This window comes from Vibrio sp. Hal054, assembly GCF_037162405.1.
In the GTDB taxonomy this organism is placed as follows: Bacteria; Pseudomonadota; Gammaproteobacteria; order Enterobacterales; family Vibrionaceae; genus Vibrio; species Vibrio diazotrophicus.
The window spans coordinates 3,171,927-3,229,597 of the sequence record NZ_JARLUT010000001.1; the positions used below are offsets into that span (position 1 = coordinate 3,171,927).

The 57,671-nt window shown below is 45.3% G+C and carries 54 protein-coding genes, 1 pseudogene and 1 riboswitch (2 of these 56 cut by a window edge); of the genes and pseudogenes, 21 read left to right on the top strand and 34 right to left on the bottom strand.

All coding sequences use genetic code 11. The annotated features are described in order from the left end of the window. The 3 genes from polA to hemB all read right to left on the bottom strand — a co-directional run. Positions 1–536, bottom strand: the beginning of a protein-coding gene (polA, locus tag P4S58_RS14795; RefSeq protein ID WP_102963009.1) for a DNA polymerase I. It extends 2,263 nt beyond the left edge of the window; only the first 536 of its 2,799 coding nucleotides appear in the window; it begins with the start codon at positions 534–536; its stop codon lies beyond the left edge, outside the window. A 767-nt stretch (positions 537–1,303) separates the two neighbouring features. Beyond that, positions 1,304–1,741, bottom strand: a complete 438-nt coding sequence (locus tag P4S58_RS14800) for a GNAT family N-acetyltransferase (RefSeq protein WP_102954583.1) — start codon at positions 1,739–1,741, stop codon at positions 1,304–1,306. 91 nt (positions 1,742–1,832) lie between these two features. Beyond that, on the bottom strand, positions 1,833–2,870 hold the full coding sequence (hemB, locus tag P4S58_RS14805) for a porphobilinogen synthase (protein WP_042487945.1): 1,038 nt from the start codon (positions 2,868–2,870) through the stop codon (positions 1,833–1,835). Positions 2,871–3,101: 231 nt separating this feature from the next. On the opposite strand from hemB, the gene P4S58_RS14810 reads away from it, so the two are divergent. After that, positions 3,102–3,863 carry a TatD family hydrolase gene (locus P4S58_RS14810; protein WP_102963010.1) on the top strand — a complete coding sequence of 254 codons (762 nt, stop codon included), beginning with the start codon at positions 3,102–3,104 and terminating at the stop codon, positions 3,861–3,863. Between the two features lie 81 nt (positions 3,864–3,944). Here P4S58_RS14810 and P4S58_RS14815 read toward each other — a convergent pair whose 3' ends face one another. The 9 genes from P4S58_RS14815 to rmuC form a co-directional block, all read right to left on the bottom strand. After that, a complete protein-coding gene (locus P4S58_RS14815; protein ID WP_102963011.1) occupies positions 3,945–4,523 on the bottom strand; it encodes a cytochrome b/b6 domain-containing protein in 579 nt (192 codons plus the stop codon). Positions 4,524–4,526: 3 nt separating this feature from the next. Next, positions 4,527–6,116, bottom strand: a complete 1,590-nt coding sequence (locus P4S58_RS14820) for a tetrathionate reductase family octaheme c-type cytochrome (RefSeq protein WP_102963012.1) — start codon at positions 6,114–6,116, stop codon at positions 4,527–4,529. Positions 6,117–6,349: 233 nt separating this feature from the next. Next, positions 6,350–7,099: a twin-arginine translocase subunit TatC gene (tatC, locus tag P4S58_RS14825; protein ID WP_042487929.1), complete on the bottom strand. Its 750-nt coding sequence runs from the start codon at positions 7,097–7,099 to the stop codon at positions 6,350–6,352. 80 nt (positions 7,100–7,179) lie between these two features. Further along, positions 7,180–7,635, bottom strand: coding sequence for a Sec-independent protein translocase protein TatB (gene tatB / locus P4S58_RS14830; RefSeq protein WP_102963013.1), 456 nt, complete (start codon positions 7,633–7,635; stop codon positions 7,180–7,182). 3 nt (positions 7,636–7,638) lie between these two features. Beyond that, on the bottom strand, positions 7,639–7,878 hold the full coding sequence (gene tatA, locus P4S58_RS14835; protein WP_042487922.1) for a Sec-independent protein translocase subunit TatA: 240 nt from the start codon (positions 7,876–7,878) through the stop codon (positions 7,639–7,641). 50 nt (positions 7,879–7,928) lie between these two features. Continuing rightward, positions 7,929–9,563 carry a ubiquinone biosynthesis regulatory protein kinase UbiB gene (gene ubiB, locus P4S58_RS14840; RefSeq protein ID WP_102963014.1) on the bottom strand — a complete coding sequence of 545 codons (1,635 nt, stop codon included), beginning with the start codon at positions 9,561–9,563 and terminating at the stop codon, positions 7,929–7,931. Between the two features lie 3 nt (positions 9,564–9,566). Continuing rightward, entirely contained in the window at positions 9,567–10,199 is a 633-nt protein-coding gene (locus tag P4S58_RS14845; protein WP_102963015.1) for a ubiquinone biosynthesis accessory factor UbiJ, read from the bottom strand. Between the two features lie 9 nt (positions 10,200–10,208). Beyond that, positions 10,209–10,994 (bottom strand): bifunctional demethylmenaquinone methyltransferase/2-methoxy-6-polyprenyl-1,4-benzoquinol methylase UbiE, encoded by a 786-nt coding sequence (ubiE, locus tag P4S58_RS14850; protein WP_042487914.1) that lies wholly within the window; start codon positions 10,992–10,994, stop codon positions 10,209–10,211. 143 nt (positions 10,995–11,137) lie between these two features. Beyond that, the gene (rmuC, locus tag P4S58_RS14855) at positions 11,138–12,670 is read right to left on the bottom strand and encodes a DNA recombination protein RmuC (RefSeq protein ID WP_102963073.1); all 1,533 of its coding nucleotides are present in this window, start codon (positions 12,668–12,670) and stop codon (positions 11,138–11,140) included. 142 nt (positions 12,671–12,812) lie between these two features. On the opposite strand from rmuC, the gene P4S58_RS14860 reads away from it, so the two are divergent. Beyond that, positions 12,813–13,721, top strand: a complete 909-nt coding sequence (locus P4S58_RS14860; protein ID WP_102963016.1) for a DMT family transporter — start codon at positions 12,813–12,815, stop codon at positions 13,719–13,721. A gap of 91 nt (positions 13,722–13,812) precedes the next feature. On the opposite strand, the gene P4S58_RS14865 is transcribed toward P4S58_RS14860, so the two are convergent. From P4S58_RS14865 to P4S58_RS14890, 6 genes are all read right to left on the bottom strand, one after another. Further along, complete coding sequence (locus tag P4S58_RS14865; RefSeq protein ID WP_042487908.1) at positions 13,813–14,637, bottom strand: HDOD domain-containing protein; 825 nt, start codon at positions 14,635–14,637, stop codon at positions 13,813–13,815. A 183-nt stretch (positions 14,638–14,820) separates the two neighbouring features. After that, a complete protein-coding gene (gene araC, locus P4S58_RS14870; protein ID WP_042487905.1) occupies positions 14,821–15,660 on the bottom strand; it encodes an arabinose operon transcriptional regulator AraC in 840 nt (279 codons plus the stop codon). 65 nt (positions 15,661–15,725) lie between these two features. Further along, complete coding sequence (locus tag P4S58_RS14875) at positions 15,726–16,256, bottom strand: hypothetical protein (protein WP_102963017.1); 531 nt, start codon at positions 16,254–16,256, stop codon at positions 15,726–15,728. A gap of 57 nt (positions 16,257–16,313) precedes the next feature. Next, complete coding sequence (gene araA / locus P4S58_RS14880; RefSeq protein ID WP_102963018.1) at positions 16,314–17,816, bottom strand: L-arabinose isomerase; 1,503 nt, start codon at positions 17,814–17,816, stop codon at positions 16,314–16,316. Positions 17,817–17,819: 3 nt separating this feature from the next. Beyond that, the gene (locus P4S58_RS14885) at positions 17,820–18,551 is read right to left on the bottom strand and encodes an L-ribulose-5-phosphate 4-epimerase (protein ID WP_281252083.1); all 732 of its coding nucleotides are present in this window, start codon (positions 18,549–18,551) and stop codon (positions 17,820–17,822) included. Further along, positions 18,544–20,247: a ribulokinase gene (locus P4S58_RS14890; RefSeq protein ID WP_102963020.1), complete on the bottom strand. Its 1,704-nt coding sequence runs from the start codon at positions 20,245–20,247 to the stop codon at positions 18,544–18,546. Before P4S58_RS14890 ends, P4S58_RS14885 begins: the two co-directional genes overlap by 8 nt. Before the next feature lie 363 nt (positions 20,248–20,610). Between P4S58_RS14890 and P4S58_RS14895 the strand changes: the two genes are divergently transcribed. From P4S58_RS14895 to yjfF, 7 genes are all read left to right on the top strand, one after another. Next, on the top strand, positions 20,611–21,609 hold the full coding sequence (locus tag P4S58_RS14895) for an arabinose ABC transporter substrate-binding protein (RefSeq protein ID WP_042487890.1): 999 nt from the start codon (positions 20,611–20,613) through the stop codon (positions 21,607–21,609). A 60-nt stretch (positions 21,610–21,669) separates the two neighbouring features. Further along, positions 21,670–23,184 (top strand): L-arabinose ABC transporter ATP-binding protein AraG, encoded by a 1,515-nt coding sequence (gene araG / locus P4S58_RS14900; RefSeq protein ID WP_042487887.1) that lies wholly within the window; start codon positions 21,670–21,672, stop codon positions 23,182–23,184. 17 nt (positions 23,185–23,201) lie between these two features. Continuing rightward, on the top strand, positions 23,202–24,188 hold the full coding sequence (araH, locus tag P4S58_RS14905) for an L-arabinose ABC transporter permease AraH (RefSeq protein ID WP_042487882.1): 987 nt from the start codon (positions 23,202–23,204) through the stop codon (positions 24,186–24,188). 566 nt (positions 24,189–24,754) lie between these two features. Beyond that, positions 24,755–25,714 (top strand): galactofuranose ABC transporter, galactofuranose-binding protein YtfQ, encoded by a 960-nt coding sequence (gene ytfQ, locus P4S58_RS14910; protein ID WP_042487879.1) that lies wholly within the window; start codon positions 24,755–24,757, stop codon positions 25,712–25,714. A 179-nt stretch (positions 25,715–25,893) separates the two neighbouring features. Continuing rightward, complete coding sequence (gene ytfR, locus P4S58_RS14915) at positions 25,894–27,399, top strand: galactofuranose ABC transporter, ATP-binding protein YtfR (protein ID WP_102963021.1); 1,506 nt, start codon at positions 25,894–25,896, stop codon at positions 27,397–27,399. A 7-nt stretch (positions 27,400–27,406) separates the two neighbouring features. After that, positions 27,407–28,423 carry a galactofuranose ABC transporter, ATP-binding protein YtfT gene (ytfT, locus tag P4S58_RS14920; RefSeq protein ID WP_102963022.1) on the top strand — a complete coding sequence of 339 codons (1,017 nt, stop codon included), beginning with the start codon at positions 27,407–27,409 and terminating at the stop codon, positions 28,421–28,423. A gap of 3 nt (positions 28,424–28,426) precedes the next feature. Then, a complete protein-coding gene (gene yjfF / locus P4S58_RS14925; protein WP_042488181.1) occupies positions 28,427–29,431 on the top strand; it encodes a galactofuranose ABC transporter, permease protein YjfF in 1,005 nt (334 codons plus the stop codon). A gap of 91 nt (positions 29,432–29,522) precedes the next feature. Here yjfF and P4S58_RS14930 read toward each other — a convergent pair whose 3' ends face one another. After that, positions 29,523–31,880, bottom strand: a complete 2,358-nt coding sequence (locus tag P4S58_RS14930; protein ID WP_102963023.1) for a fatty acid cis/trans isomerase — start codon at positions 31,878–31,880, stop codon at positions 29,523–29,525. Between the two features lie 320 nt (positions 31,881–32,200). Between P4S58_RS14930 and P4S58_RS14935 the strand changes: the two genes are divergently transcribed. Then, positions 32,201–32,554: a PilZ domain-containing protein gene (locus P4S58_RS14935; RefSeq protein WP_102963024.1), complete on the top strand. Its 354-nt coding sequence runs from the start codon at positions 32,201–32,203 to the stop codon at positions 32,552–32,554. Positions 32,555–32,626: 72 nt separating this feature from the next. On the opposite strand, the gene P4S58_RS14940 is transcribed toward P4S58_RS14935, so the two are convergent. From P4S58_RS14940 to ftnA, 3 genes are all read right to left on the bottom strand, one after another. After that, a complete protein-coding gene (locus P4S58_RS14940; protein ID WP_102963047.1) occupies positions 32,627–33,814 on the bottom strand; it encodes an NAD(P)/FAD-dependent oxidoreductase in 1,188 nt (395 codons plus the stop codon). Between the two features lie 189 nt (positions 33,815–34,003). Then, positions 34,004–34,327 (bottom strand): universal stress protein UspB, encoded by a 324-nt coding sequence (gene uspB / locus P4S58_RS14945; protein ID WP_042490071.1) that lies wholly within the window; start codon positions 34,325–34,327, stop codon positions 34,004–34,006. Between the two features lie 76 nt (positions 34,328–34,403). Beyond that, positions 34,404–34,931 (bottom strand): non-heme ferritin, encoded by a 528-nt coding sequence (gene ftnA, locus P4S58_RS14950; RefSeq protein WP_042490073.1) that lies wholly within the window; start codon positions 34,929–34,931, stop codon positions 34,404–34,406. A 179-nt stretch (positions 34,932–35,110) separates the two neighbouring features. Between ftnA and uspA the strand changes: the two genes are divergently transcribed. Then, positions 35,111–35,536, top strand: a complete 426-nt coding sequence (gene uspA, locus P4S58_RS14955) for a universal stress protein UspA (protein WP_042490075.1) — start codon at positions 35,111–35,113, stop codon at positions 35,534–35,536. Positions 35,537–35,603: 67 nt separating this feature from the next. Then, positions 35,604–36,491 (top strand): carboxylate/amino acid/amine transporter, encoded by an 888-nt coding sequence (locus P4S58_RS14960; protein WP_102963048.1) that lies wholly within the window; start codon positions 35,604–35,606, stop codon positions 36,489–36,491. A gap of 100 nt (positions 36,492–36,591) precedes the next feature. On the opposite strand, the gene P4S58_RS14965 is transcribed toward P4S58_RS14960, so the two are convergent. After that, a complete protein-coding gene (locus tag P4S58_RS14965) occupies positions 36,592–36,987 on the bottom strand; it encodes a hypothetical protein (protein WP_102963049.1) in 396 nt (131 codons plus the stop codon). A 109-nt stretch (positions 36,988–37,096) separates the two neighbouring features. Beyond that, a complete protein-coding gene (locus tag P4S58_RS14970; RefSeq protein ID WP_102963050.1) occupies positions 37,097–37,885 on the bottom strand; it encodes a class I SAM-dependent methyltransferase in 789 nt (262 codons plus the stop codon). Between the two features lie 124 nt (positions 37,886–38,009). On the opposite strand from P4S58_RS14970, the gene asnC reads away from it, so the two are divergent. Continuing rightward, positions 38,010–38,474: a transcriptional regulator AsnC gene (gene asnC, locus P4S58_RS14975; protein WP_042490084.1), complete on the top strand. Its 465-nt coding sequence runs from the start codon at positions 38,010–38,012 to the stop codon at positions 38,472–38,474. Positions 38,475–38,558: 84 nt separating this feature from the next. Here asnC and tsrA read toward each other — a convergent pair whose 3' ends face one another. Together tsrA and P4S58_RS14985 are read right to left on the bottom strand one after the other, a co-directional pair. After that, positions 38,559–38,840 (bottom strand): H-NS-like global regulator TsrA, encoded by a 282-nt coding sequence (gene tsrA, locus P4S58_RS14980; protein WP_042490086.1) that lies wholly within the window; start codon positions 38,838–38,840, stop codon positions 38,559–38,561. A gap of 164 nt (positions 38,841–39,004) precedes the next feature. Continuing rightward, complete coding sequence (locus P4S58_RS14985) at positions 39,005–40,162, bottom strand: multidrug effflux MFS transporter (protein ID WP_102969536.1); 1,158 nt, start codon at positions 40,160–40,162, stop codon at positions 39,005–39,007. 156 nt (positions 40,163–40,318) lie between these two features. Here P4S58_RS14985 and P4S58_RS14990 point away from each other — a divergent pair, with 156 nt between their 5' ends. From P4S58_RS14990 to choV, 8 genes are all read left to right on the top strand, one after another. After that, entirely contained in the window at positions 40,319–41,260 is a 942-nt protein-coding gene (locus tag P4S58_RS14990; protein ID WP_102963052.1) for a LysR substrate-binding domain-containing protein, read from the top strand. Between the two features lie 179 nt (positions 41,261–41,439). After that, positions 41,440–43,227 (top strand): aminopeptidase P family protein, encoded by a 1,788-nt coding sequence (locus tag P4S58_RS14995; protein WP_102963053.1) that lies wholly within the window; start codon positions 41,440–41,442, stop codon positions 43,225–43,227. 265 nt (positions 43,228–43,492) lie between these two features. Continuing rightward, a complete protein-coding gene (betI, locus tag P4S58_RS15000; RefSeq protein ID WP_337164413.1) occupies positions 43,493–44,095 on the top strand; it encodes a transcriptional regulator BetI in 603 nt (200 codons plus the stop codon). 8 nt (positions 44,096–44,103) lie between these two features. Beyond that, positions 44,104–45,564 (top strand): betaine-aldehyde dehydrogenase, encoded by a 1,461-nt coding sequence (gene betB, locus P4S58_RS15005; RefSeq protein WP_102963055.1) that lies wholly within the window; start codon positions 44,104–44,106, stop codon positions 45,562–45,564. Between the two features lie 9 nt (positions 45,565–45,573). Then, a complete protein-coding gene (gene betA, locus P4S58_RS15010; protein ID WP_102963056.1) occupies positions 45,574–47,295 on the top strand; it encodes a choline dehydrogenase in 1,722 nt (573 codons plus the stop codon). An 11-nt stretch (positions 47,296–47,306) separates the two neighbouring features. Further along, positions 47,307–48,236, top strand: coding sequence for a choline ABC transporter substrate-binding protein (locus tag P4S58_RS15015; protein ID WP_102963057.1), 930 nt, complete (start codon positions 47,307–47,309; stop codon positions 48,234–48,236). 49 nt (positions 48,237–48,285) lie between these two features. After that, on the top strand, positions 48,286–49,131 hold the full coding sequence (gene choW, locus P4S58_RS15020) for a choline ABC transporter permease subunit (protein WP_042490103.1): 846 nt from the start codon (positions 48,286–48,288) through the stop codon (positions 49,129–49,131). After that, positions 49,131–50,315 carry a choline ABC transporter ATP-binding protein gene (gene choV / locus P4S58_RS15025; RefSeq protein ID WP_102963058.1) on the top strand — a complete coding sequence of 395 codons (1,185 nt, stop codon included), beginning with the start codon at positions 49,131–49,133 and terminating at the stop codon, positions 50,313–50,315. Before choW ends, choV begins: the two co-directional genes overlap by 1 nt. A 137-nt stretch (positions 50,316–50,452) precedes the next feature. On the opposite strand, the gene thiH is transcribed toward choV, so the two are convergent. From thiH to P4S58_RS15065, 8 genes and pseudogenes are all read right to left on the bottom strand, one after another. Further along, positions 50,453–51,565, bottom strand: coding sequence for a 2-iminoacetate synthase ThiH (thiH, locus tag P4S58_RS15030; RefSeq protein ID WP_102963059.1), 1,113 nt, complete (start codon positions 51,563–51,565; stop codon positions 50,453–50,455). After that, a complete protein-coding gene (locus P4S58_RS15035; protein ID WP_102963060.1) occupies positions 51,565–52,362 on the bottom strand; it encodes a thiazole synthase in 798 nt (265 codons plus the stop codon). Before P4S58_RS15035 ends, thiH begins: the two co-directional genes overlap by 1 nt. Positions 52,363–52,366: 4 nt before the next feature. Further along, positions 52,367–52,573, bottom strand: a complete 207-nt coding sequence (gene thiS, locus P4S58_RS15040) for a sulfur carrier protein ThiS (RefSeq protein ID WP_102963061.1) — start codon at positions 52,571–52,573, stop codon at positions 52,367–52,369. A gap of 33 nt (positions 52,574–52,606) precedes the next feature. Then, positions 52,607–53,359: pseudogene (locus P4S58_RS15045) on the bottom strand (HesA/MoeB/ThiF family protein); the annotation flags it as partial. Beyond that, positions 53,349–54,551, bottom strand: a complete 1,203-nt coding sequence (locus P4S58_RS15050) for a thiamine phosphate synthase (RefSeq protein ID WP_102963063.1) — start codon at positions 54,549–54,551, stop codon at positions 53,349–53,351. The gene P4S58_RS15050 and the pseudogene P4S58_RS15045, both read right to left, overlap by 11 nt. A 3-nt stretch (positions 54,552–54,554) precedes the next feature. After that, the gene (gene thiC, locus P4S58_RS15055) at positions 54,555–56,522 is read right to left on the bottom strand and encodes a phosphomethylpyrimidine synthase ThiC (RefSeq protein WP_102963064.1); all 1,968 of its coding nucleotides are present in this window, start codon (positions 56,520–56,522) and stop codon (positions 54,555–54,557) included. Positions 56,523–56,632: 110 nt separating this feature from the next. Further along, positions 56,633–56,731: riboswitch (TPP riboswitch) on the bottom strand. A gap of 52 nt (positions 56,732–56,783) precedes the next feature. Beyond that, entirely contained in the window at positions 56,784–57,167 is a 384-nt protein-coding gene (gene crcB, locus P4S58_RS15060) for a fluoride efflux transporter CrcB (RefSeq protein ID WP_102954552.1), read from the bottom strand. Between the two features lie 138 nt (positions 57,168–57,305). Next, positions 57,306–57,671 carry the end of a multicopper oxidase family protein gene (locus P4S58_RS15065; protein WP_102963065.1) on the bottom strand. 1,011 nt of this gene lie beyond the right edge of the window, so only the last 366 of its 1,377 coding nucleotides appear in the window; the start codon falls outside the window, past its right edge; it ends in the stop codon at positions 57,306–57,308.

The window sequence follows — 57,671 nt, forward strand, 5'->3', positions numbered from 1 at the left end:
TAATCGATAATCAACTCTGGTGGAATGCCAAACTTCTCAATCACGCCTTCTCTGTCCATCACCACATTGGTCATGGTGTTGATAAGAGTAACGTTATCGTCCACCAACTGAGCCATATCTTTATCACCCGTACTGATAAGTACCGGCATGCCCGCTTGTGACGCCTGAGAAGCCAAAGTGCCGATCACATCGTCCGCTTCCACACCTTCAACAGAAAGCAGTGGCAAACCCATTGCTCGAATAATGTTGTGTAGCGGCTCAATCTGACAACGCAGGTCATCCGGCATTGGCGGACGATGAGCCTTATATTCTGGAAACATGTCATCACGGAACGTTTTGCCTTTGGCATCAAAAATAACGGCAATACGATCCGAAGCAAATTGGCGCATCATAGAACGGACCATATTCACTACACCATAAACAGCGTTAGTTGGAATATCCCCATTACTCATGGTGCCTGGATAAGCGTGGAATGCGCGATATAAATAAGAAGAACCGTCGATCAAAATTAACGGATTATCAGGAATGCGAGCCATAGTGTTGCTAGTCCAATGAGAAACAATTGGCGACTAGGATGCCACGACTGTGTTCAGGATTCTATGTTACCTTGCAGACTCAAGTTCACGCTTTCGTCTAATTGCTCACCAACACACAAACAGTTCTGTGGATAACTCTGTTTATAGATTTTATCCACTGGTTATTAAAGTGTAAAAAACAGCAACGAAACATTATTTAATTTATTGTTTTTTAATACAAAAATAAAAGATCCAAGTTTTAAAATACGATCATCCTCCGATCATCAATTGTGGAAAAGACACTCGGTGTCCTTTTAGTCACCTTGAGATCTGGATCCAAAATGAATGATGAATTTTCATACTCTGACACAGAATTCTTACAAAAGAGCATTTTTCTGACGGTGAGAAATCTGGTTAATCACTGAAAATAAAAACTTGTCACTATACATCTCGACCCAAACAGAAAAATATAAGATCGTAGCCTCGCCAGAAAGGAGCGGTGGATAAGTGGCATAAAAAAAGCGACATCGTTTGATGTCGCCTAGCAATATAAGGTCAGCCTGAAATAAAACGTTCAGCACTACCGAAAAGCTTAAAATTACACTGGAAGCAATGTGAGCAATGTCGTGTCAAAAAGAATAGGTTCGTTCATTCAGCTGTTCATTCTTTGCAATTAAACAAGTTTAAAAAGCAAGTCACTCACATCCTTATGAAATTCACTCATTCCCTAAGACAAAGTTAATAATAATGATTCTCATTTGACTGTCAACAATAAATGAGAAAAAATCTCATTTATTTTTTAACTGCTTCACAAAGTGGATACGGCTTTCCAATAGCGGCTCATATGGTTCAAAGTTCTCAATCAGGTAGTTATTCCTTAATAGCAGCCTCAACATAGCTGGAAACTGATTGCGCGATTTAACCTTAAGCTGTTGATATCCTTGTTCAATAACCCAAGATTCCTGCACATCTAATAGCTTTTGTGCCAACCCCAAATTGCGAGCTTTAGGCGAAACACCACCAAACCAACTGTAGAAAGTATCTGAATCGAGCTCGTAGCCGATTTTGAAACCTAATATTTGGCCTTGTTGCTCCGCAACCAGAATCAAATGGCGCTTACCTTCTAATCGCTGAGCTAAGCTTTGTTCGTTTTCTTTAACAATGAACTCATCAATTTCAGTCACCACGGTTACAACTTCAGACAAACTGCCTTCACGTATCTTCATTATTGTTTCCTTAAATTGAGTTCAAAAAGAAAAGGCTGGTCAATGGCCAGCCTTTAGTGACTTGTTCGTTTTCTGGTTTATTTTAGGGGTTTTACTTTAGAAACTGAGCCGCTTGAGCATTTTCTTCAGCCAGCCACTGTGCGACATCTTTAGCAAAGTAAGTCAAAATGCCGTCCGCGCCCGCGCGCTTAAAGCACAGTAGAGATTCCATCACTGTTTCTTTCTCTGACAACCAGCCATTGAGAATCGCAGCTTTGTGCATCGCGTATTCGCCAGAAACTTGGTAAGCGAAAGTTGGAACTTGCAGTTCTGTCTTAACACGGCGAACCACATCCAGATATGGCATACCCGGTTTCACCATCACCATATCCGCGCCTTCATTCACATCCATCGCCACTTCATGAATCGCTTCATCACTGTTCGCAGGATCCATCTGGTAGTTCTTCTTGTTACCACCTTTCAGATTGCTCGCAGAGCCGACTGCATCACGGAACGGGCCGTAATAACAAGAAGCGTATTTTGCTGAGTAAGCCATGATTTGAGTATGAATGTGACCCGCTTCTTCTAGCGCTTCACGGATTTTGCCAATACGACCGTCCATCATGTCTGATGGTGCAACCACATCGGCACCCGCTTCAGCATGAGAAAGCGCTTGTTTGATCAGCACCTCTGTCGTCTCATCATTCATTACATAGCCGGTTTCATCGATAATGCCGTCTTGCCCGTGAGTAGTATAAGGGTCTAAGGCTACATCGGTGATCACGCCCATTTGCGGAACGTGTTCTTTCAACAAACGAACGGCGCGCTGAACCAAACCATCAGGGTTGTAGGCTTCCGCAGCGTCTAAACTTTTTGCATCTTGATTAACCACAGGGAACAGAGCGATAGCAGGAACACCAAGGTTTGCTAGATACAACGCTTCTTCCAACAATAGATCGATAGACAGACGTTCGATTCCCGGCATAGATTCAATCGCTTCACGGCGATCTTTGCCCATCAAAACAAACATCGGGTAAATTAGGTCATTTACCGAAAGCTTGTTTTCGGCCACTAGGCGACGAGAAAAATCGTGTTTACGTATACGACGTAGACGACGACCTGGGAACTGGCCTTGGATGGATACTGACACTCTACTCTCCTTCTTGGTCTGTCTGATTCAAAGTTCAGACTTTATTTGATATGTAGATTCCCATTCAGACAGAAAGCACTCATAGAAAAGCACTTCAGGTGGAACAGGTTCAGGCGAAATCATATCACTCTCAAACTCTGGTGCTAGAGCCTTTAAGTAAAAATACAAAAAATGACCCGATGCTCACACTCACGTATACTGCCCGCAAACAGAATTTAGCGAGACAACACCATGATTGATACCCATGCCCATATCTATGCCAGCGAATTTGACCAAGACAGAGATGCCGTTGTTCAACGCGCCTTAGAACAAGGTATCAACCAAATCTTGTTGCCAAATATCGACTTAGAATCCATCGAACCTATGCTGGCAACAGAAGCGGCTTACCCTGAAGTATGCCGTTCTATGATGGGGCTTCATCCGTGCTATGTAGATGCCAACGTAAATCAGACTCTGGAAACTATTCGTGCTTGGTTTGATAAACACAGTTTCATCGCTGTGGGTGAAATAGGTATCGACCTCTACTGGGATAAAACCTATCGCGCAGAGCAAGAAATGGCGTTTGTCACTCAACTTAACTGGGCGAAAGAGATGGACCTTCCTGTGGTGATACACACCCGAGACTCCATTGAGGAAACATTAGCCTTACTGCGTAAAGAGCAAGATGGTTCACTACGTGGCGTGTTCCACTGCTTTGGTGGCAGTGTAGAAGAAGCGAAAGCGATCAACGATTTGGGCTTTCATCTTGGCTTAGGTGGTGTTTCTACTTTTAAAAATGGTGGCATGGATCAGGTTATTCCTCATCTCGACCTTAACTACGTGATTTTAGAAACCGACTGCCCTTACCTTGCGCCGGTTCCTCATCGTGGAAAACGCAATGAACCGGCTTACACCCAACTCGTCGCGAAACGAGTCGCAGAGCTTCGTGAGATGACCATTGAAGAAGTCGACACACTCACCACATTGAACGCCAAAAAGCTGTTCAACCTTTAGTAAAAAACAAAGCCCCCTCATCTTTTAAGGGGCTTTCTCATAGTGAGCCAAGAGTTAGAGTTTTATTCCTTTCACCTTAGATTAATGTTCCTCCTCGTAGCCGGTAATCATAGTTTTGATATGACTGGTGGGCGTCGGCCCTGTGGTGGTCATGTAAATATGCCCAATCAAGAACACCACAAATAAAAACGCCACCAACAAATGCATCCCCGATAATGTGCCCAAAGGAATGACTTCAATACCGAAAGGGTGAAGTAATAACAGAGCACCAGAAACCCAAATCAATGGCGCTAATATCAGCTTAAAACCCAGATAGAAAAAGCGCTGCAAAGGATTGTGCTTTCTCTCTGGTGTCGCCTGATACGGATGTGGCTGCCCTAGAAAAATACCTCGTACATAGAAACTCACCACATCAGAGAGCTTGTCGGTCGTTGGCATATATTGCCTCCATTCCCCTGTCGTGAAATGCCAGAAAATGGCAAACAACCAAAGCACAATCAATGTGACGGCGCACAACTCATGCCAGAACAAAGCATCTTCGAAACCTAACCACTGGTAAGAGCCATGAATTTCAAATCCGGTCGCTATCATCGCGATAATCAGTAAGCTCTGTGCCCAGTGCCAGAAGCGTTCAAAGCGTTTATAAACCATATGACGCATAACCTACTCCTTACCTTGCGGATGACGCGAGAATAACCTTAACAAGCCATGTATTGCGGCTGCCAACACAGTCAGAGCAACCAACCACCACAAATACCGACTATTACCACCAAGGGCATCATCACGGCCGGGAATATAGAAACCAGCAATTTTCGCCATTCGACCATCTTTGCTATGGCAGTCTTGGCATTCCAATGCTTTCTCTGCTGGAGCTACCATATGGGTTATCGGGAAATGATAATCGGTGTCGACAAACGTCATCTCACCGCCAAACTCTAACCCACTCGCCGCCATACCTGCTGTTGCAGCCGCAGCCCAATCATAAGATTTCCAATAAGCAGAACTATCTTTACCGAACAGATGTGGCGTTATCATCAGTTGATTTTTCACATCATAAGGCTGCTTGCCTTTCATCACTTTGAACGGCCAAATGCGAGTCCCTTCTTCACCACAAGTTCCCTGAACTTTGGTCAGTTCAATCACACCATTGGCATTAGGCTCAACCTTCTCACCCACTGTGGTGTAATCAATCTCGCCATTAAAACAGGCATATTCAGGAACCACGTTTTTCTCCCAGACGAAATCCCCTTTTTTCGGATCGTAAAGTGGATTGCCCCACTCATCTTTGGTCATTGGCCGTTTCTTGTCGCCAGCAGTAGACCAATCCCAGAAGGTTTTTGTCGCTTTTTCACGAGCAAATTCTGGAATATGGCATGTCTGACAAGCGACATTTTCTGCATGCTGATTAAGGCGAATCGATTCACGTGAGTCTTGGTGAGGCGCGGCACTATGGCAAGATTCGCAAGTTGCACGACTCATGTCAGTATGTCCGGGAATGTCGATACCAGAGGTATCTTTTGCATTCATCGAGTAGCGAGAACCCTGAGTAATGTGCGCACTGGTGGTATGGCAGTCCTGGCACTTCAAATTAGCGCCCTCTTTGGCAAGATGCACATCGAGTTCGGGCGAAGCGGTATTTAGACTTGAATCCATATCGCCGTGTTTGACGGCATCACCACCACCACCAAAGAAATGACAACTGCCGCAGTTCTTTACTTCTGGCGTTGCAACACTTTTGGCGGATTGTGCTAAATCAACCGCAGGGAGAATTTTCCCTGAGCCAACAGGCCATTCAGTGTCGACATAATTGGGATGACCGGCTGCGGTAGGAAATTTTCGGTATTGACCGGATTGATCATGGCAGACCAAACAGTCGATACTCTCTTGTTTGGTGAAATCAAATTGGTCGTCTTTCCAGCCATAGCCTGTATGGCAGCTTGTACAGCGAGGCTCATTGGAAGCAGTAGAAATGCAGAAGTTATTGACGACGTTTTTCTTGCCGTAAATCTCATCTGAACTGAGCTGTTCATGCTCCCACGTCCAGTGGGTTGAAGCCTGAATCTGCTCGCCCGCTTCGGTGTGGCATTCCAAACACGCTTTTGTCACTTCCTGAGCTTTGTTAAAAGGCCCGTTCAGTTGTTCAAAGGTTTGGTGATCAGCCGTTGACGCATAAGCTAATGACGTAGTTACGGTGAAAAGCACCGTAAGTAACAGCAATAACACCGAGCTGTGTCTAATCGTTATAGTTTTCATTCCGAACATACCTTCCTGGTAAATTAGAATTCGCTTATATAATTAGACAAAAGAATTTCAAATGCGAAAGCAGATCGCAGCACAATTGTTTTAAATCAAACTATTGTGCAAAAAACCATCAACAACACATCAAATCGTAAAACTGTGATGGCTATAGAATTTGCTCAACCAGCGGGCACAAAAAAAGGAGCCAAAGCTCCTTTTCATCTCGATGTTCACTACAGCTTATCGGCCTATTCTTCCACTTCCTCTTCATCCGCTTCTTTCTTAGTGTAGAAACGAGCAAAGATAAGTCCGACTTCAAACAGCAAGCACATTGGAATTGCCAATAAGGTCTGTGAAATCATATCCGGCGGCGTAAGCAGCATACCGACAACAAACGCTGCCACAATGATGTACGGGCGCTTAGTTGCTAAAGACTTAGGTGTGGTTGCCCCTGTCCAGCAAAGCAAGCAGATGGCGACGGGTACTTCAAACGCGATACCAAACGCCAAGAAAAGCGCTAAGACGAAATCAAGATAACTGGCAATGTCCGTTGCGATTTCCACACCACCCAATGCAATAGCGGTAAAGAAACCAAACACCAGCGGGAATACCACGAAGTAAGCGAAAGCAACACCGCAGTAAAACAATAGCGAGCTAGAAAACAGCAGAGGGAAAATTAAGCGACGCTCATGTTTATACAAACCCGGAGCCACAAATGCCCATACCTGATAAAGGATATAAGGCACAGAGAGAAACACAGCAACAATCAGAGTCAGCTTAAGTGGTGTAAAGAACGGTGAAGCAACATCGGTTGCAATCATTGTCGCGCCTTCCGGCAGACGTTCCACCAGAGGCTTGGAGACAAATTCGTAAATTTCACCGGAGAAATAGATCAAAGCAAGAAACACAACCAGCACGCCCGCGATACTGTGCAATAAGCGGTTGCGTAGCTCAAGAAGGTGACTAATTAAAGGCTGCGTCTGTTCTACAGAAGACATTGGAACCTCATGTGACAGCTCATATAACTGAGATCATAAAACAGAAAATGAAGAGCAACGTGTGCTCTTCATTTGATGGCTTATTCGGCTTTCTTTTCTGCCGATTTAGACTCTTCCTCAGTTGGCTGAGTTTGAGCTTGCGCAGTAACATTTATCGTTTCTGAACCATTCATTGATTCTGAAACATCTATAGTTTCTGCGCTCGTTGCGGCTGAATTATCCGCTGTTTGCGTATTGTTCGATGCAGCATAAGGACGCTGAACATCTTGCGCCGCTTGCTTTAGCTTATCGACCGATTCTTGAAGTTCAGGTGAAAGATTCTTCATGCCCATTTGCTCAGCTTTGCGCAAGTTTTCTTGTAACTCTTGCACTTTCAGCTCATGAGCCAACTCATCTTTCACACTGTTCGCCATGCTTTTCGCCGCACCAATAAACTTGGTCACGCTGCGAATAGCATGTGGCAAACGTTCAGGACCTAATACAACTAAAGCAACAACAGAGATTAATACCAGCTCCCAAAAACCGATATCGAACACTCTTTACGCCTGCTCTTTGTCTTTTTTGGTTTCAGTTGAAGCAGCTGTTTTCTGTTGCTCCAAGTTCTTTGGTTCAAAGTCAGCGTCTTTTTCTTCTGGCTTCTCTTCTTCAGCCATCGCCTTTTTGAAACCTTTTACTGCACCACCAAGATCACCGCCGATGCCACGTAATTTCTTTGTACCAAACAATAGAACTACGATCACAGCAATGATAAGAAGTTGCCAAATACTGATACCACCCATTATTTCTACCTCGGGGTTATTTACTCATAATGATTTCTGAAGTTTATCGCCTAACGACGATAAGCCCGCCAACTAAACAGCCAAAATGTGAAGCCTGCAACCGCACTGCCCACAGCTAACTGCTCAAAGTGACTGGCGACCAGTATTGCCGAGCATACGACTAATGTGGCGCCAATACCAAATAAAAACTTGCCTGTAGCCTGCTGACGCTTTGTCTCTCGATAGCCTTGGTAAAGCTGATCAATACGCTGATTCATCACTTTACCTTGGCGTAAACTGTCGTATAGCAGCTCTGGTAATTCAGGTAATTTTTCTGCCCAGAATGGCGCACGCTCTTTCACTGCATTGATGACAGCTTGCGGCCCCACTTGGTTCATCATCCATTTTTCTAGGAAAGGTTTCGCCGTTTGCCACAAATCGAGTTGCGGATAAAGCTGGCGGCCAAGCCCTTCAACATAAAGCAGAGTTTTCTGCAGCAATACCAATTGTGGCTGAACTTCCATATTGAATCGGCGCGCTGTATTGAACAGGTTCAACAGCACGTGACCAAAGGAAATTTCACAAAGAGGTTTTGCAAAAATAGGTTCACAGACGATACGAATTGCGACTTCAAACTCATCAATATTGGTATCGTGAGGTACCCAGCCAGAATCAACGTGCAGCTCAGCAACTTTGCGGTAATCTCGGTTAAAGAATGCCAAGAAGTTTTCGGCTAAATAACGTTTATCTTCGCTGTTGAGTGTGCCTACGATGCCACAGTCCAAGCCAATCCACTGCGGATTTTCTGGATGCTCGGGGTTTACAAACACGTTGCCCGGATGCATGTCGGCATGGAAGAAACTATCGCGGAACACCTGGGTGAAAAACACGCTTACTCCGCGCTCAGCTAACAGCTTCATATTGGTGCCGTTTGCTTGTAAACGTTCTACGTCTGAAACCTGAATGCCGTATATTCGCTCAGAAACCATGACAGTTTCATTACTCAAATCGCTAATTATTTCAGGAACGTAAAGTTCTTCACTGTCTTCGAAGTTACGACGCAAGCGAATTGCGTTGGCCGCTTCTCTGCGCAAATCCAACTCATCGATCAGCGTTTTTTCGTACTCTCGTACCACTTCGACTGGCTTGAGACGTTTAGTCTCCGGAGTCGCTTTGGCAACAATCCGCGCCATGCGATACATCAACTTAATATCGGCATCAATCACAGGACGAATATCAGGACGAATCACTTTTAAAACGATCTCGCGGCCGTTTTCTTTTAGTTTCGCAGTGTGCACCTGAGCAATTGAAGCTGACGCCAGCGGTTCGATATCAAAATCGTCAAACCAAGTTTCTAAGCTGCCGCCGAGCGCTTTTTCCATCTGCTGTTTTGCCTGCTTGCCGTCAAATGGCGCAACCTTGTCTTGCAGCAGCGCAAGCTGATCAGCGATATGTGGCGGGAACAGATCACGACGAGTCGACATCATCTGACCAAACTTAATCCACACTGGCCCTAACTCTTGCAGCGCAAGACGCAGACGTTCACCTAACGGCTTATCACTGTGCTGATTACGAATCCAAAACAGCGACTTACGCAACAATCGTGGTGCTTTTGCTAACTGATGATCAGGAAGGAATTCATCCAGCCCATATTCGAGCTGAACTTTGATAATTCTATATAGGCGCTTTAGTTCTGAAGGCGTCATAAGTTATTTGGCAACCTCAGCGTTTTCCTTGCTTATTTTCTCTAGCAGTGCCGCTAGCTTTGCTTCTAAACGTGCAGCCTGACTTTTCACGTCATCGACTTGATCGCAGAAATAGGCGATCTCTAACGGAGCGGGTGCAATGCGCCACTCTTCAGTCAGCACTTGAGCCAGATGGTTCTGATGCTTGTTAAACTGAGAAGTTAGCAAAGAGCCGACGTTTTTCGCCCCCTGAACAACCGTATGAGCAACCACATCACCAGTGACTCGTGATAGCCATTCTTCAATGTCAGGTTTGCAATCTGTCATCAACTGAGAAAATTTCTGAGCCAGTTGGATATCACCTTCCAGCACCAACTTATCTTGTTTGATGAGTTTAGTGATATTGGCTTGTTCACGCAGTTCTGGCAGTACAGACAGATGCAGTGACAAGTAACAGTCTGGCTTGCCTTCATAATTTGCCAGTACATCGATCTTTTGGCTGAAAACAAACGTTAGAGTCTTATTCAGTTCTTTGAGATGCACTTGAATCACTTGCCCTTTAAGGCGAGCAAGACGACGACCCAAGTTAGGGTCGTCTTTAATCAGGGTATTTAGAGAGGTTTCAATCACCGCGGTGACGAGAGGTTCAAACGGCATAAGCGGTCCTTAGAATTTGTAACCGCGGTGCAGTGCGACGATACCACCAGTCAGGTTGTAGTAGCTTGCTTGCTCGAAGCCTGCTTCAACCATCATACCTTTTAAGGTTTCTTGGTCTGGATGCATGCGAATTGATTCTGCTAAATAACGGTAGCTGTCTGCATCGTTAGCAATCAGTTCACCCATTTTTGGCAAGATATGGAACGAATAAGCATCATAAATTTTAGAAAGCGGATCTAAAACAGGCTTAGAAAACTCAAGCACTAACAGACGACCACCCGGTTTTAAAACGCGGTACATAGAGCGCAGTGCTTTATCTTTATCTGTTACGTTACGCAGACAGAAGCTGATAGTAATGCAGTCAAAATGGTTATCTGGAAACGGCAGTTCTTCCGCGTTCGCTTGTACGAAATCAATGTTGCCGACAATGCCGCGGTCACGCAGTTTATCGCGACCTACGTTAAGCATTGAGTTATTGATGTCCGCCAGAATAACGTGGCCTTTATCGCCAACAATACGAGAAAACTTCGCAGCCAGGTCACCAGTACCGCCACCAAGATCGAGAATTTTTTGTCCCGGACGTGCGCCTGAGCAATCAATCGTAAAACGCTTCCATAGTCGATGAACACCACCCGACATTAAGTCATTCATAATGTCGTATTTCGCTGCTACAGAGTGAAATACCTGAGCGACTTTGGTTGCTTTTTCTTCTTTACGAACGGTTTCGAAACCGAAATGCGTTGTGTCTTGATCTGTCATTGCTGTATTCGTTTGCACGCTACTACTGTCCGTCATCGTTTCTATCCGTCATTGTGGTCGCTATCGCGCCCGCCATCATTCGTTTCTTTTCAATTTGGTTGCTATGCAGCGCACTCTTTGTTTGAGTACTTTCCTTTTGAAAAAAGCGTTCAAAAAAGTGACTAAACTGCCGCGGGCAATCAGTTTACTTTATCCTCTCCTTGATGTCTTTCTACTAAAGGGGCATTTTCAAAATCTTCGCCAATTTGTGCCTTTTCCGCCCACTGAGAATGGATAGAACGTTTCACTTCAACCCCAAGCTGCTTAAAGCTTTCTGCCTGACTGATAGCATTTCCGCGACCAGTGACAAGCTTGTTCATCGCACCCTGATAATTTTGGTTGGCTCTGTCTAACGCAGAACCCAATCCTTCCATATCATCAACGAACAGGCGTAGCTTGTCGTAAAGCTTGCTGGCACGCTCGGCAATGTGACGAGCATTTTGGTTCTGGCGATCATTACGCCATAGGTTGTCAATGGTGCGCAGCGCCACCAGCAATGTGGTTGGACTGACAAGGATAATATTTTGCTCCATCGCATCTTTCACCAAGCTTGGATCAGCCTGAATCGCGACTTGGAATGCAGGTTCCACCGGAATAAACATCAGCACATAATCGAGACTCTCAATGCCGCGAAGCTGATGGTAGTCTTTCTGGCTTAAGCCTTTGATGTGATTACGTAGTGCAAGCAAGTGATCGCGCAGAGCAGCATCACGCTCTTCATCGGTTTCTGCATGGAAATAGCGCTCATAAGCCACCAGCGCCATTTTCGAATCCACCACCACTTGTTTATCTTGTGGCAGATGAACAATCACATCCGGCTGATAACGCTTGCCCATATCATTTTGCAAACTAACCTGTGTTTCGTACTCATGGCCTTCACGCAAGCCTGATTCTGCCAGCACGCGAGCCAGTACGACCTCTCCCCAGTTACCCTGCTGCTTGTTGTCGCCTTTTAGTGCCTGAGTAAGGTTCAACGCCTCTTTTGCCATCTGTTCATTGAGGTTTTGCAAATTACGCAGCTCGTGCACCAAGGTGTGACGCTCTTTGGCTTCGTTGTTGAAGTTGTCATTCACCTGTTTACGGAAACCTTCTAACTGCTCTTTTAGCGGACTCAACAAACCATCAAGGCTCTGTTTGTTCTGTTGATCCACTTTTGCCGCTTTATCTTCAAACACTTGGTTAGCAAGGTGTTCAAATTGCTGTTTCAAACGTTCTTCGGCAGTTTCCAGCAATCGTAGTTTTTCTGCATTCGATTCAAGCTGCTGCTGATGACGCGCTTCTTGCTCACGCAATTGGACATCAAGCTGCGCTTTTAGCTCGCGTAAGTGGTTCAACTCATCGTTGTACTGATCTCGTTCAAGCTTCACGGCATCGAAATAGCGCAGTTTTTCCATAGCAGCCATCAGTTTTCCGTGCAGTTGTTTTAGCTCAAACTCTGCTTTGTCACGCTCTTGATCCAGCTCTTCCAGCTCACCCAAACTGTTGTTCAAGCTTACCTTCAGTTGCTCGATTTGCTGTTGATACCAGCGAGCATCATTAATAATTTGTTGATCGAGCAGCTGGGTTCTGACTTGCATTTTTTGCTTAACCCAAAGCCCAATTACGCTCCCAGAGATAATCGCACTCGCGAGTGCAGGAGCCCAAAGCAGTATGTTGTTGATAATCCATTGCATCATAAAGGTTTACTTCGTCTAGTCGTGACTTAAGTCTGTTGACAAAAATGGTATTTCCATACTGGATAAATGTCCAGTTTGTGGCGCATTTATTCCACCGTTAGACTAGCCAAATAACGTCAAATAAAGTTAGGGAAAACAAATGAACGAGCGTCGCGCATTAGGGCTAGGACTGTCCGCAGTTCTGCTTTGGTCCACCGTTGCCACAGCTTTCAAACTCACTCTGGCAGAATTCACGCCGATTCAAATGCTCACTATCGCAAGTATTGTCTCAGCACTGGCTTTATTCATTATTTGCGCCCTAAGAGGTCATCTAAATCTGATCGCCAGCACCTTTTTTGCTAACCCTTGGTACTACTTGCTTCTAGGGCTGATTAACCCTCTGGCTTACTATTTAATTTTATTTAAAGCGTATGCTTTACTTCCAGCTTCGCAAGCTCAGTCCATTAATTATAGCTGGGCAATCACCTTAACGTTGATGGCAGCGGTTTTCTTGGGTCAAACTATCAGAAAGCAAGATTGGCTAGCCTGTATTCTCAGCTACTTAGGCGTTATTGTCATTGCCACCAAAGGCGATGTACTGGGTTTGAAATTTGACAGCCCACTTGGCGTCGGTTTAGCGCTGCTTTCCACATTGCTTTGGGCCGGATACTGGATTCTCAACACTAAAAACCAGGCAGAGCCTGTCGTCGGTGTACTACTTGGATTCCTTGTGGCCATTCCGTTTACTATCGGTTTAAACCTTTATGAAAGCGCTCCATGGAGCCAGATAACCTTTAACGGTTGGGCGGCAGTAACCTACGTAGGGCTATTTGAAATGGGCATTACCTTTGTGCTCTGGCTCGGCGCATTGAAAAGCACCAACAACACCGCACGCATCAGTAACCTGATTTTTGCCTCACCGTTTATCTCTCTCATACTGCTGGCAACGATCATTGGCGAGGAGATTCATCCTTCAACCTTAATCGGCTTAGTGATGATCATCATTGGTCTTGTTGTGCAACAACTGAAGTTTTCTCGCAAGCAACCCAGCTCGGTTTCATCTTCGTGACTATGTTTTATTTACAAGACTTTACACCTCCCCTCTAAATTCTCCCCTCAACAGAGGGGGAGAACCAAGAGCAACAGGTTTTGCGGTGGATTTAAAACAATTGGTGAGCAAGCTCCACCCCATGCCCCCTAACTTGGTCAATTTCAATATAAACATCAGATGATAACGCCAATGCCTTCGCGGCTGGGTGACGAGTGAGAAACGCACGTTTTTCTCGCTCATCAAACAATGAGTCCCATCTTTTATGGATTTCGCGCGCTAAAAACAGCACACAGGCCAGACGTTTAGCTTCCGTTGCCTTGCCCGGATGATTCACATTTTCTATCGCATCCGCCATATCTGAAGGAAACTGCCACTCGCGAGCTAGCCTTGCACCAAGCTCCTGCGCATCAGTATCGAGCAGCTCTTTTTGCACCGCTATCAACTCCTCACCATGATCAACGCGGTATTTTATTTGTGATGCAATATCTGGCTCTAATGCATGAATCATAAGTTCACCGATATTGTGTAGCACTCCGGTCGTAAAGGCTTCATTCGGGTCTAAGCGTGCGGCTCGCGCCAGCTTGCTGGCTATCATGGCAATTTCAAAAGTATTGGCCCAATAGTCTTTGATATTGAGGGTGGCGAGTTTAGGGAAAACACCAGACACAACCGAAGAAGAGATCAGCGTTCGCACCGCACCGCTGCCGACACGAATAATCGCTTCGTTAATCGTTGAAACACCATGCGCGCCACCAAACTGGGCTGAATTTGCCATCCGCAAAACTCGGGCACTAAGCACTTGGTCCATCGACATCTTACGCGAAAGCTCACTGAAGTTGAGGTTCTCACTGTTCACCATGTTCAGTAGCTCTTGTTGAATACTTTCAATACGAGGTAATTCATTAAAACGAGAGAGCAAGGCTTCTTGATTCATTCTGGCTACTCCTTTTGCCAACCAACAAATCAACTATAGTTTAGAAATAATCATTGTTGAAAATGCCATGCGCTTTACAGCTAAAGCTGGAATCTAGTTCAAGATAGTTGCTCTCATCATTGTTATGTCGCCAGTAACAAAACAAAGCCGGAGAAGGTCTCCGGCTTTGTTTGAGATAATTTGTCAGGTGATTTTCTCTCGATACAGCTTCGGGCTGACACCTGCCTTTCGCTTGAATACGCGAGAGAAATAGAGGGGATCGGAATAGCCTACTATTCGACCAATATGGTTAACCGAATAGTGAGTAGTCACTAACAATTGCTTCGCACGGCTAATACGTTGGTCATCGCGCCATTGGGTAATGGTCATCTTCATTTCGTCGCGGAACAAGTGTCCTAAGCGAGATGGTGACAAGCAGGTATGCGCAGCAATTTCCTCAAGCGTGAAATCCTGATTGAGGTTTTGCGTCATGTAGTTAATCGCTTGAATGATTCTCGGATCAAGCGGTTTGCAGACCACATCAGGCTGCACTGATTTACAGCGGATCAGTAACTGCTCAAGTAAGTTGATTGCCAAATCATCCCGATATGGAAGGTCCGATTTAGCCGTATATTCGATATCAACAAACAAGCTTTCAATGTGTTCGATGTCCTGAGCAGACAAGCCGCTGGTCACATAAACCCCATTACGCTCTTCCTGCCAGTTTAACCAGTCATTCCAAAATGCACGCGGCCGGAAATACACCCAACGGTGAAACCATGAAGCGTTGTCTTCTTTGCGGCGGTAATAATGGGCGGCGCTAGGGGGAAACAAGAGTAAGTCTCCAGCTTTAACATGAAACTCATGTTCACCGGAAAAAATGGTGCCTTCACCTTTGCTGGTGATATTGATGATGTACCCTTTCATGCCGTTTGGACGATCAATGGTGTAGTCGAGCTCGTCACCTTCGATAATAGGCGTGAGACCGGCGACTAAATGCGCATCAAAGTCATACCCCGGCTTGAGTGGATCTGTGTTTTGCATAGACCAACAATCATTAGAATTTTTTCTAGTGTATGTTGAGCCCGGAAGTATTGCGATTTTCGACATCACATTTTATCTAATACGATCCATTGAGTCGCGGAAAAAGCTTCGCGAAACAGGTCTGGTTTAATGGAGTGACGAATAGATTCACTAGGAAGACCATGACGACAGCGTTGCCAATCCGGTTGTTCTGATTGTGGCGGTTGATCGTTTTCCACTCTATCCAGTGGCACTATTTCATGTCTAATGTCTAAACGTGTAGGAATGCTATTGCGAGCCAAATACTCAATCACTACCGCTTTCTCGTGAAAGTAGTAGTTCATGTTGACGGATAGCTTGTCGACATGGTGTAGCTGACACCACTGCTCTATTCGATCGTGGCGATGACGAAACTTCCACTGAGCCTCAGAGACATCCAGCTGCTCACCATTGTTGATCAGTTCCAGCTTTCCTTGATACAGCACCTTATCCGCATACAGAAGTTCAAACTTCTCCGGATTTTGGCCTGCGACTCGCAGCGTCCACTGGTGGTAGTTAATATCAAGCGGACTGTGAACATCGAAGCCCGGCTCTGTTTTAGATTCGTCAACCGCCATAAATACCTCTACAACCTCTCCCTCACAACCGTGTCACTGTGAGGGAGAATTTATCGATTAAACACCTGAAGCTAGACGGTAGTACAAGCTGTTCGTTTTCAGCTCTTGCTTGAACTTACGAGTCTCAGTGCTTTCGTCGATCACAACCATTTCCATTCCCAGAATGTCCGCGTAATCCGCCAACATATCCACACTCACCTGTTGGCTGTACGCACTGTGGTGCGCGCCACCTGCGTGAATCCAAGTCGCCGCAGCCACTTGTAGGTTTGGCATTGGTTCCCATAACGCGTGTGCTACAGGAAGATGAGGCATGCTTTGCGGTGGAGCGACGGTTTTCAACGTGTTCACTACCATGCGGAAGCGATTCCCAAGGTCAATCACAGACACGTTTAGCGCATCGCCTTCTTTACCGCTGAACAGCAAACGAGGAACATCACACTTCAATCCAATGGTATGACGGTGGATTTCGAGACGTGGTTTTGCCGCCGCAATTGACGGACACACTTCTAGCATGTGCGCGCCTAATGCTTGATCAGTAGCACCAAAGTTATAGGTATAGTCTTCCATAAATGAAGTACCACCTTGGCGACCTTTACCCATCTGCTTCATGATGTGAACCATTGCAGAGGTCTTCCAGTCACCTTCACCGCCGTAACCAAAGCCTTTCGCCATTAAACGCTGTGTTGCAAGACCAGGTAGAGAACCCAAACCGGTTAGGTTTTCGAAGGTGTTAGTAAATGCGCTGGCACCTACGTCAGTTAAGAAACGTTCCATACCCATTTCTAGGCGTGCTTCGTGCTGCATCAGTTTTAGCAGAGCGGCATCTGTCAGTAGCTCTGGCTTCATTTCATAGGTTGATGCGTATTCATCAAGCAGACGAGAGACATCCGCATCCGAAACCGATTGAACCGCTTCAGTCAATTCACCCAAGCCGTAAGCGTTCACTTCGTAGCCGAACTGGATTTGAGCAGAAACTTTGTTGCCTTCGGTGACCGCAACTTGGCGCATGTTGTCACCAAAACGCGCCACTTTTAGATTCTGACCAGCGTTAATACCGATAGCAGCGCGGCACCAGTCATCAATTTCCGCGTGAACATTTGGATTCTGCCAGTGACCAACCACCACTTTACGATCAATCCCCATACGAGTGCCGATAAAGCCAAACTCACGACAACCATGCGCACTTTGGTGAGTGTTCATGTAATTCATGTCAATGTCGTCCCAAGGAAGTGCGGCATTGAACTGAGTATGCAGATGAAGGAATGGTTTGTTCAGTTGCGAAAGACCCGCAATCCACATTTTCGCTGGAGAAAAGGTGTGCATCCAAAGCACCAAACCAACACAGTCAGGGTCGTTGTTCGCCGCACGGCACACATTTAAGATTTCATCAGGAGACTTCACCGTACCTTTATCTAGCATAGGTACTGAGATAGCGTTGCTTTGATTGAAGCTGGCAACGATCTGCGCGCTGTCTTGCGCGACGTTTTCTAACACTTTTGGTCCGTATAGCGTTTGTGAACCAGTGACAAACCAAACTTGTTTTTCATTAAATACTTTCATGACTTACCCTTTATTCTTAGCTGACTGACCGTAATACGCATTCGCTCCGTGTTTACGTAGATAATGCTTGTCGAGCAATGCTTGATTGATATATTCCACCGCAGGATTGATCTGCAGAGTTTGCATAGCCATTCCGGCAACAACCTCTGTCACCACTGCGTTGTGCACCGCTTGATGGGCATCTTTACCCCAACAAAACGGCGCGTGTTCTTTGACGAGAATTCCCGGAATCGCATTTGGGTCGTGGTCGCCGATGGTTTCTGCAATCACCAAACCAGTATTCAATTCATAATCGGAAGCGATCTCTTGATTGGTGAGCGCTCGAGTACATGGAATGCTGCCGTAGAAGTAATCCGCATGAGTGGTACCTAAAGCAGGAATCGCTTTACCTGCCTGAGCCCAAGCGGTTGCTTGTGGCGAATGGGTGTGAACCACACCACCGATTTTGGCGTAGGTTCGGTAGAGAACGAGGTGCGTTGCAGTATCAGAAGACGGATTCAGCTCGCCTTCCACCACATTGCCTTGCAGATCGACCACCACCATGTTTTCGGCGCTTAAATCTTCGTAAGCCACACCGCTTGGCTTAATCACGACCAAGCCAGATTCACGGTCGATCGCTGACACATTGCCCCAGGTGAACGTCACTAACTTGTGGCGTTCGAGATCCAAGTTCGCTTGCCACACATCATGGCGAAGCTTGTTCAGGCGCTCTTGTTGATTCAACAAATCACCCATGATTACGCTCCTGAGCATGTTTTGCTTCAGAGATTTGCTCTAGGTGTTGACCCAGTTCACGGTAAGCAGAGTAACGTTGTTCACGTAGCACTTTTGCTGCCGCATTCGGCTTGTAAACTTGGCTGATTGGGCTAGCCATCGCTTTCTGTGCTTGCTGAGCATCGTCGTAAATACCTGCGGCAACCGCGGCGAAAATAGCAGCACCCAAGGCACAACATTGCTCAGAGCTCGCTACCGCAATATCACGGCCGATAACGTCTGCACACATCTGCATCACGTAAGGTGATTTTTGCGAAATACCGCCGATGGCGATAACGCGCTCTACATCCATACCTTGGTCAACAAAACAATCGACAATCGCTTTCGCGCCGTGAGCCGTTGACTCAACCAAAGCAGCAAACATCGCTGGTGCGGTTGAACCCAAGTTCAAATCGGTAACTGCGCCTTTGAGGCGTTGGTTGGCGTAAGGAGTACGACGACCGTTGTGCCAGTCCATTGCCAGTGGCGAGTTGTCGTTGAATCCATATTGCTGCGCAGAATCCGCAAGCATTGGAATAATCGCTTTATCCAATTGCTCCATCACTTTGGCCGCTTCTGGATTGGTTTTCGCTAATGCTTGAAGTGGCCACATCAGCACGCGCTTATACCAAGCGTAAACATCGCCGAATGCCGACTGACCAGCTTCCAGTGCCATCAAACTTGGCAAGGCACTGCCTTTGACCTGACCACAAATACCGTGAATGGTGCGGTCGCCAACTTGGTCTGCATCGACCATTAAAATGTCGCAAGTAGAGGTACCGATCACTTTTACCAAGTCATGTTTACCAGCACCTGCACCGACAGCGCCCATATGACAGTCAAACTCGCCAACCGCAATGGCTAAACCAGCAGGCAAGCCCACTTTTTCAGCCCACTCTTGTGTTAAGTAACCTGCGACATCCTCAGAGGTATAAACCTCATCAAACATACGCTCACGAATACCATCAAGAGTTGGCGAAATTGCAGAGAGGAATTTTTGATCTGGCAGGCCACCCCAGCTGTCATGCCACATCGCTTTATGACCAGCAGCACAGATACCGTGACGGAATTTACTTGGGTGTTCGTTGCCAGACAGCAGCGCTGGGATCCAGTCACACAGTTCCACCCAGCTGTGAGCCATTTTCGCCACTTGCTCATCTTGTTCACTGACCCAAGCCGCTTTTGCCCAGAACCATTCTGATGAGTAAATGCCACCAATGTATTTGGTGTAGTCGATGAACTCGCCACCGTGAGCCAGTTCATTAATCAAATCCGCTTTGGATACTGAAGTGTGGTCTTTCCACAAAATGAACATCGCGTTCGGGTTTTCTGCAAATTCAGGTAACAACGCTAAGACATTACCTTGCGCATCAACGGGGGCTGGCGTCGAGCCAGTTGTATCGACACCGATACCCACTACAGACTGAGCGATGTCCGCAGGAACTTGTTCAAGCGCTTCACGTATCGCTTGAGTCATCGCCTCTATGTAGTCTTTCGGGTGGTGACGAAACTGAGATTGCTCAGGCTCGTTATACAGGCCTTCCATCCAACGTGGGTAGTAAGTGACACCAGATGCCACTTCCTCACCACTAACAGCGTTGACCAATAATGCACGCACCGAATCCGAACCAAAGTCCAGACCAATCACGTGTGCAGGTTGTGTCGCTAAATGCTTCATAACAACTCCATGTAGGGTGATATTTTTGTTTGTTATACCCCTGCATGGATGATTCAGCCATGACATTGCCTGCTAGATGTATGGACAAATTCGCCAAATACATATTTCTGTGCGGATGTTTAAAAAACGTTCTAACCCTTTATAAATAAGGCCAAATCGCGGGTGTAAATGATTACACTTGCCCCAAAAGTAATCAGAAATGCACTAAAACGTAACATTTGAGATCACCATCATGTTCACCTCCGCTAAATGAATGGACAAAATTGCTACATTTTTTTGGTGTGATTTCCATCACTTCAACTTCAAATTAAATCTTCAAAGATGTCGGTGAAACAAACCCCCTACCCAGCGGATGGAATAACAATGAAACTAAAAACCTTAATAACAGCAACAGCCTTATCAGGGCTGACTCTACTTAGCGCTTCTGCCAATGCATTCTTTGGTTCAAGCGACGACATGCGACTAGGCTACCTAGTTAAACAGCCAGAAGAACCATGGTTCCAAACGGAATGGTCATTTGCAGAGAAAGCCGGCAAAGACTTAGGTTTTGAAGTGGTAAAAATGGCTGTGCCAGATGGTGAAAAAACATTGAACGCTATCGATACTCTTGCCGCTCAAGGCGCGAAGGGTTTCGTTATCTGTACTCCTGACCCTAAATTAGGTCCAGCAATCATGGCGAAAGCAAAAAGCTATGATCTTAAAGTCGTGACCGTTGATGACCAGTTCCTAAACGCTAAAGGCGAGCCTATGGTTGACGTACCTTTGGTCATGATGGCGGCAACCGCTATCGGTGAGCGCCAAGGTTCTGAACTTTATAAAGAAATGACAAAACGCAACTGGGACGTTTCTACAACAGGTGTCATGGCAATCACTGCTGATGAGCTAGACACTGCACGTCGTCGTGTTGATGGTTCTATCTCTGCTCTAAAACAAGCGGGGTTCCCAGAAGGTCAAATCTATCGCGTACCAACAAAAACTAACGACATCCCAGGTGCCCTAGACGCAGCGAACTCGCTACTTGTTCAATACCCAAATGTTAAACAATGGCTTGTGGTTGGTATGAACGATAACACTGTTCTTGGTGGCATCCGTGCGACTGAAGGTCAAGGCTTCGGTGCTGACAACATTATCGGTATTGGTATCAACGGTGTAGATGCGGTGAACGAACTGGCTAAAGCAAATGCTACTGGCTTCTACGGCTCTCTACTTCCAAGCCCAGACGTACACGGCTACAAGAGTATTGAATCACTTTACAAATGGGTAAAAGACGGCGTTGAACCAAGTAAATTCGTTGAAGTTACTGACGTAGTTCTTATCACTCGTGACAACTTCAAAGACGAACTAGCGAAAAAAGGGCTATAAGCTCAATTTCGGTGACGGCTACTTTGGCCGTCACCCTCTTGATTTAACGGAGAGAATGTCATGGCGAAGTCCCCTTCTTACATAGAGTTTTGTAATATTTCGAAGCACTTCCCAGGTGTAAAAGCACTGAACAACGTCAGTTTCCGCGCAAGCGCAGGCAGTGTTCATGCTTTAATGGGAGAAAACGGTGCAGGAAAATCAACTCTGCTTAAAACCTTGAGTGGGTTCCACCAGCCAACAGAAGGTCATATCGCGATTGACGGTAAAGAAATCAACCTTACCTCAACCAACGATGCACTTGAGCACGGTATCGCTATTATCTACCAAGAACTGAACTTAGTTCCTGAGCTAACCGTTGCTGAAAATATTTATCTTGGGCAGCTTCCAACCAAAGGTGGCCGAGTGGATACCGAAACGCTAAACAAAAATGCACGTGTGCAGTTAGAGCGTCTCGGTGAAACTTTCGACCCTGCATGCCAACTAAAAGAATTATCTATCGGCCAATGGCAAATGGTGGAAATCGCCAAAGCCCTTAGCCGCAACGCGCAAATTATCGCGTTCGATGAACCGACCAGTAGCTTGTCTCAGCGTGAGATCCAAAACCTGTTCAAGGTTATCCGTGAGTTAAGAGATGCTGGCAAAGTCATCATGTATGTCTCTCACCGTATGGAAGAGATTTTCGATCTCTGTGATGCCATTACCATCTTCAAAGATGGTCAACACGTTCGTTCATTTGAAGACATGTCGGAACTGACTCACGATCGTCTCGTAGAACTGATGGTTGGCCGCGAAATTAACGACATCTACAACTACCGCTCAAGAGAACTGGGCAAAAGTGGCTTACGCCTAGAAAACATTCAAGGCCCAGGGCTTTCTGCTCCGGTTTCATTGGATATCAAACAAGGTGAAATTCTTGGCTTGTTTGGTCTTGTCGGCGCGGGACGTACCGAACTGACCCGATTGGTGTTTGGTGCGGAACGTAAAACGGCGGGTGACCTTTACCTTCACGATGTGAAAATTGGCATTAAATCGCCACAAGACGCGATTCGGGCAGGCATAACTCTTTGCTCTGAAGACCGCAAAGCACATGGCATTGTGCCAATCATGTCGGTGCAAGAAAACACCAACATCAGTGCACGTCCATGGCACCTTAAATTTAACAGCCTGATCGATTTCGGTTGGGAAAAAGAGAACGCAACCAAGCAAAAAAAAGCATTGAATGTTAAGGCAGCATCACTTGAACAGCCTATCGGCAAACTGTCTGGCGGTAACCAACAGAAAGTGATTCTTGGTCGTTGGTTGTCTACCGCGATGAGCGTGATCTTACTGGATGAACCGACACGCGGTATCGATGTGGGTGCAAAATCTGAAATTTACGAATTGATTTTTAAGCTGGCGGAAAACGGAGTCACCGTATTGGTCGTTTCCAGCGATTTACCTGAAGTGTTGGGGATATCTGACCGCATACTTGTCATGAAAGATGGCGCAGTAACGGGCGAACTTCAACGAGATGAATTTAACGAACAAACCGCTCTTCGTCTTGCAATGCTCGACAAAGAATCGGCGGCAGCTTAAACCTGAGGAATATCATTATGTCTTTATCTAGCCCTACTAAAGCGATGGCATCAGAGGAGAAATCCGGCGGATTTCACTTCTCTAAAATCTGGGACAAATTTGGAATGCTGATGGTGTTCGCAGGTCTGTTTCTGCTTTGCGCACTGTTTGTTCCTTACTTCGCAACCTTCATCAATATGAAAGGCCTAGGCTTGGCGATTTCAATGAGCGGTATGGTGGCGTGCGCCATGTTGTTCTGTCTGGCTTGTGGCGACTTGGACCTTTCCGTTGCCTCTATAATCGCCTGCTCTGGCGTTGTAACCGCAGTGGCTATCAACGCCACCAGCAGCGTGGTACTGGGTATCGGTGCTGGCCTGCTTTCTGGTGTGGTATTTGGTCTGCTAAACGGCTTCGTGATCGCCAAACTGCAAATCAACGCGCTGATCACGACACTGGCTACGATGCAAATTGCCCGTGGTCTTGGCTATATCATCTCTGACGGTAAAGCCGTAGGTATCACAGAAGAGAGCTTCTTCACCCTTGGCAACTCTTCAATTCTGGGTATCCCGACTCCAATCTGGTTAACACTGATCACTTTCGGTGTGTTTGCCTTCCTTCTTAACCGCACCGTATATGGCCGCAACACGCTGGCGATTGGTGGTAACGAAGAAGCGGCACGTCTAGCGGGTGTGAATGTGGTCAAAACCAAGATGATGATTTTCACCATCTCTGGTTTTATCTCTGCACTGGCGGGCGTCATCCTCGCAGCACGTATGACTTCAGGTCAGCCAATGACTTCGGTTGGTTTCGAGCTAGTGGTTATCTCAGCGTGTGTATTGGGTGGGGTTTCACTGAAAGGCGGTATTGGTAAAGTTTCTTACGTTATCGCAGGTGTCCTAATCCTCGGTACGGTAGAAAACGCGATGAACTTGTTGAACATGTCTCCATTTGCTCAATATGTTGTTCGCGGTGCGATTCTGCTTGCTGCGGTTATTTTTGACCGTTACAAACAGAAATCTCAGTAAAAATATTTACCAAACTATTTGGCATTGCAGATCAGTATCTGCGTGAGTCGATTAATCATAGCAATCTCTGAGATTGGGCAAACAAAGAAAGCCATTACGACTGCAATATCAAATAGAAAGGATAAATAAAGCCTCCATTTATATACCTTTCTCATGTTGCCCTCTGTTGTAAGAGGGCTTTTTTTATTCAAGAAAATAAAAACCGTAATCGCTACTCAATTAAATGCAATATTTTGATTGCACTTAGGTATTAGTTTTTTGGGAATAAGTTGCTAATAAAATGGACTATTTTGCTACCAAATTTTTTATGTGATTAAAATCTAACCACCGATAATTTATGCGTCTTAATATTTCATTGCTCATGGCTATTTTAATAATTTTTAATAATGAGCAATACGTGAAACAAGAATTTCTCAAGGTCTTTGAAATGTCAGTTAAGCAAAAGTGAACAGGTATCCTTAGCGTAGAACCGATATAATGACATCTATGTTGCGGAGTAAGTACATTCATAAAAACGCTGTCGTTTCTTGAACGGAGAGAGAGTTAAACAAGATAGGGATTTAATCATGTTAAAAAAACTCACTTTAGCAACTGCTGTCAGTACCATCCTAATGTCTGGTTCACTAATGGCTGCCTCATTAACCGTTGGTTTCTCTCAAATTGGATCTGAATCAGGCTGGCGAGCAGCTGAAACAGCAGTATCCAAAGTTGAAGCTGAAAAACGCGGTGTAACACTGAAAATTTCTGATGCACAACAAAAGCAAGAGAACCAAATCAAAGCGGTACGCTCTTTCATCGCACAAGGTGTAGACGCAATCTTTATCGCACCTGTAGTACAAACCGGTTGGGGACCAGTGCTTGAAGAAGCAAAAGATTACGGCATTCCCGTGTTTCTGCTAGACCGTGGTATCACAGTAGAAGATGACTCGCTTTATATGACTGCGGTCACCGCTGATAACGTGCTGGAAGGCGCTGTAGCGGGTAAATGGCTAATCGACAAAGTAGCTGGCAAACCATGTAACGTGGTTGAACTGCAAGGCACCGTGGGTGCGAGTGTGGCTATCGACCGTAAAAAAGGCTTCAGCGACACTGTAGATACCGTCGACAATATTAAAATTGTGCGTACTCAGTCAGGCGAATTTACCCGCAGTAAAGGTAAAGAAGTTATGGAAAGCTTTATTAAAGCAGAGAATAACGGCAAAAATATTTGTGCGGTATTCGCCCATAACGATGATATGGCAATCGGTGCAATTCAAGCAATTAAAGAAGCAGGTTTAAAACCTGGCAGCGATATTTTAATTGTCTCTATTGATGCGGTTCCAGATATATTTAAAGCGATGATGAACGGTGAAGCGAATGCAACCGTTGAGCTAACTCCAAATATGGCTGGCCCTGCTCTTGATGCACTAATGGCTTATAAAGATAAAGGCACAATTCCACCGAAGAAAATTGTTACCGAGTCCAATTTATATTTACCAGCTGATGCAAAAGCTCAGTTAGAAATGAAAAAAGACTTAGGTTATTAATTTTATTATCACCCTCCCATTAGGGAGGCATGCTTTATACTCAAACCACTTGGAGTTGCAGGTAGGCGGCAAGTAAGTGAATCCCCATGAGCATAGATAAGCTATGTGATTGGGGTGAACGAACGTAGCCAACGCCGCTGCAGCTTCAAGTGGGAAGAGTATAGATTGTTGGAGTTATTATGCCGTTAAACAATCAGCAAGATGTCATATTAGACGCCAAAGGGATCTGCAAATATTTCCCCGGTGTTAAAGCGCTAGAAAATGTCGATTTCAGCCTGAGAAAAGGCGAAATCATGGCGTTGTTGGGGGAAAATGGCGCAGGTAAATCAACGTTAGTGAAAACCTTAACCGGCGTGTATCAACGTGATGGCGGCGAAATTACTCTCGATGGTCAATCCATCTCTCCACAGAATACCGCTCATGCACAACATCTCGGGATCGGCACGGTTTATCAGGAAGTTAACCTGCTACCGAACATGTCCGTGATGGACAACCTTTTCATCGGCAATGAACCTAAAAAATGGGGCTTTGTTGACCGTAAAACCATGGCTGAAAAAGCACGCAGAATCGTCACTAGCTATGGCTTAGATATTGATGTGACTCAGCCTCTCAACCAGTTCTCCGTTGCGATTCAGCAAGTGATTGCGATTGCCAGAGCAATTTCACTGTCAGCCAAAATACTGATTCTTGATGAGCCGACAGCCAGCCTCGATAGCAACGAAGTGAAAATGTTATTTAACATCATGCTGGGGCTCAAAGAGAAAGGCGTGAGCCTGATTTTCATCACTCACTTTCTTGATCAAGTTTATGAAGTCAGTGATCGCATTACCGTATTACGCAACGGTCAGTTGGTTGGCACCAAAGAAACCCGTGAACTACCACAAATTGAGCTGGTTAAAATGATGCTCGGCCGCGAGCTGGAAGATACGGCTCTGAAACGTGCGGGCAAAACGCGTAAACACAATGAGCCGATGGTGTCCTTCACTAACTATGGCAAAAAAGGCACCATCCACGCCTTCAATCTCGAAGTTCATGCCGGAGAAATTGTAGGTTTGGCTGGGTTATTAGGTTCCGGCCGTACCGAAACTGCGAAAGTGATTTTTGGTATTGATCCAAGCGATTCCGGCACCTGTTCTCTGAAGGGTCGCCCTATTCAGGTTCGATCAGCTCGTCAAGCCTCCCATCTGGGCTTTGGTTACTGCCCTGAAGATCGCAAAACCGACGGCATCATTGGCGCGGCTTCTGTTCGTGAAAATATTATTCTGGCTTTACAGGCACAACGCGGCTGGTTTAAACCCATCTCTCGTAAAGAGCAGGAAGCGGTGGCACAACGCTATATCGACCAGCTAGCCATCAAAACTCCGAGCCTTGACCAACCTGTAGAGTTCCTCTCTGGTGGTAATCAGCAAAAGGTTCTACTTGCTCGATGGTTGCTTACTAAACCGAAGTTCCTGATTCTCGATGAACCCACACGAGGTATCGACGTCGGCGCACATGCCGAAATCATTCGTCTGATTGAAAGTCTTTGTGCTAACGGGCTCGCTCTGTTGGTTATCTCTTCCGAACTCGAAGAACTGGTTGGTTACGCCGACCGCGTCATCGTGTTACGAGACAGAAAACCAGTAGCAGAGATATCCACAGAAGAACTTTCCGTACCAGCCATAATGCAAGCGATTGCGAGTTGAGGTGATTATGAATACGCTCAATCCACTGCAGTCAGTCAAGAAGCCCGAGCAGCGCAATAGATTTACACTGCCAAAAGGCACGCCACAGCTTGCTGCTCTTATTCTGCTGTTCATTGTGAACAGTTTGATTGCTGATAACTTTTTCTCTATTCACATTCAAGATGACCGCTTGTTTGGCAGTGTCATCGATATCTTTAACCGAGGTGCACCTGTTGCACTGCTTACCATCGGGATGACACTGGTTATCGCAACTGGCGGTATCGACCTTTCCGTTGGTGCGGTGATGGCGATAAGCGGTGCTGTTCTGGCAAGTATGGCTGAGCAAGGTTATGCGCCATCAACCATTTTGCTCTGTTCAGTGTTAGCGGGTGTGGCATGTGGTTTATGGAACGGCTTCCTTGTTGCGGTGTGTAAAATCCAGCCGATTGTCGCCACCTTGATTTTGATGGTCGCTGGGCGCGGTGTCGCACAGCTCATCACAGAGGGACAAATCATCACCTTTAACAACGACACTTTGTCTTGGTTTGGTAGTGGTTCACTGTTCTATTTCCCTACCCCAATCCTGTTGTTGGCGTGTGCCTTATTGATTGTTTGGGCACTCACCAAGAAAACAGCATTGGGGCTCTTTATCGAGTCTGTGGGTATCAATATCAAAGCTGCCAAAAACGCAGGTATTAATACCCCAGCAATTGTGATGTCGGTGTATGTCATCAGTGGTGTGATGGCGTCTATCGCAGGGATCATTGTCGCAGCAGATATCAAAGGCGCTGACGCCAACAACGCCGGTTTATGGTTAGAAATGGACGCCATTTTAGCGGTGGTTATTGGTGGAACATCTCTGATGGGTGGCCGTTTTAATCTGTTACTCGCATTGGTTGGCGCTTTTATCATTCAGAGCATCAACACGGGTATTCTGTTGTCAGGTTATCAACCGCAATGGAACCACATTGTGAAATCGCTTGTGGTGTTAACCGTGTTGATACTGCAATCCCCGACAGTTATTCAATTGATTAAGAGGAAATAGATCATGATAAAACGTAACTTTCCTCTGTTTATCACCATCGCAGTGTTCCTGATTGGCTACGCGTTTTGCATGGTAGAGTTCCCAGCTTTCATGAGCACTCGGGTGATTTGTAACATTCTGACGGATAATGCTTTCTTAGGCATACTCGCCGTTGGTATGACTTTCGTCATCCTCTCTGGTGGTATTGACCTGTCAGTGGGTTCGGTAGTCGCATTTACCGGTATCTTCCTCGCCACGGTGATAGGTGAATGGGGCGTTCACCCTTTCACTGCCATTATCATGGTATTGGTGATGGGATCATTGTTTGGCGGTTTAATGGGCTGGATTATCGATACCTTAAAAATCCCAGCCTTTATCGTCACTCTGGCTGGTATGTTCTTTCTGCGCGGAGTCAGCTTTTTAATCTCAGAACAGTCCATTCCTATTGAGCACCCTATCTATCGTGAGATGTCTCGCTTTTCATGGCATATCATCGGCGGTGGTCGATTAAGCTTGTTGGCAGTGGTGATGCTTATCGTCGTTGCCATCGGGATGCTTGTGGCTCACCGCACCCGTTTTGGTAACAACGTGTACGCGATTGGCGGTAATGCGACGTCAGCGGGTTTGATGGGGATTCCGGTGAAACGCACCACAATCGGTATCTACATGCTTTCCACTTTCTTGGCCACCTGTGCCGGCATTGTGTTCTCTATCTACACCTCTGCGGGCTATCCGCTCGCTGCTGTCGGTGTTGAGCTGGATGCTATCGCTGCTGTGGTTATCGGTGGTACTTTGCTATCCGGCGGTGTCGGCACTGTGTTTGGCTCGTTATTTGGCGTGCTTATACAAGGGCTAATCCAAACCTACATTACTTTCGACGGCACGTTGAGTTCTTGGTGGACCAAAATCATCGTCGGCATTTTGCTGTTCAGCTTTATCGCTCTGCAACGTCTGTTGATCATAATGAGCGAACGCCGCAAAGTGGTGAACACCAGCCGTATAGGCTCACTAGCAACCGGAGATTCATAGTTATCTTCGACTTAGAAACATCGATATCTCCGAGTTACGAGTTAATAGCAAAGAAGCCAGTTTTAAGACTGGCTTCTCTTTTCGCTTTGGATTATCGGTTCTCAAACCGGTTGTAATCCAGTAAACCAAATTCAATCGGCTGATCTTGCTTATACCATTGATGAACTTTATCACTGAAAGACCAGAAATCTGGTGAGCTGCGACGCACCGCAAACCGATCCAGTAGCTGAACATAGCTCTCTTCACCATCCAGTGTTTTCAAACGTGCCACCAGCTCAGGAATTTCAGTTTCTTTAAGCGACAAATAGGCTGCCGGATAACTACCCAAAACACCTCTTACCAAGGTTAATGTGTCTTTCTCAGGGACTCGGTTGTCCTCTTCATCAAACAAGCTGGAAATGTTGCTGTGAGCGTTGTTGTGGATCAGAGTAAACAGTTGCGACTCACCCGATTTGGACTCAATCATTAGCATCATTAACTGAGGGATCGGTAGTATACCCTCACCTTTAATATAATTGACGCTGTTAAGTGCGTATTCATGATCAGCGGTAAACCCGGTATTAACGATGTCATATCGTTGGCTAAGTACTGGCTGGACATGTTCGCGTAGCTGATCAAACAACTCTGATTTCGGGTCATCTGTGGTGTACTCGATATTACTCGGCTCATCAAATGGCTTCACGTTACGCAATAGAAACTCGGTAAAATACGCACTTTGATCCTCATACCAGCTCGACAATTCCTCATGCCGTGTTTTCTGAGGCAGTAAGGTAATGAAGTTACTTTCACCTTCTAAGCGCAAGAAATCCATAAACATGCGGGTCACGAGCTGATGACCGAAGTTTCCATAGACATCAAAGCCTGCTACCAGCAAGTAATGAATACGCTCAAGTAATGCGTAATCTAACACCCATGCGGTTTTTGGTTTTCGTCCTACCAAACCTTGTGCCACAGACGCACTATCAAAGTGACGGAAAATAGTTAACGCGGCATTGGGGTTAGTACTATCACCAGACCAAATCAAATCCGTTGTCACGTGGCGGCCATTTTTAAATTGCTTAGCCGAGAACTCAGATTTTTCTTCCAGATAGCGAGCTTGCTGCTTGGCATAACTAATCCAAGTAGCAATTGGGTTGATGGTGTCTTCGCGCTCCGCTGGCAGTTTTAAGTTATCAGCTTGAGAGCGGTAAAACTCGTTAACCTCTGTAATGTTGGCTTTGTCTGGGTCTAAGAAGAACACCCAGAAATTATCATTAATAACGTTAAGCGCCAGCTGACCTCGACAGACCGGACCTTTAATAAACGCCATCACGGTATTCTGAGCGTTATCGAGTAAGAAACGATATCTCGCATTGACGGGCAAATCGATAAAAGCGGTCATCGGGTTAGCGGCTACCGAAGGCTCGTAACTTGGCAGTTCCTTAATTTTGTAATCCGCATCGATAAACCACGCTTTCCAATTGTGGATACGCTTCTTATTCAAGGCGTAAGGCATATGGGTTTTATCAACTATGGTGCCTTGCTCTGGGATGATGCGGTAATAAACGCGGTCAACTTGCGGATCATCATATGGACGACGAGTTGCAATGCGTCTAACAGGCTCACCCGGCGGTGTTGCAGAACGAACAAGCGTAAAGAAACGTGGCGTTTTCTCGTTCAGATCAGAAAAATAAATATGGGATAAGAACAAATGCTCGTAGATATAGCGAGCCGCTAACTGGTTCTTCTTACCATCTGCATTTAACAGTGTTTCGTAGTTATCAACTAAGGTTTGTTGCGATGCCGTCAGCGGTATGTGTTCATTCATCTGAGCGCCGTTTTCCAACCATGCCATTAGCTTGTTGTACTCACTCTTATTGAGGTTTGGCATGCCGAAAGGCATTCCCCAGTCAGGGTACTCCTGTTGGTAAGCCTCATGCTCTTCCAATGTCGGACATTGCTGCTCTCGATAAATAGAAAAATCGAACCCCTCCAGCTGATCTTGCTGCTGCTGAGGGTGTAACTCTTTTTGTTTAAGCAGTCTTGCCACCAGCCCTGCTTCAAGGTTTGCTCGTGTCGATTGATCTCGTTCATTCAGCACAGGATGAAAACCAAAATCACGCCACTCTTGAGTGGTTTGAGCATCTTCAAACAAGCGAGTTGGTGTTGCCGCACTTAAGCGCGTACCTTCATAAACTTGAGTTTTACTTGCGCCGCGATCAATCCCTTCCACCGAAGAGAGTTTCAGCTGACAAGGTGCGTCATAGCAAGCATGGCAAACCACACATCGGTTATCGATGATGGGTTTCACCTCTTGCATAAAATACTGAGCTTGAGGCGAGTCTAAAGCCACCTGACGCTCACGAACTTCAGGTGCACCAAACAGTTCATCGTAGTTGAGCCCAGCATAGGTGGCACAACCAGAGAAAACTAATACCAAAATGACAAAAAAGAGCTTTCGTAAATTCATATAGTTATAGTTTTGTGTTAACCAAGGTTAATTAAAGTAGAGAGTACTATATTTTCAATGAACAAAAGAAAATACCATGTGAAATCTATCTTTCTGACTACCTTCTGTCGCTATTTATTACACAAATCATTTTTACTCAGGGCAATTGAATGAAATAATCCCTCGAGATGTTGTCAAACATGCTAAATAATGACTGATTGATAGAGAACTCGCTTCGAAAAATCAGGAAAAGTAGATAAACTTTAACTAACTGAGCAGAGAAAAATGCACTGCTGCGTCTTTACCTAATTATGAAGAGTGGCTAAGCCAAATTAACTAAGATGACGAATCAAACTGAACAAAGACAATATTTTCGTCTAAGTTACAAAACCAAGGTAGCCATGCCTACATTCCGAGTTCAAAGCAAAGAATTTAAAATCAGTGAAATTTCGGAACAGGGCATGCGTGTAATTGTGCGTGATACTTCATTGTTTAGTCCTAACGACACTGTTGAAGGTGAAATTCTTCTCAATGCCTTTGACACCAATATTCAAGTTAAAGGTAAAGTACTGAGAACGGTCGGTAATGAAGTGATTTTCCTGTTATCGCAAGGCCTGTCATTCAAAGAGATGATTGGCGAGCAAAGGTATATGCGTAAGCACCATCCCAACGTGTTTCCCAAAAACTCTCAATAGATAGAAAACAAATAAAAAACCCGCTATTAATTTAATAACATTCTGCGGGTTTAAAATATTTCAAGACCGATTTTATACGTTCTGACCAGCAACATAACCGCTCGACCATGCCCATTGGAAGTTATAACCACCGAGCCAACCAGTCACATCCATTACTTCACCAACGAAATACAGTCCTTTAATGTCTTTGCATTCCATCGTTTTAGAAGAAAGAACATCGGTATCCACGCCGCCAAGAGTGACTTCAGCTGTTCGATAGCCTTCTGTTCCATTTGGTACCACACGCCACTGTTCTAAAGTCTCTCTTATTGCTTCCAGCTCTTTCGGATTGAACTGTTTGAGAGGTTTGTCTACCAGCAACTTACGTTCGATAAACACTTCCAGTAAACGCTTAGGCAGTACGCGCGCTAAGGTGTTTTTGAGTGTCTGGTTCGGGTGCTTTTCTCGGGAACGAGTTAATAACTCATCAACATCAACTTCAGGCACCAAGTTAATGGTAACCGCTTGTCCCGGCTTCCAGTACGACGAAATTTGCAACACCGACGGGCCAGATAAGCCGCGATGGGTAAACAGCAGCGCTTCTTTAAAGCTTTTTCCGCATTCTGCCTGAATTTCAGCAGGAACAGCGATACCCGAAAGCTCAGCTAATGCGTCTTTGTCTTCAACATGCAGAGTAAAAGGTACTAAGCCTGCGGTGGTTGAAATAACCGGTAAACCAAACTGCTCAGCAATCTTGTAACCAAACGGTGTGGCTCCTAGCTTTGGCATTGAAAGACCGCCGGTCGCCACAACCAAAGACTCACACTCAATGTCGCCCTGCGTGGTGTGCAACAAGAAACCTTGTTCGGTTTTTTGAATATCGAGCGTCTCGACTTGATAGCGCTGACTAATGTTTGGAAGGTCGCACTCTTCAAGCAGCATTTTGACGATGTCTTTCGCCGAGTCTAAACAGAAAAGCTGGCCATGAGATCGCTCTTCGAACTCAATACCATACTTACTCACCATTGAGATGAAATCCCAGTGGGTATACTGCGAAAGCGCCGATTTCACGAAGTGCGGATTGCGGCAAAGGTAGTTTTGAGCCGAGACATCGTAGTTGGTGAAGTTACAGCGACCACCACCGGAGATAAGAATCTTACGTCCTGGTTTTTTCGCATGATCAATCACCATCACACGGCGTCCACGTTTTCCGGCTTGAGCAGCACACATTAGGCCAGCCGCTCCGGCGCCTATGATGACAACATCTACTTTTTCACTCATGACTCATACCAATGCCAGTAATCAGAACTCTACCCGTCTAGAACTATGTCAGTAGTAAGAACAGGCAATAAAAAAGGACGTACAGCGGTACGTCCTCACTCACTTGAAGCGGCATTTTAACGGTAAACGTTCACTCTTACCAATGCGTTTATCCAATACTCCTATTCTTCAAAAAGCACAGAAGTTCTCCTAGATCATAAACGCAACCACAGAGGTAAACACCACGAGAGACGAAGAGAGAATGAAAAGCTCACGCACACGATCACACTTGCCAGTAAACACTTCATCGTGGTGATGAAGGTACTCTTTACTTTTCAAGTAGTGATATAGGCGAACCTGCTTAGACATGTTGCCATGTGTGGTGAAAAACCCCCGCCCATCAACTTGTTGGTAAAGCAACGGGTGAGCTTCTCGCATGATATAAATCAGAGCTCGCAGCGCGGTAAGGTATCTTGCTACGTTAATACCAGTAACAATCATTAGCGCTAGTAGAATGGTATCTCCACTGATCATCTTTTCCTCCCTACATCCAAAGTAAGAGGGCTACCCGGAGAAAAAGACGATCGTGTTCAGAGTCTTTTTACTGCAATTAAGCAGCAGGGGCATCCATTACCGAAGATGAGCCTTTTTGTGCCAAAGCAGCTAGATCTTTGTCGATAAAGAACAACGCTTTACCATCTTCACCAACCAGTTCTAGCTTGTCTAAAATCCCTTTAAACAACTTCTCTTCTTCATGTTGCTCCGCAACGTACCACTGAAGGAAGTTAAATGTTGAGTAGTCTTGCGATGTGAATGCCGCATGAGCCAATTTGTTGATTTTTTCTGTAATCATTTGCTCATGTTCGTAGGTTTCACGGAACACATCACCTAAGCTTGCAAAGTTATGTCGAGGAGCCTCAATCGCGCCTAAAATCGGCAGTGAGCCTGTTTCGCTGACATAAGTAAACAGTCTTTGCATGTGCTGCATTTCTTCAGCTGCATGAACTCTTAAAAACTCAGCTGCTCCTTCGAATCCTTTATCTTCACACCAAGCACTCATTTGTAAGTATAGATTGGATGAGAAAAATTCGAGGTTAATTTGATCATTCAATTGATCAACCATCGTTTGTGAAAGCATAAAACGCTCCTAAATCATTGTGCAAACTGGAAGTCACTATAACACGATCATTAGTATTTGTTAGTTTGAGCCACCCTCTCATTCAATATGGATATGAGATCATCATGGCAAAAATGTTTCTAACTAGGTGCTAAAGTTTAATTAACCTAACTTGAGGACAATTAAATGGAGAAGGCATCATGAGCTATAAACACATCTTAGTAGCTGTTGACCTATCTGAAGATAGCAAATTGCTGGTAGAAAAAGCCGTTGCACTCGCGACACCTCTCAATGCTGCTGTCTCGTTTATCCATATCGACGTCAACTATGCCGAACTGTATACCGGACTAATTGATATCAATCTGGCGGAAACTCAGCATCACGCAATGGAAGCATCGCAAACTCAGTTAAAAGAACTGGCAGATCATGCCAATTACCCGATTAACCACACTTTAGTAGGCAGTGGAGACTTGAGTAATGAGCTTTGTGACACCATCAATGAGTTCAATATTGACCTTGTGGTTTGTGGCCATCACCAAGATTTTTGGAGCAAGTTACTCTCCTCAACAAGACAGCTCATAAATTGTTCACCTGTCGACATGTTGGTAGTACCACTTAATGACTGACGAGCAATAATAAATCAGATAGACTGCGGATAATTTCAAACATCCACTTATAGAAATATCCGGGATTATGTTTTATTTATCTGCAGTTACCCTACTTTGGGCATTTTCATTTAGCCTGATCGGCGTTTATCTGGCGGGTCAGGTTGACTCTTGGTTCTCAGTGTTCATGCGCGTTGCACTGGCAAGCGTTGTCTTCCTGCCGTTTTTGAAATTCAAGCAAGTACCCAAAAAACTGATTGTTCAGCTAATGTCTATCGGTGGTATCCAACTTGGATTGATGTATTGCTTCTACTACCAATCGTTTTTACTGCTCTCTGTTCCAGAAGTATTGCTGTTTACCGTATTCACACCCATTTACGTCACTTTGATTTACGATTTGCTTAAAGCACGTTTCTCTCCGTGGTATCTGGTTACGGCCGCTATCGCGGTAGCGGGTGCGGTGTTCATTAAGTTTGCTGGTATCAATGAGAACTTCGTGATCGGCTTCTTTGTTGTGCAAGGTGCCAACCTCTGTTTTGCAATCGGTCAGGTGGCTTATAAATATGTTATGGAAAACCAAAGCGTAGAGCTTCCTCAACGCACGGTGTTTGGTTATTTCTACTTAGGCGCATTGGTTGTGGCAACCATAGCGTTCGCGCTGTTAGGTAACCCAGCGAAGCTACCAACCACCTCACTGCAGTGGGGTATTCTGATTTACCTTGGTGTGATTGCATCTGGTCTAGGTTATTTCGTGTGGAACAAGGGCGCGTGTTTGGTTAACGCGGGTGCGTTGGCGATCATGAATAACGCTTTGGTTCCAGCAGGTTTAATCGTCAACATCGTTATTTGGAACCGCGATGTGGATGTCGCTCGTCTGACTATTGGCGGCATCATCATTTTGTTCTCACTGTGGGTTAACGAAACTTGGGTGAAACGTAAAGTTGCTCAAAGCTACAAAGAAGCCGAAAGCGCTTAAACACTGGCTGCTCAAACACTGGTAAGAAAAGAATCGCATAGCAAAACGCCCATCAGGTTAAGCCGAAGGGCGTTTTTGTATTTGAGGCTTTAAGTAGCCGTTAGTGATACTGGGAAGTAAGTGAATAATCACTGCTTGTTGCCTGATTTAACTCGGCAAATTTCAACTGCAGAGCTTGCTGTTTCTTGGCAAGCTTGCGTTGTTTCTTCAGCACTTTTTCCAGTTTCTTTTGATACTTTTTCTGCGCTTTTAGCGTTTTCTTAGCAACTTTTAACGCCGCTTTGCTGCTCTTATCAACACTCTTGTCAACGGTAGTACTTTCTTTCGCAACCGGAGCATTTACAGAAAAAGCCTGAGGTTTGCACAATCTCTTTTTGTCGGAAGATGAACGCGCGCACGAGCGACATAAGTACTTAGGTGCAGCAACGATTCGATAAATATCTGACAACGAAGCAGTGATATCGTGACGACTTAATTTACATAAACGCTGAGCCATAAATACAACCAAACAAAAATGATAATGATTCTTGGTTATATATAACCCTCTGCTAATAAAAAGGCAAGCCTACTATTCGTCAGATGTTTTCGTCTGATGTTTCCGCCTGTTATTTTTCGCCCGTCATCGCTGCAATCACATAAACATCAAAGCGGTTCTTTTTGGTTTCTATTGCCATACTTGGCTTATGCTCTGCCAGCCAATTTGCGTAATCAGGACGCTTCACCACCACTCGTTTAGTCGCAAGTTGCAATGCAGGTTCTAATAGCGCGTCAGCGTCGTTATCTGCGCCGACAAGAGATTGGAATACGCGCATCTCTTTCTTAACCAAAGCGCTTTTCTTTTTGTTCTCAGGATGCGGATACATAGGATCGAGATACACCACATCTGGGCGAACGAAGCTTTCGTCATTGGCTAATTTATTGAGAGCATCGTGACTGGATGCGTGCAGTAGCGTCACGCGCTCTGATACCCAACCACCAATTTCACTGTCCTGCTTGGCTCGATTTAATCCATCATCCAACAATGCCGCAACCACAGGATGACGCTCCACCATTTGTACTTTGCAGCCCAAAGAGGCTAAAACAAATGCATCTCGGCCTAAGCCAGCCGTTCCATCCAGCACCGTAGGTGTGGCACCTTTATTGAGCCCTGCAGCTTTTGCAATGGATTGACCTTTACCGCCACCAAACTTACGACGATGCGCCACCGCCCCGGTGACCCAATCAACGAAGATGGCTCCCAGCTTAGGTTCATCAACTTTACGCAGTTCTAATTGCTCGCTGGTGAGTACCAGCGCAAAAACGCTTTCATCACTGTGTGTAAGCTTCCAGCGAGTTGCTATTTCATCAAGCTCAGAAGCGCGTTCAGGGGCTTCACAAATCAGTTGTAGCTGCAAAGTGTCATTCCATAATGAGTTTCAAAAATCGCTGCCAGTGTAGCGGATTTTCATCAGAAACCTAAGGTTTCAGTGTGATAAGATGCGGAAGAATCTTCGTTGAATAAGTGAACTAGGAACCTGTATGCAAGTCGCCTCTACAAAGCTCGACGAGCTTGATCGCGCTATTCTGAAAATCTTAATGGATGATGCACGTACGCCCTACGCAGAAATGGCGAAGCAATTTAATGTCAGCCCTGCCACTATTCACGTACGCATCGAAAAAATGAAAGCTGCGGATATCATTCAAGGCACTGAAGTTGTCGTGAATACCAAAAAGCTCGGCTATGACGTGTGCTGTTTTATTGGTATTAACCTGAAAGCCGCGCGTGATTACCATTCTGCACTGGAAAAGCTCAATGCTCTTGATGAAGTGGTTGAAGCTTACTACACCACCGGTGCTTACAGTATTTTCGTTAAGTTGATGTGCCGTTCAATTGAAGAACTGCAGTTTGTATTGATCGACAAGTTGCAGGCGATTGACGAAGTTCAGTCAACAGAAACGCTGATCTCGCTACAAAACCCGATCAACCGTAATGTGATTCCTTAAATCGACGCTAAAAGATAGCAAGTTCAAAAAGCAGAAAAGACAAAAAACCCAAGTTTCAAACTTGGGTTCTTGTTATAGCATCAATTATTTTTTCAGGTAGTTCATCAGCTCTTCTGCTGAGATACCTTGTTGTGCTAATTGCTTAGCCAGCAAATCGACTTGCTCGCCTTTACGCGAATCTATCACTTGTTGAAATTGATAAACGAGATCGCGCAGAACTGGTAGTGGGACTTGTTTAGCAGCACTACGTACACGCTCACTGCTTTGATTACCTAACTCATTAAGTAACTTACCAAACATCACTTTTTCAGGTGATTCTTCTAACTGCTCGAGAATACGAGCCATTTCATAGGTAGTTAGGGACACTGTATTTCGATTCCAAGACGCTATTTCTAATGATAGTGAGCGAAATAATATACACCTGTTACCCTGATTAGAAAATAGCACTTCAGAGTATTTACAAAACCTTGCAACTCTTCACTATTCAAATGAGTAAGGGGCGTTGCTATTTCCTGTTCCTGCCAACCACATCACTGAAATGCTAAGCGATGCCACTCTTTGCCCGCTTTAGACAGCAAAATAATCAGCGCAGGGGCAACAATCCACATTTGAAGTGCAATCATCATCTGCGGTTCAAGATCTAAGCGTTGTAGTGTGCCTACCACAAGACCAGCACCACTCATCTGGAACAAACCTAACAGTGCAGCGGCTGTGCCCGCTTTGTCGCCAAACGGTGCCAATGCTTTACCCGCAGCTGAACCCAGAATCCAAGCAAAACCTACCGATGAGAAGAAGATTGGCAACATAAAGGCTAAAGCCGTGCCTTGAGACTTCATTCCTACCATCAGACCACCAGCCACTAATAACATCACGATTCCAGAGAACAGAATTTTATGTGTTCCCCATTTGTCCATCAGCTTAGGAGCAGACAAACAAGCCGCGATGTTAACCACAGCGTTAATACCAAACCAGAAAGTAAACTCATTCATGGTTAAGCCTAAGTTTTCCATCAGAACCACAGGGGCTGAAGTGACATAAGCCAAGATAACCGCCATAGCCAGCATACAAAGCGAAGCATGGAACAAAAATGAAGGGACTTTTAACACAGACCAATAACGCGACAGCTTAAACACGGCTTGCTTTTCAGTACTTGGATTGGTCTCTTTCATACGAATCAACAACCAGAATCCAACGAATACACCAAAGCCTGCCATAAAGCTGAAGTTAGAACGCCAGCCAAATTGCTGTGTTAACCAGCTTCCTAGAATTGGCGCTAAAGCAGGAATAAAGCAGATCGCACCATTAAGGTAGCTGATCATCTTGCCACTGCGCTCAGGGCCAAAGATATCGCGAACCGTCGCAAAGGCTGCTACAGACGTTGCACACGCACCCAATCCTTGTAGCAAACGAGACATTAGCATCCACTCAATACTCTGAGCGCCCCACGCCAATAAAGCGCTCAAGATGTAGATGCTAACACCAGCCAATGCAACAGTTCGACGTCCGAGTTTATCCGCCAAAGGGCCAGCAAACAGTTGCCCGACACCCATAGCAAATAAGAACCAAGTAATCGTATCTTGAGCTAAGGCATGTTCCACGTGAAACGCTTGCGAGATTTGTGGCAATGCAGGCAAGTAAATATCGATTGCCAACGGACTAAACAGTACCAACAAAGTCAGTAGAATCATTTGCTGTTTGCTTTGCACAGAAGACTCTTTCACAGAAGAAGTTACGCTCAAAATAGGTTCCAAAATTGAATAATAAAGAGCGTGCATGATAGAAGAATGCTGTTATTCGAACAAATGGCTTATAATCATCAGTAATATTCCTCAATGGAAAATCACATGAACATTGATAAATTAGCGCGAATTGACCTTAACTTGCTTGTTTGTTTACAAGTTCTTGGAGAGGAACTCAGCGTTACGCGCGCTTCTAACCGGCTGCATCTGAGTCAGTCTGCCGTCAGTAAGTCGCTGGCGAAACTACGCGAACAATTCGATGATCCACTTTTCATCCGAACCTCCCATGGACTAAAACCGACACCAAAAATGTTGTTTTTAAAGCCTAAATTGGAAACCTTGGTTGATCAGCTAGAGCTGATTACTCAGCCAGAGCAGTTTTCGCCTCAGTCGAGTGAATACCGATTCCATATTGCGGCTGTCGAAAGTGTCTACCCATTAATCCTGCCCCACTTTTTGCCAGCGATATTCATGCAGGGCCCAAATCTCAATATCAGTACCCACTCTTGGACAGACCAAACCTTTAAAAAGCTGCAAATGGGCGAGCTCGATATTGGTATCACAGGTAAAGATATCGATATCAACGATGCAAAATTAACCATGCTTCCACCAAAGGATATCTGCGAGCAAGAGATCTATCGCGATTCACAAATGTGTGTTGTTCGACGAGATCACCCTGTTCTAAAGCAGCCATGGAATTTGGAACGCTATCTAACCCTTCGACATGTACAAGTTCGCTGTGATGGCAGTGACCGCTGGCTGCTGGACTACCGCTTGGCTGACTTAGGTTATCAGCGTGATATTGCGATTACCGTCCCCGACTTTAACAGTGCCGCCAGCTTATGTAGCTATACAGACTTTGTGTTTACCGCGCCGAGCCATTTTACGCATCTGGTCGCCAAACATCTCGATTTGGTGGTACTGCCACTGCCTCTTGAGTTCCCGCCAATGGCTTATACGCTGTTCTGGCACAGAGACAGAGAAAACGACCCGGCACTCTCTTGGTTAAGGCAAATCATTCAGACGAAAACCTTACATTTGCGTTAAACAAATGCCCTATAACACTATTGATAAGATTAAGTTCAGCACATTTGCACACTCACTACAAAACGAGTAGCTTATCGGTTCACGTCCTGCACTACATAGATAGGCAAAGTGGGTATATCAAGAGAACGGATATATCGGCATCAGCTGAACAAAAGGACAATTATTAGGAGAATAGCAAGATGTACCAATCCATCTCCCAGCGTGTAACGGAAATTCGTAACTGGTTAACACGTAACGGTTTAGACGCACTCATTATTCCTCATGAAGATGAGTATCTTGGCGAATACGTACCAGAACACAACGAACGATTACATTGGTTAACTGGGTTTACTGGTTCAGCGGGTGCCGCTGTGATTACTCAAACCTCGGCAGCCATTTTTGTTGATGGCCGCTATACCGTTCAGGTTCGCAAGCAGGTTCTACAAGAACTGTTTGAGTACCGTCATCTGATTGAAGAACCGTATTTAGATTGGCTACAAAGTCATTTGCCTACAGGTAGCAAAGTGGGCTACGACCCAAGAATGCACCGTGCGAGTTGGTTAACGGCAACTCAAAGTAAACTTGCGGGCGAGCTAGAATTAGTTGCGACCGAAGGCAATGCTATCGACCAACTTTGGCATGATCGCCCTGCTCCTGTTGTCTCTGACATGCGTTTAATGAGTGATGAGCTGGTTGGTGTAAATAGCGCGACAAAACGTCAGCGTATTGCAGACATCTTGCGCTCTAAAAAAGCAGATAGCGCAGTGCTGACAGAATTAGACTCTATCTGTTGGCTGCTGAATATTCGTGGTCTAGACGTATCACGCTTACCAGTGTTGCTATCGCACGCCATTGTTCATTCTGACGCAAGTGTCGACTTCTTCCTTGATCCAACTCGATTAGCCGAGGGCTTTGAGAATCACGTTGGTGCAGGTGTACGAGTTCATCATCCAGATACGCTGCAAACAGAACTTGAGAAACTTTCAGGCAAGAAAGTCATTGTAGACCCAGCCACCAGCAACGCTTGGTTCACACTGACACTGCAGAATGTAAACGCTGAACTCATTAAAGACGCAGATCCTTGCTTGTTACCAAAAGCCGCAAAAAACGCGACTGAAATTAAAGGCATGAAAGCGTGTCATGTTCGCGATGGTGCTGCAATGGCGAAATTCCTATCTTGGCTAGACAGCGAAGTGGCGGCTGGCAAACTGCATAACGAAGCGCAACTGGCTGATAAGCTTCAAGCATTCCGCGAGCTTGACCCAACATTAGCAGACCTGAGCTTTGACACCATTTCAGCAGCAACCACGAATGCAGCTATGTGTCACTACAACCACATGAACCAACCAGAGCCAGGTAAGCTAGAAATGAACACGCTTTACCTTGTTGATTCTGGTGGCCAATATACCGATGGTACAACCGATATAACCCGTACCATTGCGATTGGTGAAGTCAGTGACGAAATGAAGCAACAGTTCACCTTGGTTCTAAAAGGTCATATTGCTTTGGCTAAAGCTCGATTCCCGAAAGGTACTTGTGGCCACCAACTTGATGTTTTAGCCCGCCAACATTTATGGGCAAACGGCTACGATTATGATCACGGTACGGGTCACGGTGTTGGTCACTTCCTCAGTGTTCACGAAGGGCCTCAACGTATTAGTAAAGTGTTTAACAACGTTGCCTTGCTACCTGGCATGGTGTTGTCGAACGAACCGGGTTACTACCGAGCTGACGGCTTTGGTATTCGTATCGAAAACTTAGAATTGGTTGTAGAAGTCGAAACCCAAGGCGACTTCCATGTTCATGGCTTCGAATCACTCACTCGCTGCCCTATTGATGTTCGCGCTATCAATGTCAACATGCTGACAAAACCTGAACTTAACTGGCTAAACGACTACCACCAAAAAGTGTGGGACGACGTTAGCCATCTAGTTGAAGGTGATGTTAAGCAGTGGCTAAAACAGGCAACTCAGCCAATCGCCCATTAATAACAATTCATTTACTTTTAAATCAATCCCTTAGTGAGAAATCACTAAGGGATTTTTTATTTCTAACTCGTCAATCAACGAAACAATCTTACTCTAATCATTTAATTATTTTTCAAATAATATAAACAACTGATTTTAAATAAATTAATCACGCAACCAAAACACACCCATGCAAAAACCCCTTCAATTTAATTTGAGATCTAACGATTATTTTGTTTAACTTATATTTAACTAATCGTTCAATTAAAAAAATTAAGGAGTGATTGTGCCTAAAGTTGGAATGCCTAGCATACGCAAACCACAACTCGTCAATGCCACTATGACAGTGATTGAACGTGTCGGTTTACACGCAGCAAGCATCGCATTAATTAGTCGCGAAGCAGGTGTATCCACAGGCATCATCAATCACTATTTTGGCGGTAAACATGGCTTGCTCGAAGAAACCATGCGCGCAATCTTGCGCGAGCACTCGGAAACAGTAATGCAATTACTGTCCGCTATTCCCAAACACCAACATCAAAAGCGTATCCATGCAATTGTTGAAGCTAACTTCTCTGATTTCCAAGCTTCCAACAAAGTTGCAAAAACATGGTTGGCATTCTGGTCTTACTCAATGCATGACCCGCAACTTCACCGCTTGCAACGCGTGAACGAAAAGCGACTCCTTTCTCATCTCACAATCGAACTCAAAGCCCTATTACCTCAGCAACAGGTTAAGCAGGTTGGACAAGGTATTGCCGCACTGATTGACGGTCTTTGGCTACGCGGCGCAATGAACCAAGAAGGTATCAACGCTCAACGAGCGCGCGCGTTAATTGGCGATTACTTAGAACTACAACTGGCGCAACACGCGCTAACAACTCGTTAGGTCTTCAAATGGAAAAAGCATCACTTTATATCGATGGTCGTTATCAACAGGCGTCATCGGGCGAAACTTTTATTAGCTATAACCCAGCAACCGGTGAACCTCTGGCCACTCTTGGTCAGGCTAATGAACAAGATGTTCAGGCAGCGGTAGATTCTGCCAAGCGTGGTTTTGCTGTTTGGTCGACAATGACAGCCGTAGAACGTAGCCGTATTCTGCTAAAAGCGGTGACAATCCTTAGAGAACGAAACGATGAACTGGCACTTCTAGAAGTATTGGATACCGGTAAACCAATCCAAGAAGCCAATTGCGTTGATATTGTGACTGGCGCAGATGTTATTGAATACTTTGCTGGTCTTGCACCTGCTCTTCAGGGCGAACAACAATCGCTTTCCGAGAGCCAGTTCTTTTATACACGTAAAGAACCACTAGGCATTTGTGCCGGTATCGGCGCTTGGAACTACCCGATTCAGATCGCCATGTGGAAGTCTGCGCCTGCTCTTGCTGCAGGTAACGCTATGATCTTCAAACCTTCAGAAGAGACACCGCTGACCGCTCTCAAGCTGGCTGAAATCTTTACTGAAGCGGGCGTACCTGATGGCGTATTTAACGTTGTTCAAGGTGATGGTCGTGTTGGCCAAATGCTGACAGCTCACCCAGACATCGCAAAAGTATCATTCACCGGTGAAACGGGTACTGGCAAAGCGGTAATGTCTGCCAGCGCTCAAAGTCTGAAATCCGTCACTATGGAACTGGGCGGTAAATCTCCGCTGATTATTTTTGACGACGCAAAGTTAGACCAAGCAGTATCAGGTGCAATGACTGCTAACTTCTACACTCAAGGCGAAGTGTGTACTAACGGTACTCGTGTTTTCGTTCATGAAAATATCTATGGCGACTTCATCGCTCAACTAAAAGCCCGCACGGAAAAACTGATCGTAGGCGATCCCCAAGATCCGAATACTCAAGTGGGTGCACTTATCTCTAAAGAACATTTAGCGAAGGTTCTTGAAGCCATCGAAAGCGCAAAAAACAGCGGCGCCAAATTGTTAACCGGCGGCTATCAAGTCACTGAAGGTGAGTTAGCCAAAGGTAACTTTGTTGCTCCAACCGTGTTTGTTGATTGCCAAGACGACATGGATTTCGTCCAGAAGGAAATCTTCGGTCCGGTAATGGCGGTGATTAAGTTTAGCGATGAAGACGAAGCGATTAAGCGAGCAAACGCGACCAACTATGGTCTTGCCGCTGGCGTATTTACACAGAATATCTCCCGCGCACACCGAGTAATCCACCAGCTGCAAGCGGGTATCTGCTGGATTAACACTTGGGGTGACTCCCCTGCGCCTATGCCTGTAGGTGGCTACAAGCTCTCAGGCGTTGGCCGTGAGAACGGCATCGAAACCTTAAGCCACTACACACAAACAAAAAGCATCCTGATTGAGCTGGATGACTATGTTGGAGCTTACGAGTAAGGAAGAATGATGAAACAACACTTTGATTATATTGTTATCGGTGCTGGTTCTGCAGGCTGCGTTTTAGCTGATCGCCTAACTGAAAGTGGCGAGCATTCTGTTTTGTTACTGGAAGCCGGAGGCAGCGATAAAAGCATTTTCATCCAAATGCCAACCGCTCTCTCATACCCTATGAATACACCTAAGTATGCATGGCAATTTGAATCTGTCGAAGAGCCGGGATTAGATGACCGCCAACTACACTGCCCTAGAGGAAAAGTGCTCGGTGGTAGTTCATCAATCAACGGTATGGTTTACGTTCGTGGGCATGCTTGCGACTTTGATGAATGGCAACAACACGGCGCTAACGGCTGGGATTACGCGTCTTGCTTACCTTACTTCAAGAAAGCTGAAAACTGGATTCATGGTGGCGATCAATACCGTGGCGATCAAGGCCCGTTAGCCACTTGTAACGGTAACGATATGGAACTTAACCCGCTCTATCAGGCATTTATTGATGCCGGAGAAGAAGCCGGTTATCCGACGACAAACGATTATAACGGTTATCAACAAGAAGGCTTCGGCCCGATGCATATGACGGTGGATAAAGGCGTACGAGCTTCAACTTCGAACGCTTACCTGCGCCGAGCGTTGAAACGCCCAAACCTGACTCTGCTTAAAAATGTACTGACACGTAAAATTGTTATCGAAAACGGCAAAGCAGTAGGTGTGGAGTTTGAGCATAAAGGTCAGGTCGAAACCGTATTTTCAAACAAAGAAGTGATTTCCAGTGCTGGCTCTATTGGCTCAGTACAGTTGTTACAGTTATCTGGTATTGGCCCTCGCGATGTATTGGAAAACGCGGGTGTCGAAGTAAAACATGAGCTACCCGGTGTCGGTCAGAATCTGCAGGATCACTTGGAAGTCTACTTCCAGTATCGCTGCGAAGAACCTATTACATTGAACAGCAAGCTAGGCCTTATCAGTAAAGGGATGATAGGCGCTGAATGGCTGCTTACCAAGCGCGGCCTTGGTGCGACAAATCATTTTGAATCTTGTGCGTTCATACGCTCTCGCGCAGGCTTAAAGTGGCCAAACATTCAATACCACTTCTTACCAGCAGCCATGCGGTATGATGGTCGTACAGCGTTTGATGGACACGGTTTTCAAGTACACGTTGGTCCGAACAAACCACTGAGTCGCGGTCAGGTCTGGATTCGTTCAAATGATCCAGCAGACAAACCAGGCATTTTGTTCCGTTATTTATCAGAGCAGCAAGATATTCAGGATTGGCGTGACTGTATCCGCTTAACCCGCGAGATCTTAGCTCAACCTACGTTAGATAAATACCGTGGTGATGAAATTCAACCGGGGTTCCATATCTCTTCAGATCAAGAGATCGATGAGTGGGTTAAACAGAATGTAGAAAGTGCTTACCACCCCTCTTGTAGCTGCAAAATGGGCGCAGACGACGACCCAATGGCCGTGCTCGACAACGAATGTCGCGTACGCGGTGTGCAATCACTGCGAGTGGTGGACTCATCGATTTTCCCAACCATTCCTAACGGTAACCTTAACGCTCCAACCATCATGGTTGCTGAGCGAGCGGCAGACATCATCTTAGGTAAAACTCTTCTTCCTCGTGAGCAAGCACCCGTGTGGATCGCAGAAAACTGGCAACAAGACCAGCGCGAAAACGCACCACGACGCTCATTGGACTCCCTTCAATCTTCGGAAATGAAAGATCAATAAGGAAATAAAACATGCGTAAAGTCATCACTCTTGCAGCAGCAACTATGCTGTCGTTCAACACCTATGCAAACACTTGTGAAACAGTCCGTTTCGCTGATGTCGGCTGGACTGACATCACAGCAACTACCGCTGTCACAACCGAACTTTTAAAAGGTTTGGGCTACCAAACCAAGACTGACCTACTTTCAGTACCAGTTACCTACTCCTCTATGGCCAATGGCGATATCGACGTTTTTCTAGGTAACTGGATGCCAACAATGGAAGGCGATATTGCCAAGTATCGTGATGCAGGAACGGTAGAAACTATTCGCGCCAACCTTGAAGGCGCGAAATACACCCTAGCCGTACCTAAATATGTTTATGACGCAGGCGTAACGTCATTTGCCGACATTGCAAAGCATGCTGATCAATTCAAAGACCGTATTTACGGTATCGAACCCGGTAACGATGGTAACCGACTCATTCAATCAATGATTGATAGCAACGCATTCGACCTAAAAGGTTTCAAACTGGTTGAGTCGAGTGAAGCGGGTATGGTTTCTCAGGTTAAGCGTGCCGTTCGCCGCAACGAATGGATTGCATTCCTCGGTTGGGCACCACACCCAATGAACAGCAATGTTGAGATGGAGTATCTCGCGGGTGGTGATGACTACTTCGGTCCTAACTACGGCGGTGCGAACGTTTATACCAACGTACGCAAAGACTACGTAGCACAGTGCCCGAACGTGGGTCAGTTACTTAACAACCTTTCATTTAGCCTTGATATGGAAAACGTTTTGATGGAAGCCATTCTTAACGAAAAGAAACAGCCATCAAAAGCGGCTCAGGAATGGCTGCGTGCTAACCCACAAGCTATCGAGCAGTGGTTACAGAAAGTCACCACTAAAGACGGAAAACCAGCGATAGAAGCGGTAACCGTATATTTGAACAAAGACGCTTAACAAACTGGTTGGCGGGGCTAAATGCCCTGCCACTAAATAAGGAATTCTCGTGAACATTATTACTGAGCATAAAATCCCATTAGGAAGTTGGATGGAAACCGGGGTCGACTGGCTCACCATTAATGCCTCTGGTTTCTTTGATACCATTTCATTCTTACTTGAAAGCATCATTATGTTGTTGGTTGATGTATTTAAATGGATGCCACCAGCCGCTCCTATTCTTTTAACCGCCGCTATTGCGTGGTGGTTGCACCGCAGTGTTTCGTTAGTTGTGTTTATCATCGCAGCCCTGTTGCTGATCTTAAACCTTGGCTACTGGCAAGAAATGCTGGAAACCTTTGTTATGGTTTTCTCCGCGACAACGATTTCCGTATTAATTGGCGTCCCACTCGGAATCATGGCGGCACACCGTCCATGGGTTTACACCCTGATGCGTCCTATTTTGGATTTGATGCAGACAGTTCCTACTTTCGTCTATCTGATCCCTACACTGGTATTGTTTGGTTTGGGTGTCGTTCCGGGACTGATTTCTACCATCATCTTTGCCATTGCAGCGCCGATTCGTTTGACTTACTTGGGAGTTACCCGTGTACCGGAAGAACTGATTGAAGCCGGTAAAGCGTTTGGTGCTAACCGCACAAAACTGCTCTACAAAGTCGAACTTCCTGCCGCTCTGCCAAGCATCATGGCGGGTATTACCCAATGCATCATGCTATCACTGTCGATGGTTGTGATTGCAGCCTTAGTCGGCGCAGATGGCTTAGGTAAGCCAGTTGTTCGCGCATTAAACACGGTAAACATTTCGCAAGGTTTCGAAGCGGGTTTAGCGATTGTACTTGTCGCCATCATTCTGGATCGCCTGTGTAAAGCACCAAACAGCAAAGAGGTATCATAATGAAAACCATTAATATCGAAAATCTGGATGTCGTGTTTGGTGACCAAACAGCCGCTGCAACAGAGCTACTGGATCAAGGTAAAACTCGTCAGGAAATTATCGATGCGACAGGTTTAGTTGTTGGCGTCGATAACGTAAGCCTTGATGTAAACCAAGGTGAAATCTGTGTTCTTATGGGTTTATCGGGTTCCGGCAAATCGAGCTTACTACGAGCAATTAACGGGCTTAACCCAATTACTCGTGGTTCTCTAGTGGTTCAGGACAAAGAGCAAAGCATCGATTTAGCCACATGTAATGAAACAACTCTGCGAGAACTACGAACTAATAAAGTCTCTATGGTGTTCCAGAAGTTTGCGCTCATGCCTTGGCTAAGTGTTTTGGACAATGTTGCCTTTGGTCTTGAAATGCAGGGGCTAGCTAAAAAGGAACGTCGATCTCGTGCACGTGAAAAACTGGAAATGGTTGGACTTGCAGAATGGGAAGATAAGCTTCCACATGAGCTGTCAGGCGGCATGCAACAACGCGTTGGCTTAGCACGAGCGTTCGCGATGGATAGCGATATTCTGTTAATGGATGAACCCTTCTCTGCGCTTGATCCATTGATTCGATCGCAACTTCAGGATGAGCTACTCAGCCTACAAAAACGCTTAAACAAAACCATTGTGTTTGTTAGCCACGATTTAGATGAAGCACTGAAAATTGGATCTCGTATCGCCATTATGGAATCAGGAAAGCTGATCCAATATGGTAAGCCAGAAGAGATTGTTCTCAAGCCGAAGACTCAGTACGTCCAAGATTTCGTTTCTCACACCAACCCATTAAATGTCCTTAAAGGACGCTCTTTAATGAACAGTTGTGATGAACTTAAGCAAGAATCTGGTCGCTGGCAGATATGCCAACAAGCTGATGTTTGGATAGAGAAAAACGACAACAAATGGAATGTATCTTCTTCGCCAAAACTGAAGCTGATTGAATGGAACGAACAGACTAAGTTCGAAGAATTAACCAGTGATTCACTTGTAGTAGCTTCACCAGATATCGAAATGCGTGATGCTATCGAAATTCGCTACCATACTGGTAACCCTATTGTGTTGATAGAGAATGGAGAGTTAGTCGGAACGTTAAGTGACCATGACTTCTACCACGCTCTACTTGGTAAGTATCAGCAAGAGCAAGCTGCTTAGATTAGTAGATTTAGTTCTATAAGAAAAAGGCGACTTTATGGTCGCCTTTTTATGTTTCACGTGAAACATCTTTTGTCTCTATTCTTCTCTCTATCTCAAGATCTCAATCGCTCAAATCGAATAGTCAGGGGATGCTTTTATCCTGAATAGGCAAAATGCCAATCCTGCCACACTGCTTCCAGCCCTTTGCTCTTCATCGCCAACGCCACATCATTTGCAGAGCGTTCGTCACTAATCGCAAACTGCTCCAGCTCAACATTCGAATTCGCGTAACCACCGGGTTGAGTTTTCGAAGCAGCAGAAATGCTAGTGATACCGAGCACTGAAACGTTGTCTCTAAAACTAGCAGACTCACGTGTCGATAGAGAGAGTTCTACTTCTCCATTCCATAATCGATAAGCACAAATGAGCTGAACAAGCTGTTTATCACTCATAACAGATTTGGGCTGCATGGCTCCGGCACACGGTCTTAATCGTGGAAAGGAAATCGAGTATCGGCTTTGCCAATACGTTTTTTCCAGATAGTCGATATGCGCAGCTACATGGAAGCAGTCCGTTCGCCAATCTTCCAAACCAATCAACGCCCCTAGCCCAATTTTATCGATACCCGCTTTGGCTAACCGCTCCGGTGTGTCTAGGCGATATAGAAAGTCCATCTTCTTACCACGTAAATGATGCTTGCTATAAGTCGACGGATGATAGGTCTCTTGATAAACCATGACTGCATCTAAACCTAACGTTTTTAGTTCCGCATACTCCGCTTGATCTAGGGGCTGAACTTCCATAGCCAGATAGTTAAATGAAGACTTAATCAGAGGAACGGTTCTTCGAAAATAATCCATTCCTACTTTGGTTTCATGTTCGCCAGTGACCAGCAAAACACTATCAAATCCCATTTTTTTAATCGCTTCTACTTCAGCCTCTATCTCATCATCAGTTAAGGTTTTACGTTTGATACGATTGCCCATTGAAAACCCACAATAGGTACAATCGTTAGAACATAAATTTGATAGATAGAGCGGAACATAGAATGACATGGTATTACCGAAGCGCTGGCGAGTTTTCAGGTAAGACTGTTGCGCCATTTGCTCTAAGTATGGTTCTGCAGCAGGAGAGATTAGCGCTTTAAAATCTTCAAGATTTCGCTTTGACTTGCTTAACGCCAGTTCGACATCCTGAGAGGTTTTACTGTATATAGAGAGCTTGATATCATCCCAGTCGAGTTGTTTAAATCGCTCTAGAAAGCTCATCACGCGCCTCCCAGAAACTCTGTAAACGGACTTGACGCTACAGCGTGATTTACCTGACCAGCCAATCCACTTTCAAAAGCAATTCGCCCCGCCTCCACTGCCAGTTTAAATGCTTTGGCCATGGCAATCGGATCACCCGCAGTAGCAATTGCGGTATTCACCAATACAGCGTCCGCCCCTAGTTCCATTGCTAATGCAGCGTCTGAGGGTGCGCCAATTCCAGCATCAACAATGACAGGAACATTCGCCTGGTCGATGATAATTTCGAGGAATTCACGGGATACCAATCCCTTGTTGGTACCGATAGGTGCTCCCAACGGCATAACAGCAGCACAGCCAACCTCTTCCAACCTTTTACACAGAACAGGGTCTGCATGGCAGTATGGCAATACAATAAAGCCATCTTTTACCAGCTGCTCGGCGGCCAACAACGTTTCTATTGGGTCTGGCATCAGATACTTTGGATCTGGATGAATTTCCAATTTAAGCCAATTTGTGCCAAGTGCTTCACGAGCCAAATGCGCGGCAAAAATGGCGTCTTTTGCTGACTTAGCACCTGATGTATTTGGTAATAGATTCGCACCAGCTTCTATTAGCGGAGACAAAATATCATCGTCACGAGTCTCAAGATTCACTCGCTTGAGGGCCATAGTAACCAATTCAGATTCGCAAGCTTGAATAGCTTTCGCCATAGTATCGCGGTTAGAAAACTTGCCAGTACCGGTGAGTAGCCTTGAGCGAAATGTTTTATCCGCAATTGTTAGTACATTTTGACCTGAAAGACTGTTGTTCGACATAACGTTAGCCTCCTGCTATCGCTTGAAAAAGAGAGATTCGGTCCCCTTCATTGAGCACCTGAGATGACCACAAGCCTTTAGGGATAATTTGATCATTGATGGCAAAGACACAACCAACTGCGGGTAAATCTAATTGCTGTTGCAAAGAAGTAAGCGTGGTTTGCTGATTGATCTGCTGAACAATGCCATTAACGGTTACAGTGATGGACATATCACCCCCATTGTTATTGGTATTGGCTTCTTTGGCTGCGCAGACTTCACAATCAGGATCTGCCATCAACTGCCACTTTTGCCAATCTAGGTGTTTAGCGTCGAACGTCATTAACTGATGAGTTTTAAACTCAGGCAACTCAACCAAATATTGAATGGCCAACAAGGCTTGTAGATTGCCAATCGTTCCGACTACCGGACCGATAATCCCAAGGTCACTGCATTTCCCCAGTTGATCGGTATAGTCGCGAGGAACCATACAGGCATAGCAGCCAGTTGCTTTGTTTGGTGCGGCAAAATCAAAAGCGATAACCTGACCACTCCAACCAATTGCAGCGCCTGATATAAGTGGAAGCTGACACTCAAAGCACACCTGATTAACAAGATGTCGAGTCTCTAGGTTATCCGAACAATCCAACACCACATCCGCCATAGACACTTCCAAAGGCAACAGATTCTTATCAGCTCGTCGTTGTACCGTTCGAATATGACACTCTGGATTTAAAGCTCGTAGTTGTTGCGCTAATGCATCTACTTTTGGTGTTGATACATGTTGGTTACGAAATGCGATTTGACGAGACAAGTTAGAAACTTCTACCTCATCATCATCACAAAGAACCAGCTTTCCGACTCCTGCAGCAGCTAGGTATAGAGCAGCAGAGTTACCTAAGCCTCCACAGCCGATGATTAGTACAGAAGAGTCACACAGTTTTTGTTGCCCTGATTCACCAATCTCAGGTAAGCATACTTGGCGTTGATATCGTAAAAAGGCATTGTCAGATAACATCGAACACCTCCTGTCTATTCGAGGTGCGGCTAAACTTTGACTGCAACTCTCTTACGTTATCTTCCACATTTTTTGCTTCGGTAATCGCTCTGACCACAGCAATGCTTGAAACACCTTGATCGAGCACTTGCTGAATATTGTCTAAATCAATACCGCCAATCGCGACACTTGGTACTCCGATGGATTTGCCATAAGGCATACTATCAAGCAGCTTTTGATAAAGACTCAATCGTACTAAGCCTTGTGGTTTTGATGGCATTTGCTTAGTAGTGGTAGGAAATATATGTCCAAGGGCGATGTAGCTCGGTGATAGCTGATGGATACGTAGCAACTCAAAATAGCCATGAGTGGATAACCCCAATGCCACCCCACTATCTGCGATAAGCTCCAAATCCGCGTCTAGTACATCTTCTTGACCAAGGTGAACACCAAAAGCATTGTGCTTCAAAGCCAACTGCCAATAATCATTAATAAACACTTGTGCCTTGTGTTCTCTACCCAACTGGATAGCTTTAGCGATTTGTTGTTCTAAACTTGGCTCACTCGGGTCTTTAATCCGTAGTTGTATGGTTTTAATTCCCAACTTAAGCAATCTTTCAATCCATTCAACATTGTCAACGACTGGGTATAGACCCAATGATTGTTTACCTAGAGTGGTGAAACCTGTTTGAGCAATAGAAACTGCAGGTTGCTCAATAAACGGAAAATGTTGGAACTGTGTCGGCCATGTTTCACGTGAAACATTCATTGCAGCCCGACTCAAAACAAGGGCATCTTCCAGAGGAAAATCGAGAGCGAGAGAAGCTACAACCCAGGCAAAATGATGCCAAGATTGATTCGTAGATAAGGTATGACTATGAATCAAGAGCGTTGTTTCATCTAGATGAAGCCAGCTATCTACCAGACGTTCATCATAAGAAATGCCAATTTGAACAAGATTAGGTAGATAAACCTCTTGAGGTTCTCCCCCGTAGAGGAACGTCAGTTTACTCTCTAGATCACCGTCGCAACTTAATTCAAATAAATTGCTGTATAAACGAGAAGTCTCTGTATCAACAAGTTCAATACATTGGGTCGGGCTTACGCCCAACTCAATGTGACTGATATTGAAACCCTGCTCAGCTGCGAGCAGCAAAACTTGTTGAACTTCTCCCGTAAACTCAAGGCAATGAGATGGGATAAGTATCTTCACAAGTTACTCCTCCGTAACGACAGAGTTCTGTTTGACTGCTGGATGGTAAAGCTCAGAACCTGACTGCAAAAACTCCTGAGATTTTTGACGCATACCTTGATCCACTTGTTCAAATAGCAGTGGGTCATCCAGCATTTTGATTTCGATGGCTTGATCAGCGGCAACTTGCTCTTTGTTATTCGCGTATTCCCTAACCTCTTGTGAGATCTTCATTGAACAGAACTTAGGACCACACATAGAACAGAAATGAGCAACTTTCCCAGACTCTTGAGGAAGTGTTTCGTCATGGAAGGCTCGCGCCGTAACTGGATCGAGAGACAGGTTGAACTGGTCTTCCCAACGGAATTCGAAACGAGCTTTTGACAAAGCGTTATCGCGAACTTGAGCGCCTGGATGCCCTTTAGCAAGGTCAGCAGCGTGAGCAGCAAGCTTATAAGTAATAAGCCCTGTTTTTACATCTTCTTTGTTAGGAAGTCCTAAATGCTCTTTTGGCGTGACATAGCAAAGCATGGCACAGCCATACCAACCAATCATGGCAGCGCCGATACCAGACGTAATATGATCATAGCCGGGTGCAATATCTGTCGTCAGAGGACCAAGAGTATAGAAAGGCGCTTCGTGGCAATGCTTCAGCTGCTCTTCCATGTTCTCTTTAATCATATGCATCGGAACATGACCAGGGCCTTCGATAATAACCTGAACATCATATTCCCAAGCGATTTTGGTTAACTCGCCAAGTGTTCTTAACTCAGCGAACTGCGCTTCATCATTCGCATCAGCAACCGAGCCTGGGCGTAAACCATCACCTAACGAAAGCGAAACATCATACTTCGCACAGATTTCGCAAATCTCTCTGAAGTGGGTATAAAGGAAATTTTCCTGATGATGAGCCAGACACCATTTAGCTATGATTGAGCCGCCACGAGAGACAATACCGGTTACGCGTTTAGCAGTCATAGGTACGTATCGAAGAAGCAAACCAGCATGAATCGTGAAGTAATCGACCCCCTGCTCCGCTTGTTCAAGTAAGGTATCGCGCATCACTTCCCAAGTCAGGTTTTCAGCTACACCGTTTACCTTTTCCAGAGCTTGATACATAGGAACAGTACCAATCGGAACCGGGCTGTTACGTAATATCCACTCACGTGTTTCGTGAATATTTCTGCCAGTAGAAAGGTCCATAACCGTATCAGCACCCCAACGAGTCGCCCATACTAGCTTTTCTACTTCTTCTTCAATTGAAGAGCTCACAGACGAATTACCAATGTTGGCGTTTACTTTCACTAAGAAGTTACGGCCTATAATCATAGGTTCAGATTCTGGGTGGTTGATATTACATGGAATCACCGCGCGCCCTTCAGCCACTTCTTTGCGCACGAATTCTGGAGTTATGTCTTTTGGCAGATTTGCACCAAAACTCTGTCCTGAATGCTGCTGGTTGAGTTGTTCATCTTGGTAACGGCGATTACCCATGTTCTCTCGCAGCGCGATAAACTCCATTTCAGGAGTAATAATACCCTGACGAGCATAATGCAGTTGAGTAACGCGTTTCCCCTCTTTGGCACGACGAATCGAAGGCAAATTGCCATAGCGCAGCTCGTCCAATGTTTCATCTGATAGACGCTCTTGAGCGTATTCAGAGCTCATCGATTGCAGAACTTCAGTATCGTTTCGCTCTTCAACCCAGCCAGCTCTTAGCTTAGGTAACCCGCTATATAAATCGATTTCATGTTCAGGATCGGTATAAACACCAGAAGTGTCGTAAACACAAATTGGTTCGTTAGGCTCAAATATCGGAGCTTCTTTGCTTCCTCCGATTAAGCTATCAGCAAGTGAAATCTCACGCATCGGTACGCGTAAATCGGCACGAGAGCCAACGACATAGGTCTTACTAGAATTTGGATAAGGTTGAACTGAGAGGTTCTCGATAAACTGTTTTGCTTCCAGTCTTGCTTGTTTGCGACTCGACATAGCATTTTCCTTGTATTGTTTTTAGGGATAAATGCTTGGCGGAAAAATGTGTCAATAAGAGATGAGTAGACGGATCTTAGGTTTGGGGCTTATCGCCAACCAATCTAGAAAGAGGCTCTTCTCTTGTTCCCTTCGCTGGTATTAACCAGATCAGGTTCAACGGATCCCGAATAAACGGTCTCAGCCTTATGGCACTCCGACAAGTGAAACGATTATAGATAAAGAAACTTAGTTAACCAAGAACAAAAGTAGAGTTTTTAATCAACCTTTTATTAACCATTGATAAGCAAGCCAAGCGGCTGAAATGCTCAACAATACATTTAGTAGCACGTTAAAACCCATTTTCACAAACGCACCTTGCTGCATAAGAAGTACGTTATCCATTGAGAAAGTAGAAAACGTAGTCAGTGCACCAAGAAAACCTAAACCGATAATTTGTCGCCAAGGATAAGGAGCCAGCCACTCATTCTCTACTGCAGCGATCAGCAACCCCATAATAAATGAGCCGACCACGTTAACGGTTAACGTACCATATGGGAAAGATCGTCCGAATAAAGTGACACACATTTCTGATACTAAGTATCGAGAACACGCACCGATCGCACCACCGATCGCAATAAGACCCAAAATTGAAAATTGCCCCATGTACCCTCCCAAAATCATTTCAGCCATTGTACTGATTTATTGAGCACAAAAGAGTCAAAAATGATGAAAATAATGTTCTCATAATAAGAGGAATTACCCTCTATAACTGAATAGTTTTAAAAAGTTACAGGAGTCACTTTAAGCAACTTCGATGTATCCCATCAAACCCGTTTTCATGTGTTCAATCACATGACAGTGATACATCCATCGACCTGGGTTGTCGGCAACGAACGCCGCCTTCGCTGAGCCATTTTTTCCAAGCAATACTGTATCTGTATGAAAAGGAGCATCGACAGGTTTTCCATCCAACTCTAACACGGTAAACGTATGTCCATGTAAGTGAATAGGATGATGATACTGCGTGACATTTTTGAGATTAAAAATATACGTTTTGCCAAGTTCTAAACTAGCGAGTGGTGCAGGAATATTATTGGCGCTCATTCCTTCCCAAGCTCGTTTGTTCATCAGCCAAAAATTAGGTACAGCATGCCCACTTTCATCAGC

What these genes read in the sequence shown, in the direction of transcription:
- ubiB (WP_102963014.1), bottom strand. Translation starts at nt 9,563, where the DNA reads ATGACGCCTTCAGAACTAAAGCGCCTATATAGAATTATCAAAGTTCAG.
- araC (WP_042487905.1), bottom strand. Translation starts at nt 15,660, where the DNA reads ATGCAAAACACAGATCCACTCAAGCCGGGGTATGACTTTGATGCGCAT.
- uspB (WP_042490071.1), bottom strand. Translation starts at nt 34,327, where the DNA reads ATGATCAGTGGAGATACCATTCTACTAGCGCTAATGATTGTTACTGGT.
- P4S58_RS14930 (WP_102963023.1), bottom strand. Translation starts at nt 31,880, where the DNA reads ATGAATTTACGAAAGCTCTTTTTTGTCATTTTGGTATTAGTTTTCTCT.
- P4S58_RS14815 (WP_102963011.1), bottom strand. Translation starts at nt 4,523, where the DNA reads ATGCGTCATATGGTTTATAAACGCTTTGAACGCTTCTGGCACTGGGCA.
- P4S58_RS15015 (WP_102963057.1), top strand. Translation starts at nt 47,307, where the DNA reads ATGCGTAAAGTCATCACTCTTGCAGCAGCAACTATGCTGTCGTTCAAC.
- P4S58_RS14820 (WP_102963012.1), bottom strand. Translation starts at nt 6,116, where the DNA reads ATGAAAACTATAACGATTAGACACAGCTCGGTGTTATTGCTGTTACTT.
- thiH (WP_102963059.1), bottom strand. Translation starts at nt 51,565, where the DNA reads ATGAGCTTTCTAGAGCGATTTAAACAACTCGACTGGGATGATATCAAG.
- P4S58_RS14845 (WP_102963015.1), bottom strand. Translation starts at nt 10,199, where the DNA reads ATGCCGTTTGAACCTCTCGTCACCGCGGTGATTGAAACCTCTCTAAAT.
- crcB (WP_102954552.1), bottom strand. Translation starts at nt 57,167, where the DNA reads ATGGGGCAATTTTCAATTTTGGGTCTTATTGCGATCGGTGGTGCGATC.
- ubiE (WP_042487914.1), bottom strand. Translation starts at nt 10,994, where the DNA reads ATGACGGACAGTAGTAGCGTGCAAACGAATACAGCAATGACAGATCAA.
- thiC (WP_102963064.1), bottom strand. Translation starts at nt 56,522, where the DNA reads ATGTCGAGTCGCAAACAAGCAAGACTGGAAGCAAAACAGTTTATCGAG.
- P4S58_RS14885 (WP_281252083.1), bottom strand. Translation starts at nt 18,551, where the DNA reads ATGGGTGATTTGTTGAATCAACAAGAGCGCCTGAACAAGCTTCGCCAT.
- thiS (WP_102963061.1), bottom strand. Translation starts at nt 52,573, where the DNA reads ATGTCCATCACTGTAACCGTTAATGGCATTGTTCAGCAGATCAATCAG.
- P4S58_RS14810 (WP_102963010.1), top strand. Translation starts at nt 3,102, where the DNA reads ATGATTGATACCCATGCCCATATCTATGCCAGCGAATTTGACCAAGAC.
- ytfR (WP_102963021.1), top strand. Translation starts at nt 25,894, where the DNA reads ATGCCGTTAAACAATCAGCAAGATGTCATATTAGACGCCAAAGGGATC.
- P4S58_RS14940 (WP_102963047.1), bottom strand. Translation starts at nt 33,814, where the DNA reads ATGAGTGAAAAAGTAGATGTTGTCATCATAGGCGCCGGAGCGGCTGGC.
- P4S58_RS14965 (WP_102963049.1), bottom strand. Translation starts at nt 36,987, where the DNA reads ATGGCTCAGCGTTTATGTAAATTAAGTCGTCACGATATCACTGCTTCG.
- rmuC (WP_102963073.1), bottom strand. Translation starts at nt 12,670, where the DNA reads ATGCAATGGATTATCAACAACATACTGCTTTGGGCTCCTGCACTCGCG.
- P4S58_RS14960 (WP_102963048.1), top strand. Translation starts at nt 35,604, where the DNA reads ATGTTTTATTTATCTGCAGTTACCCTACTTTGGGCATTTTCATTTAGC.
- araG (WP_042487887.1), top strand. Translation starts at nt 21,670, where the DNA reads ATGGCGAAGTCCCCTTCTTACATAGAGTTTTGTAATATTTCGAAGCAC.
- P4S58_RS14985 (WP_102969536.1), bottom strand. Translation starts at nt 40,162, where the DNA reads ATGATTCTACTGACTTTGTTGGTACTGTTTAGTCCGTTGGCAATCGAT.
- asnC (WP_042490084.1), top strand. Translation starts at nt 38,010, where the DNA reads ATGCAAGTCGCCTCTACAAAGCTCGACGAGCTTGATCGCGCTATTCTG.
- P4S58_RS14865 (WP_042487908.1), bottom strand. Translation starts at nt 14,637, where the DNA reads ATGAATCAAGAAGCCTTGCTCTCTCGTTTTAATGAATTACCTCGTATT.
- P4S58_RS14995 (WP_102963053.1), top strand. Translation starts at nt 41,440, where the DNA reads ATGTACCAATCCATCTCCCAGCGTGTAACGGAAATTCGTAACTGGTTA.
- P4S58_RS14800 (WP_102954583.1), bottom strand. Translation starts at nt 1,741, where the DNA reads ATGAAGATACGTGAAGGCAGTTTGTCTGAAGTTGTAACCGTGGTGACT.
- araH (WP_042487882.1), top strand. Translation starts at nt 23,202, where the DNA reads ATGTCTTTATCTAGCCCTACTAAAGCGATGGCATCAGAGGAGAAATCC.
- ytfT (WP_102963022.1), top strand. Translation starts at nt 27,407, where the DNA reads ATGAATACGCTCAATCCACTGCAGTCAGTCAAGAAGCCCGAGCAGCGC.
- uspA (WP_042490075.1), top strand. Translation starts at nt 35,111, where the DNA reads ATGAGCTATAAACACATCTTAGTAGCTGTTGACCTATCTGAAGATAGC.
- betA (WP_102963056.1), top strand. Translation starts at nt 45,574, where the DNA reads ATGAAACAACACTTTGATTATATTGTTATCGGTGCTGGTTCTGCAGGC.
- P4S58_RS14890 (WP_102963020.1), bottom strand. Translation starts at nt 20,247, where the DNA reads ATGAAGCATTTAGCGACACAACCTGCACACGTGATTGGTCTGGACTTT.
- araA (WP_102963018.1), bottom strand. Translation starts at nt 17,816, where the DNA reads ATGAAAGTATTTAATGAAAAACAAGTTTGGTTTGTCACTGGTTCACAA.
- tatC (WP_042487929.1), bottom strand. Translation starts at nt 7,099, where the DNA reads ATGTCTTCTGTAGAACAGACGCAGCCTTTAATTAGTCACCTTCTTGAG.
- betB (WP_102963055.1), top strand. Translation starts at nt 44,104, where the DNA reads ATGGAAAAAGCATCACTTTATATCGATGGTCGTTATCAACAGGCGTCA.
- P4S58_RS14895 (WP_042487890.1), top strand. Translation starts at nt 20,611, where the DNA reads ATGAAACTAAAAACCTTAATAACAGCAACAGCCTTATCAGGGCTGACT.
- P4S58_RS14990 (WP_102963052.1), top strand. Translation starts at nt 40,319, where the DNA reads ATGAACATTGATAAATTAGCGCGAATTGACCTTAACTTGCTTGTTTGT.
- ytfQ (WP_042487879.1), top strand. Translation starts at nt 24,755, where the DNA reads ATGTTAAAAAAACTCACTTTAGCAACTGCTGTCAGTACCATCCTAATG.
- P4S58_RS14860 (WP_102963016.1), top strand. Translation starts at nt 12,813, where the DNA reads ATGAACGAGCGTCGCGCATTAGGGCTAGGACTGTCCGCAGTTCTGCTT.
- P4S58_RS15035 (WP_102963060.1), bottom strand. Translation starts at nt 52,362, where the DNA reads ATGTCGAACAACAGTCTTTCAGGTCAAAATGTACTAACAATTGCGGAT.
- choV (WP_102963058.1), top strand. Translation starts at nt 49,131, where the DNA reads ATGAAAACCATTAATATCGAAAATCTGGATGTCGTGTTTGGTGACCAA.
- ftnA (WP_042490073.1), bottom strand. Translation starts at nt 34,931, where the DNA reads ATGCTTTCACAAACGATGGTTGATCAATTGAATGATCAAATTAACCTC.
- tatA (WP_042487922.1), bottom strand. Translation starts at nt 7,878, where the DNA reads ATGGGTGGTATCAGTATTTGGCAACTTCTTATCATTGCTGTGATCGTA.
- yjfF (WP_042488181.1), top strand. Translation starts at nt 28,427, where the DNA reads ATGATAAAACGTAACTTTCCTCTGTTTATCACCATCGCAGTGTTCCTG.
- P4S58_RS14935 (WP_102963024.1), top strand. Translation starts at nt 32,201, where the DNA reads ATGACGAATCAAACTGAACAAAGACAATATTTTCGTCTAAGTTACAAA.
- P4S58_RS14875 (WP_102963017.1), bottom strand. Translation starts at nt 16,256, where the DNA reads ATGGCGGTTGACGAATCTAAAACAGAGCCGGGCTTCGATGTTCACAGT.